Here is a 57671-nt window from a genome sequence, read left to right as displayed (position 1 = left end):
AGCAGATTGCTGATCAGCTACTTCCGATTTTAAATGGTATTCAAAATGATTTTTCAAAACTTGATGCCTCGACACGCGGGTTAATTAAAATATTGTTAGGAAAGGTAGATGGCTAAAATTCTAGTCACTGGTGGCGCAGGTTATATAGGTTCCCATACTTGTATCGAGTTATTGGATGCAGGGCATGAGGTCGTTGTTTTTGATAATCTTTCAAATAGTTCAGAAGAGTCTTTAAATAGAGTTCAAGATATCACCCAAAAAAGTTTAGCTTTTGTGCAAGGCGATATTCGTAACGCCGGTGAGCTTGATCGTGTTTTTCAGACCCATTCAATTGATGCTGTTATTCACTTCGCAGGTTTAAAAGCGGTTGGTGAAAGCCAAGAAAAACCGCTCATTTATTTTGATAATAATATTGCAGGTAGCATTCAACTGGTTAAATCGATGGTAAAGGCTAAAGTTTATACACTAGTGTTTAGTTCGTCTGCTGCTGTATATGATGAAGCCAATACTTCTCCACTAAACGAAGATATGCCAACAGGTATGCCAAGTAACAATTATGGTTATACTAAGTTGATTGTTGAACAATTATTGCAAAAGTTGTCAGCGTCTAATCCAGAATGGTCAATCGCATTGCTTCGTTATTTTAACCCAGTCGGTGCACATAAGAGTGGACGTATTGGTGAAGATCCACAAGGTATTCCAAATAATTTAATGCCGTATGTGACTCAAGTGGCTGTGGGTCGCCGTGAAAAATTGTCCATTTATGGCAATGACTATGACACAGTAGATGGCACTGGTGTACGTGACTATATTCATGTGGTTGACTTAGCGAATGCGCATTTGTGTGCTCTAAATAACCGTTTACAGTCGAAGGGTTGCCGAGCATGGAATATCGGCACAGGTAATGGTTCATCTGTTTTGCAAGTTAAAGACACATTTGAACAAGTTAATGGCATACCTGTAGCCTTTGAGTTTGTAGCACGTCGAGCTGGCGATGTTGCGACTTCTTTTTCAGACAATAGCCGTGCAGTTGCAGAGTTGGGTTGGCAACCGCAATATAGTTTAGAGGATATGCTCAAGGATAGCTGGAACTGGCAGAAAAAAAATCCTAATGGATATAATTAAATACCAATAAAAAAGGAGCGAATCGCTCCTTTTTTATTATGGATTAGCCTTGAATCAATCCTGTCAACTCATCTACATAATGTTGCATAGGGTGGGCTTGACGGTCTGCACGGCTTTCGATGTTTAAACGTAGCAATGGCTCTGTGTTTGACGCACGTACATTAAAACGCCATGCGCCAAAGTCCAGACTTACACCATCGGTACGGTCAATTTGTGGGTTTTGATCAGCATAGAAATCGAAAATCTTTTGAATAGTGGTCTGTGTATCAGCCACTTTAAAGTTGATTTCACCGCTACAAGGGAACTTGGTAATCATATTTTCAACGAGGGTTGAGAGGGATTGCCCAGTTTCCGAGAGTAGAGCAACGGTGAGTAACCACGGGATCATGCCGCTGTCGCAGTAAGCAAAGTCACGGAAGTAGTGATGGGCACTCATTTCGCCGCCGTATACGGCATTATGTTCACGCATGACATCTTTAATGAAGGCATGACCAGATTTTGACTGTACTGCAACACCTTTATATTCATCGACAATATCAAACGTATTCCACACTAAACGTGGGTCATGAACAATTTTTTCGCCAGGTTGCTTAATCAAGAAAGCTTGAGCCAATAGGCCAACAATATAGTAGCCCTCAATGAACTGACCCTTTTCATCAAACAAGAAGCAGCGGTCAAAGTCGCCATCCCAAGCAATACCCATATCTGCTTGATGTTCAAGTACTGCATTTCGGGTACTGTCACGGTTTTCAATTAAAATTGGGTTGGGAATACCATTTGGGAAAGTACCATCTGCTTCATGATGAATTTTAATAAATTCAACAGGAATATTGAGCGCTTTAAATTTTGCTTCAATGGCATCAATGACATGACCCGCAGCCCCATTACCTGCGTTTACCACCAATTTAAGGGGACGGATTTTTGCAGGTTCAATGTAGGTGATTAAGTGATCAACGAACTCAGGTAAAATGTTATAACTTTGAGTTGTGCCTTTTTGACTAACTTCTTCAAAGTGATCTGTTTCTGCTAAAGCCTGAATTTCTTTTAAACCCGTATCTGCACTAATTGGACGAGCATTTTCTCGTACCAGTTTCATACCGTTATAGTCCATTGGGTTATGACTCGCGGTAACTTCAATACCACCTTGTACATCTAAATGGAAAGCGGCGAAGTAAACTTCTTCAGTACCTGTCATGCCCAAATCAAGAACATTCACACCCGCATCATTTAAACCGTGGATGGTCGCTTGTTTTAAAGCCTCACTGCTTAGGCGAATATCGCAACCCACAACCACAGTCTTTGGTTTATAGATTTGTCCGTAAGCGCGGCCAATTTTATAGGCAATTTCTTCATTCAATTCGGTGCCGAGTTTACCTCGGATATCATAGGCTTTAAAACACGTTAAAGTAGTCATTATCCAGTTCAATACAAATGATTTGAGTTTTGAGTATTATTATACATTTCTCAATAAATGGTTATGTTTATAGTTTTTATATTCAAGTTTTACGCTTCATTTCTGTAAGGCAGGTCTAAATTTATAAGAATAATTTTTTACGACTTTAGTCTAATAAATAAATTTATGAATTATAAATAGCTTGATTTTACTTGGTACTATTGGTCATACCAATTATGATGATTATTTAATGCTTGAACTTGCTAATGTTCGTGTTTATGATGCGATCTGCGGTTTAAGGAATAACATTTGCACTTAAATTTTAATTGGTCATACCAATTGTGTTAAATGTTTAAAATTTTAAGGTACAAAAAATTCGCCCCAGCATTTCAAGGAGATGACAATGCTCAATATGTGGCAACAACTTTATGACCCTTTAAATAATATTTGGCTGTCCAGTGCGGTTGCATTAATCCCGATTATTTTCTTCTTTTTGGCCTTGGCGGTTTTTCGTTTAAAAGGCAGTATTGCGGGTACGGGCACAGTCATTATTGCATTGTTGATCGCTCTCTTTTTCTATCAAATGCCGGGTCAAATGGCCTTTGCGTCCATTATTTATGGTTTCTTCTACGGTCTATGGCCAATTTCATGGATTATTATTGGGGCAGTCTTTCTATATAAAATTTCGGTAAAAACAGGCCAGTTTGAGGTGATTCGCTCAAGCATTTTGTCAATTACTGAAGATCAGCGCCTACAAATGTTACTGGTTGGCTTTGCTTTTGGTACGTTCCTTGAAGGTGCTGCCGGTTTTGGTGCTCCTGTCGCAATTACCGCTGCATTACTGGTTGGTTTAGGTTTTAAACCACTTTACGCTGCAGGCTTATGTTTGATTGTGAATACTGCGCCAGTTGCATTTGGTGCGATGGGTATTCCAATTATTGTGGCGGGGCAGGTTTCTGGTGTAGATACCATGGAAATTAGCCAGATGGTTGGACGTCAGTTGCCGTTTTTAACGCTGATTGTGCTGTTCTGGATTATGGCGATTATGGATGGCTGGCGTGGTGTTAAGGAAACTTGGCCTGCGGTGTTGGTGGGTGGTGGCGCTTTTGCGATTGCACAATATCTAACATCTAACTTTATTGGTCCTGAATTACCGGATATTACAGCGGCAATTGCTTCATTGGTCAGCCTGACTGTGTTGTTCCGTTTCTGGAAACCAAAACATATTTTCCGTTTTGAACCTGAACCTGAAGCTGGTCAAACGCTAACTCAACAACCTACAACGATTCAGCGTTATAGTATTGGGAAAATTGCTAAGGCATGGTCTCCATTTGCCATCTTAACAGTGATGGTAACCATCTGGAGTGTTAAGCCGTTTAAAGCATTATTTGCAAAAGATGGTGCACTGGAACATTTAATTTTTAAACTTGAAGTGCCGTATTTGCATAAATTAGTCGAAAAAATGCCGCCGATTGTCTCAGAGATGAAGCCATATGAAGCGATTTATAAGTTTGACTGGTTCTCTGCGACAGGTACTGCAATTTTTATTGCTGCAATCATCACTGCTATTTTCTTGAAAATGAAAGCGAGTGAGGCAGTAACGACCTTTGGTGAAACGCTAAATGAGTTAAAAACACCGATTTACTCAATTGGTATGGTGTTGTCTTTTGCTTTTATTGCGAACTATTCAGGTTTATCTGCAACTTTAGCTTTGGCTCTATCGCATACGGGTCATGCTTTTACTTTCTTTTCACCATTCTTAGGTTGGCTTGGTGTGTTTCTTACGGGTTCAGATACATCTTCAAATGCTTTGTTCTCCGCATTACAAGCGACCACTGCTCAGCAGATTGGTATTCCAGAAGTATTGCTTGTAGCAGCGAATACCAGTGGTGGTGTGACAGGTAAGATGATTTCTCCACAGTCGATTGCAATTGCTTGCGCAGCAGTAGGCTTGGTTGGAAAAGAATCTGACTTGTTCCGTTTCACGGTAAAACATAGCATCATATTCACTGTCTTTGTTGGCATCATTATTACGGTTCAGGCTTATCTTGTTCCGTGGATGATTCCATAACTCCAGTGAAGGAAACGCGATGAGAATCTCCGATCAAGTGGTCATGAAATTGCAGGCATTAATTGAAGAGCGTCACATGAGAAAAGGTGACCGTTTGCCTGCCGAGCGCCAGCTTGCAATAAGCTTAGGGGTTTCTCGTCCTTCTTTGCGTGAAGCGATTCAACAGCTCAATAGTCAAGGTGTGCTTATTAGCCGCCGTGGAGATGGGACTTATATTCAGCAGTTACCTGAACAGTGGCCACAGCAACTCATTGTGAACCCGATTAGCAACCTGATTGAAGAAGATCCGTTGTACCGTTTTGATGTACAAGAGGCGCGGTTATTACTTGAGGGGGGTACTGCGTGGTATGCCGCATTACGTTCAACACCTGAAGACCGCGCCAAAATTCATCATTATTTTAATGAAATTAGTCGCCATCAAAATGCGGGTGACTCAGCGCAGGCTGCGGTGGCAGATGCAGAATTCCACTTAGCGATTGCAGAAGCATCTCACAATGTGGTGCTGATTCAAATGATGCGTAGTCTGTTTGATTTACTGCAATACAACGTCTTGTTAGGGCGTAAAAAAGTTTATAACGATCCAATAAATAGTGACTTGCTGAGTGAGCAGCATTTTCAGGTCATGGATGCGATCGATCGTAAAGATCCCGAGGCCGCACGCCAAGCTGTCTGCGGTCATATTGAATTTGTGATTAATCATGTGCGTTCTCTGGATGAAGACGAAGCTCGCCAGAAACGTGCAAACCGTTTAAATAGAGTTGATTCAAAATGATTATTTCTTCTGGCAATGATTATCGTGCTGCGGCACAGCGTCGCTTACCCCCGTTTTTATTTCATTACATTGATGGTGGAGCGTATTCGGAACATACCTTAAAGCGTAACGTACAAGATTTGTCAGAAATTGCATTGCGTCAACGTGTGCTCAATGACATGTCAGCGTTAAGTTTAGAGACAAAACTGTTTAATGAAACTTTATCGATGCCAGTTGCGTTGGCTCCTGTCGGTTTAACAGGCATGTATGCGCGCCGTGGTGAAGTTCAAGCCGCGATGGCAGCCGATAAAAAGGGTATTCCATTTACGCTTTCAACGGTTTCGGTCTGTCCGATTGAAGAAGTTGCACCTGCAATTAGCCGACCAATGTGGTTCCAGCTTTATGTATTACGCGACCGTGGTTTTATGCGTAATGCTTTGGAACGTGCAAAAGCAGCAGGCTGTTCAACACTTGTGTTTACCGTAGATATGCCTGTGCCAGGCGCTCGTTACCGTGATGCACACTCAGGTATGAGTGGTCCAAACGCTGCGATGCGCCGTTATATGCAGTCCATGTTCCATCCGCATTGGTCGTGGAATGTTGGTTTAATGGGACGTCCGCACGACTTGGGCAATATCTCTAAATATTTAGGTAAACCGACTGGGCTTGAAGATTATATTGGCTGGTTGGGTTCAAACTTCGACCCATCTATTTCATGGAAAGACCTTGAATGGATCCGTGAATTTTGGGATGGCCCGATGGTGATTAAAGGCATTTTAGACCCAGAAGATGCCAAAGATGCTGTGCGTTTTGGTGCGGATGGCATTGTGGTGTCGAATCATGGTGGTCGTCAGTTAGATGGCGTGATGTCATCTGCTCGTGCATTGCCTGCAATTGCTGATGCTGTTAAAGGTGACTTAGCGATTTTGGCAGACTCTGGTATTCGTAATGGTCTAGATGTGGTGCGTATGTTGGCACTCGGTGCCGATACAGTGTTACTTGGCCGAGCGTTTGTGTATGCCTTGGCAGCAGCAGGTGGGCAAGGTGTGTCTAACTTGCTTGATTTGATTGATAAGGAAATGCGTGTTGCGATGACGCTCACGGGTGCTAAGTCGATTCAGGATATTAATGCGGATTGTTTAGTACAGGCGATGAAGCAAGGTTTTTAAGAAATAATTTTTTAAGTGAAGCAGTAAGCACAGCCTTAAAATTTGGTGATTTGCTAATGTTTTGCGTATAGGCATTTGTCACTTTTGAAAGGTCAAAAGTAACCAAAAACCTTTTGTTGAGCAAACAGTACTTCCTTGTACGGTTGCTCAACAGGCGGCATCCTTGCCGCCAACGCGTAGCCAATTTGAATTAAATCTAACACCTAGAGATTAGCTGCTGGTGCTAAGCGTCACTTACAGCCTGCGTAGTATGAGCAAGGTTTTGTTTTTGCAATATAACTTGAAAAATGGATATAGCGAACAGGTTCTGTAAGTGACAATGGTTTTGATTACTTTTGCCAAAACAAAAGTAATGGAATTAGCTACTTTAAATATTAGTTCTAAACGGAAAAACTCCGTCGAGTTTTTCTGATTTAAAAAAACTATGTGGTATGGATGACCAAAAGGAAACCATCATGCAAACATTTTCTCCTCAAGCAGTGATTGAACGTTTACAGAATATTGTAGGGCGTTCACATGTTTTGACCGACGATCAAAGCACACGTCAGTACCGCCAAGGTCGTCGTTTTGGTGAGGGGAAAGTGCTTGCTGTAGTGGTGCCAGGCACATTGCTAGAGCAATGGCAGGTACTCCAAGCTGCAATTGATGCAGATTGTGTGGTGATTATGCAGGCCGCAAATACAGGGCTTACCGGTGGTTCAACGCCATATGGTGATGACTATGACCGTCCTGTTTTAGTCATGAGTACCCGTCGATTAAAGGGCATTCAAGTCATTCACGAGGGTAAGCAAGTCATTTGTTTACCGGGTGCGACTTTAGACAATTTAGAGCAAATTTTAAAAGGTTATGACCGTGAACCGCATTCGGTGATTGGTTCATCATGTATTGGCGCATCAGTCCTCGGCGGTGTGTGTAACAACTCTGGCGGTGCATTGGTACGCCGTGGTCCTGCATATACTGAACTAGCGTTATATGCTCAGGTGAATGCTACTGGTCAATTAGAACTGGTGAACCATTTGGGTGTGAATTTAGGCTCAACACCCGAAGAAATTTTGACTCGATTAGAGAAACAGCAATACCAACCTGTAGATATTTTAGATGATGGTGAAAAGCAGGCCTCGGATCATCGCTATGCCCACGATGTGACGCAAGTCGATGAAGATTCACCAGCACGTTTTAATGCTGACCCGTCACGTTTATTTGAAGCATCTGGTTCGGCGGGTAAAGTCTGTGTGTTTGCTGTGCGCCTTGATACTTATGAAAAAGTAGAAAGTAATGTGTTTTATATTGGCAGTAATGATGCAGACGATTTAACAGCTATACGCCGTTATTTACTTACCTCACTGCCAAGCTTGCCGATCGCAGGTGAGTATATTCACCGCGATGCTTACTTGATTGGTGAAAAGTATGGAAAAGACACGTTCTTGTTCATTGAGAAATTCGGAACAGCCAATGTTCCAAAAGCCTTCGCCATGAAAGATAAAGTCGATGGCTTTTTAGAAAGATTTAAAATAAAAGGCTTAACTGATCATATTTTACAGGCCATTACGTTCTTTTTACCAAGCCATTTGCCAAAGCGCATGACGGAATATCGAGACCTTTATGAGCATCATTTAGTGCTGCGTGTTGAAAATAATTCAAAAGCTCAGACCGAGCAGTTTTTAAAAGAATATTTTGCAGTGCATCAGTCAGGTAGCTATTTCGTATGTAGTGAAGAGGAAGGCCGAAAAGCTTTCTTACACCGCTTTGCGATTGCAGGAGCTGCAATTCGTTATCGAGATACACACCGTAGTGAAGTGGAAGATATTGTGGCGCTAGATATTGCTTTACGCCGTAATGACCGAGAATGGGTGGAACAACTACCCGCCGAGATGGAAAAGAATATTATCCATAAACTCTATTATGGGCATTTCTTTTGCCATGTTTTTCATCAGGACTATATTCTTAAAAAGGGCAATGACCCATTAGAAATGGAACATCAAATGTGGAAGTTGCTGGATGCGCGCCGTGCTGAGTATCCGGCAGAGCATAATGTTGGACATCTCTATATTGCCAAACCTGCTTTAGCGAATTTTTACCAAAAACTGGACCCAACCAATAGCTTTAATGTGGGTATTGGACACACTTCAAAACTTAAGTATTGGGGCAAAGCTAAATCTTAAGTTAGAGATATAAAAAAAAGGCGCCGAAGCGCCTTTTCTTTTAAAGCTGTTTTATGCTGCTTCTGTTGATTTAGCAAGCACTTCAGCAACTGCTTTAGCAACAGTGTAAACATTGTTCATGTTTAAACCTGCTACACAAATACGACCACTACGTACTAAGTAGATTGCATATTCTTCACGCAAGATATCAACTTGCTCAGCAGTTAGACCTGTGTAACTGAACATACCTTTTTGGTTTACAAGGTAGCTAAAGTCACGGTCTGGTAATGCTTTAGTAAGTTCATCTTTCAAGATGCTACGCATTTTAATAATACGCTCACGCATCTCTTTCACTTCACCTTGCCATTGTTGGTTAAGTTCAGCGTCATTTAACACTTCATCAACTAACCATGCACCTGTTGTCGGTGGGCTAGAGTAAATACGGCGTACAGTTGCTTTTAACTGACCGAATGTGCACTGAGCAGCTTCTGCATCGTCACATACGAAAGTTAAGCCGCCAACACGCTCGCCATATAAAGAGAAGATTTTAGAGAACGAGTTGCTCACAATGAAGTTTAGACCAGCTTGGTCTAAAGCACGGATTGCATACGCATCTTCTTCCATACCATCGCCAAAACCTTGGTAAGCGATGTCTAGGAAAGGAATAAGGTTACGATCTTTTAATACCGCAATCACTTGATCCCATTGCGCTGGGTTTAAGTCAGCACCCGTTGGGTTATGGCAGCATGGGTGTAACAACACAATGCTTTGCTCAGGCAAAGTTTTAAGCGTAGACAACATACCGTCAAAATCTACACCACGAGTTTCGTTATCGAAATATGGGTAGAAATGAGTCTTGATGCCAGCGCCATTGAAAATCGCAACGTGGTTATCCCAAGTTGGTTGGCTTACCCAAACATCTGAATTTGGGAAATAAGTTTTTAAGAAGTCAGCACCAACTTTCAATGCACCTGAACCACCAAGCGTTTGGATAGTTACAGCACGGCCCGCTTTAACTGCTGGACTGTTTGCACCAAATAAAAGTGCTTGAATTGCTTCACGGTAAGGTTTGAAGCCTTCCATTGGCAAATAAAGTTTGGTTTTACCGTTCTTAGGCTCAATACGCTTTTGCGCCTCAATAATGGTCTCTAACTGAGGAACAATACTGTCTTCGTTATAGTAAAGACCAATACTCAAGTTTACTTTTTCAGAACGAGTATCAGCATTGAACTGTTCCATTAAAGAGAGAATTGGGTCGCCTGCGTATGGGGGGATATGTTGAAACATCAAAAAAGTCCTTTCATTCAACAATATGCATAGAGTTAAGTTTTTTCTGTCTCGAAAAATACATTACATCTATGTCGATGCTCAATAATGTACCAATAAAGCTACTGTGAAGCACCAGATAATTTCACTAATATCGATATTTTCCAGAAGAAACGATAAAAAAGATTTAAAAGAAATTACGGTAAATAGATACTAATTTATAACTCATGATTTCATTCCAACAGATTGTCTACAATCTTACTGTCATACATGGGTTGTAGACTAAAGTTTGAAACAAAAGTTTAGCGCCCAAAAAACACTTGAGAAAGAACTATAAAACTATAGATAAATTTATATTAAATCTTTGTTTTATAAATACTAATAGATAGGCGGTGTAATAGTCTAAATATAAGGTGAAATAAGAGGTCAATCTATAAAAATTGACCTGATGCGTTCTCCGAAGTGTCAACAATCACCTTGATTTTTTTCATTCATACCGCTATAAAAGCCATAATTGATTAAAAATTGTCGACAATATGCAAGATTTGACCTTCGCACCAGAGCCTCTACAAAGTCAGGGTAGAACACTGACCGAGAATGTATTTAAACAAATACAGACGGCTATTGTTTTGGGTCAAATTCCGGCAGGTAGCAAAATATCTGAACCTGAACTGGCACGGACTTATGGCATTAGCCGTGGACCTTTGCGTGAAGCGATTCATCGCCTTGAAGGCCAAAAATTAGTTGAGCGCACTGCACATGTGGGCGCACGCGTGGTTTCGTTATCCTTGCAACAGTTTAAAGAGCTTTACCAGATTCGTGCTTCTTTAGAGGGTTTGGCTTGCAAACTTGCTGCACAGCATATTGATAAAAAGCAAATCTTGGCATTGCGTGATGTATTGCGTATGCATGCTGAAGATGAAAACTTTAAAGCAGGTAAAGGATATTACTTGCAAGAAGGGCAGGACGATTTTCACTACTGCATTATTAAAAGTAGTGGCAATAAAACCCTAGAAAAAATGCTGTGCGATGAGCTTTATCACCTCATCCGTATGTACCGAATTCAGTTTTCAAACACACCCGATCGTCCGAGCAAAGCTTGGGACGAACATATCCGTATTTTAGATGCAATTGCAGAAGGCGATGGTGAACTTGCCGAGCTGCTGATGCATCGACATATCAATGCTTCTTACAAAATTATTGAGCAAACACTGCTACAAGCACAAGGAGAATATAACAATGGCTAAACAATCCGCAGGTCAGCTATTTCGCGATGCCGTAGCCCAAGAAAAGCCATTACAAGTGGTTGGAACCATTAACGCCAATCATGCACTTTTGGCAAAACGTGCAGGTTATAAAGCGATTTACTTATCAGGTGGTGGTGTAGCCGCTGGTTCTTTAGGCTTACCTGATTTGGGAATCAGTAACCTTGATGATGTGTTAACCGATGTACGCCGTATTACCGATGTATGTGATCTTCCATTATTGGTCGATGCTGACACAGGTTTTGGTGCTTCTGCATTTAACATTGCGCGTACCACAAAAGCACTCATCAAGTTCGGTGCTGCGGCAATGCACATTGAAGACCAAGTGGGCGCAAAACGTTGTGGTCACCGTCCGAACAAAGCCATTGTGACTCAAGAAGAAATGGTTGACCGTATTAAGGCTGCGGTTGATGCACGTGGTGATGATAGCTTCGTAATTATGGCACGTACTGATGCCTTGGCTGTAGACGGTTTGCAAGCTGCAATTGACCGTGCAGGTGCCTATATTGAGGCAGGCGCAGACATGTTGTTCCCTGAAGCAATTACTGAGCTTGATATGTACAAGCAATTTGCTCAGACAACTGGCGCACCAATTTTGGCAAACATTACCGAGTTTGGTTCTACACCACTGTTTACCACTGAAGAGTTAGCATCTGCCGATGTAAGCCTTGCGCTTTACCCACTTTCTGCTTTCCGCGCGATGAACAAAGCTGCCGAAACTGTGTATGAAACCTTGCGTAAAGAAGGTACACAAAAGAACGTGGTTGATATTATGCAAACGCGTAAAGAGTTATATGAACGTATTAATTACTATGCGTTTGAAGATTACTTAGACAACGCATTTGCTAAAAAGAAATAAGAAGTGAAAACGGTACGAATCCGTCGTGTTTAATAAATAAATTCAGATAGATAGGAAAGGACAATCTTATGAGCTCAAATGAAACAACAACAGGCTTCAAACCAAAAAAATCAGTTGCACTTAGCGGACAAGTTGCAGGCAACACAGCACTTTGTACGGTAGGACGTAGTGGTAACGACTTGCACTATCGTGGCTATGACATTCTTGACCTTGCAGTGGGCAGCCAGTTTGAAGAAGTTGCTCACTTGCTCGTACATGGCAAATTACCAAACAAAGCTGAACTCAAAGCATATAAAGCAAAATTAAAAGCACTTCGTGGCTTACCAGCAGCACTTAAAACTGCACTTGAGCAATTGCCACCGTCTGCACACCCAATGGATGTAATGCGTACAGGTGTTTCAGTTCTTGGTTGTTTAACTCCAGAACACGAAGACCACAACGAAGCGGGCGCAAAAGATATTGCTGATAAATTAATGGCAAGCCTAGGTTCAATGTTGTTGTATTGGTATCACTTCAGCAACAACGGTCGTCGTATTGAAGTTGAAACGGATGACGACTCAATTGCAGCGCATTTCTTGCACTTACTTCATGGTGAAAAACCATCTGAAGAGTGGATTGAAGCAATGCATACATCACTCATTTTGTATGCTGAGCACGAATTCAACGCATCTACATTTACGTCACGTGTGGTTGCAGGTACAGGCTCTGACATGTACTCGGCAATTACAGGTGGTATTGGTGCGCTTCGCGGACCTAAACATGGTGGTGCGAATGAAGTTGCATTTGTCATTCAACAACGTTACGACAACGCAGACGAAGCAGAAGCAGACATCCGTAGCCGTGTTGAGAAGAAAGAAGTTGTGATCGGTTTTGGTCACCCTGTCTATACAATTTCTGACCCACGTAACGAAGTCATCAAAAAAGTGGCACATGACTTGGCACAAGCACAAGAGAACACAAAAATGTACCTCATCGCTGAACGCTTAGAAGCAGTGATGAAAGATGCGAAGAACATGTTCCCGAACCTCGACTGGTTCAGTGCTGTGAGCTATCACTTAATGGGTGTTCCAACAGCAATGTTTACACCATTATTCGTAATTGCACGTACAGCAGGCTGGTCAGCGCACGTGATCGAACAACGCCAAGACGGCAAGATCATTCGTCCAAGCGCGAACTACACAGGCCCTGAAAACCTCAAATTTAAACCATTGGCGGAGCGTGGTTAATGAACACAAAATACCGTAAACCGCTGGCAGGAACCCAGCTTGAATATTTCGACGTGCGTCAAGCCGTTGAAGATATTCAGCCAGGCGCATACGAAAAACTGCCTTACACCTCAAAAGTACTTGCAGAGCAATTGGTACGTCGTGCCGATGCCGAGAATTTAACTGCCTATTTAACGCAGTTAATTGAACGCCGTCAGGACTTGGACTTTCCTTGGTATCCAGCGCGCGTGGTGTGTCATGACATTTTGGGTCAAACTGCATTGGTTGACCTTGCAGGTTTGCGTGATGCAATTGCCGACAAAGGCGGTGACCCATCTAAAGTCAACCCAGTTGTGCCAACACAGCTTATTGTCGACCACTCTTTAGCAGTGGAATACGGTGGTGCTGACCCAGACGCTTTTGAAAAAAACCGTGCTGTTGAAGACCGTCGTAACGAAGACCGTTTCCACTTTATTGAGTGGACTAAAACAGCATTTAAAAATGTCGATGTGATCCCTGCGGGGAACGGCATCATGCACCAGATTAACCTAGAGAAAATGTCTCCGGTGATTCAGGCGCGTGATGGCGTGGCATATCCAGACACTTGCGTAGGTACAGATTCACACACTCCACATACAGATGCTTTGGGCGTAATTTCTGTGGGCGTTGGTGGTTTGGAAGCTGAAAACGTGATGTTGGGCCGTGCATCTTGGATGCGTCTGCCAGACATTATTGGTGTTGAGTTTGTAGGTCAGCGTCAGGCAGGTATTACTGCAACAGATATCGTATTAGCACTCACTGAATTTTTACGTAAAGAACGTGTGGTGGGGGCATACCTTGAGTTCTTTGGTGAAGGCGCTGACAGCATGTCTGTGGGCGACCGTGCAACCATTTCGAACATGACTCCAGAATATGGCGCTACGGCTGCAATGTTCTACATCGACCAAAACACGATTGACTACTTACGCCTAACAGGTCGTGAAGATGCTCAAGTGGCGTTGGTTGAACAGTACGCAAAAGAAATTGGCCTTTGGGCAACTGACATGACCAAAGCAGAGTACCCACGCGTACTTCGTTTTGATCTATCAAAAGTAACACGTAACATTGCTGGTCCATCAAACCCACATGCACGTGTTTCAACTGCGGACCTAAAAGAAAAAGGTATTGCGGGCGTTGTTGAAAACCGTTCTGATGGCTTAATGCCAGATGGCGCGATTATTATTGCGGCAATTACTTCGTGTACAAATACTTCTAACCCACGTAACACCGTGGCGGCAGGTTTGTTGGCACGTAAGGCAAATGAGCTAGGTTTAGTTCGTAAACCTTGGGTGAAATCATCATTTGCACCAGGTTCAAAAGCAGCTGCACTTTACCTCGAAGAAGCGGGTGTTCTAAAAGACTTAGAGCAACTTGGTTTTGGTATTGTGGCTTACGCTTGTACGACATGTAACGGTATGTCGGGTGCATTAGATCCAGTTATTCAACAAGAAATTATCGACCGTGACTTGTACGCAACAGCAGTATTGTCTGGTAACCGTAACTTCGATGGCCGTATCCATCCATATGCAAAACAAGCGTTCTTGGCATCTCCACCGCTTGTCGTAGCTTATGCAATCGCGGGCACGATTCGTTTTGACATCGAAAAAGATGCTTTGGGTCACGATAAAGACGGTAACCCGATTTACCTGAAAGACATTTGGCCATCTGACGCTGAAATTGATGCATTAGTTAAAGAAGCTGTGAAGCCTGAACAGTTCCGTAAAGTCTACATTCCAATGTTTGACTTAGGCGTAACCGTCGAGGCTGAAAGTCCGCTTTATGACTGGCGTCCACAAAGTACTTACATCCGCCGTCCACCATATTGGGAAGGGGCGTTGGCTGCACCACGTACTTTAGCGAACATGCGTCCGCTTGCCATTTTGGGTGACAACATTACCACCGACCACTTGTCGCCTTCAAACGCGATTTTGATGGACTCGGCTGCGGGTGAATATCTTCATAAAATGGGCCTACCGGAAGAAGACTTCAACTCATATGCAACGCATCGTGGTGACCATTTGACTGCACAACGTGCAACATTTGCTAACCCGAAACTCTATAACGAAATGGTAGTTCGTTCAGACGGTACTATTAAGCAAGGTTCAAAAGCGCGTGTAGAGCCAGAAGGCGAAGTGATGCGTATGTGGGAAGCGATTGAAACCTACATGAACCGTAAACAGCCATTAATTATTGTTGCGGGTGCTGACTACGGTCAGGGTTCAAGCCGTGACTGGGCTGCGAAAGGTGTACGCCTTGCGGGTGTTGAAGCGATTGTGGCAGAAGGTTTTGAGCGTATTCACCGTACTAACTTGGTGGGTATGGGCGTGTTACCACTTGAGTTTAAAGCGGGTGTAAACCGCAAGACTTTAAAGCTAGATGGTACAGAGCTTTATAGCGTGATTGGTAATATTGCACCGCGTTCGACTTTAACTTTAGTGATTGAACGTGCCACAGCGGATGGTAAAGAAGAGATTCTTGAAGTGCCTGTAACTTGCCGTTTAGATACAGAAGAAGAAGTTTCTGTATATGAAGCGGGCGGTGTATTACAGCGTTTTGCGCAAGACTTTTTAGAAGGCCAAGTGGCTTAATATTTAGTCTATAACTGATTGAAATTTATTCAAAATAGCCCTATCTTAATGATGGGGTTTTTTATGGGAATTAATAAGTCTTGAAATTTATAAGTAATTAGAAATAGATATATTCAGGTGATAACATGATAGAAAAAGATAATAACTTAGATGCAAATTTTTTAGATCATAGGGTTGCAACTTATAAGGCTATTGTAGGTTTAGTGCCTGGGTTTGGTTCTATCCTTTCAGAAGTTGTAGGAGCTATTATTCCTGACCAGCGAATGGATAGATTAGTACAATATATAAAATTATTGGATGAAAAAGTTCAAAAAATTGATAGTAATTTATTAGAAAATGCTAAACAGAATGAATTAATCGTGGATCTAATTGAGGAGGGATTTGTTCAGGCATCCAGATCACTCTCTAACGAAAGAAGAGAATATATTGCAAACGTAGTAGCAAATGGTATATCAGATGAAGAAAAAAATTATGCAGATAGTAAGTATGTTTTAAGATTATTAGGCGAGCTTAATGATCAAGAAGTGATTTGGTTGCGTTTCTTTTTAGAGCCAACAATTAATGGCGATGAAGAATTTCGACAAAAGCATCAAAACGTTATTGAGCCAGTTAGAACATATATTGGTGTCGATGATAATATTTTAGAGAAGAGAGATATTCAGGAAAGCTATAAATCGCATTTAGAAAGGCTAGGATTGATTAAATCGAAATATCGGATTGATAAAAAAACAGGATTGCCTCAATTTGATCAACAGGGGATGCCGCAGATTTCTCATAGATTTATTACTCCCCTTGGAAAGTTAATGCTAAAAAGAATTGGTCTTATAGATTCAGCGAATACATAAGTTATTACATAAAAAAAGCCCGACATCCTGTCGGGCTTTTTCATATTTGGTTGCTAGATATGACTCCTGTCGTATCTCACGTCCTGATGCATGAACCTATTATTGTTGTTTTATGTTCCGGAACATCCTGTTCCTGTATGAACTCATCATAGGAAAAAAGCAGGGTGCAGCCAATCCGCAAAATCCCTAAAAGTTTGTAAGATAAATCGTACAAATAACATTTTTTGCATTTATGCCATCATCATTGGGCGAAATGGACAATTGACAATCACTCTAACTGGGTTATATTCCTGTTTAATATCTATACGATTATAGGAACACAATCATGGTAACAGCTGGCGAAAAACCCGGAACAGGCTTCTATTTCTGCGCTCAATGTGGCCAGAGAGTGTTTTTAGAAATTAATACAGATCGTTTACCGCCGTGCACTAAATGCTATTGCACTGAATTTAAACGTTAAGAGTAAAATAATATTTGCGTTCGCATTTAACAAAAAGCCCTGTCACCCGATGGGGCTTTTTGTTAGTTTAAAATAAGACTTATATAACAAGACCTGCGATGGGCATGAAAAAGGAAACCTTATGGAAACAATATTGGGTTTATGTATTGGTGTGGGGCTGAGCGCTGCCTGCGGTTTTCGCGTGTTTGTGCCGCTATTGGTGATGAGCATTGCAACCATGATGGGATGGTTTGAGCCATCAAAAGGTTTCGAGTGGTTAGCCATGCCATCGGTTTGCTTGGCTTTAGGTGTGGCAACGATGTGCGAAGTTGCGGCTTACTATATTCCGTGGGTCGATAATGCCTTAGACACGGTCGCAACCCCTGCGGCTATGATTGCCGGTACGTTAGCGACGATGGCTGTGAGTAGTGGTGAAATGTCACAATTCGCAGGTTGGGCGGCAGCCATTATTGTGGGCGGTGGCACGGCTGGTGTGGTGCAAATGAGTACAGTCGCTGCACGCGGTGTTTCAACTGCAACCACAGGTGGCTTAGGAAATTTTGTAGTCGCTACAGGGGAGTGGATTGGAGCAATCTTACTTTCTGTTTCAGCTTTGCTAGTTCCTGCGCTTGTTGCGATTGTGGTGGTTATTGCTGTTATTTTGGCAATACGTTGGATACGCCATAAAAAGCAAGAACAGGCACATAGCCCGTTATAGATTAGCTTCATCATCATTTTTAAATGACCATAAAAAAAGCCCAACATCCTGTTGGGCTTTTTCGTATTTGGTTGCTAGATATGACTCCTGTCGTATCTCACGCTCCTAGTGCATGAACCTATTATTGTTGTTTTGTGTTCCGGAACATCCTGTTCCTGTATGAACTCATCATAGGAAAAAAGCGGGAAGTCGCCAATCCGCAAAATCCCTAAAAGCTTGTAGGTTAAAACGTACATTGAGAAATAATTTAACTTTTCAAAGTGAATATGAATAATAGCCACCTTGTTACTTCAAGAAAAAATCAAATGCGTATTAGAAAATCTTCAAGACTATTAGTGATTAATGAAAATCATCAAATTTTATTATTTCAATTTACTCATACAAATGATGCTTTGGCTGGTCAATCATATTGGGCAACCGTAGGCGGTGGGCTTGAAGAAGGGGAAACCTTCGAGCAAGCAGCTTGCCGAGAGCTTTATGAAGAGTTAGGTGTAGTAAGAAGCGAAGTGGGCACTCATGTCGCAACACGAAATTTTGAAATGATGCTACCGAGTGCAGAAGTTGTGATTTCTGATGAAAGGCTTTTTATTGTTTTTATTAAAAATGAAGAAGTGAATATAGCCAACTGGTCAGAACATGAAAAGCTTGTGATTAGCAAAAGTCGTTGGTGGACGTTTGAAGAGCTAAGCCAAACAGATGAGATTGTTTATCCAAATAACATTCCTAATATTCTTATTGATAGCCTGCCTGAGATTTTCAAACCCTAGAATCTCTTAATATGCAGATATAAAAAAAGCCCGACATCCTGTCGAGCTTTTTCGTATTTGGTTGCTAGATATGACTCCTGTCGTATCTCACGCTCCTAGTGCATGAACCTATTATTGTTGTTTTGTGTTCCGGAACATCCTGTTCCTGTATGAACTCATCATAGGAAAAAAGTAGGGAGTCGCCAATCCGCAAAATCCCTAAAAGTTTGTAGGTTAAAACGTACAAGGCATTTTAGATGGTATGTGTGATTTTAAGCATTTAGGCCATTAATAATGTATTTGCACTCTAGTTAAGTTCTATAATATGTCATTAAATTTAAAGAAGAAAATGATTATGTCTTTAATAGAAAAAGTGGTTCCTGTGGTATTCAGAGAAATAAATAATAACTTGGAAATTTTAGTATTTAGACATCCATTAGCAGGAATTCAAATCGTTAAAGGGACTGTGGAACACCAAGAACAATTGGAACAAGCAGCTTTGCGCGAGCTTTATGAAGAATCTGGAATAAAGAGTGCTCAAATTCAATCATACCTAGGCAAACATATTCCTTCAGAGGCAGGGCCTGACTGGCATGTTTTTGTGTGTAGTACAGATGAGGCTTTACACGACACGTGGTCACATTTTTGTGAAGACGATAATGGATTAACTTTTGATTTTTTCTGGCACTCTTTTTTGAGTCCTCCAACAGAAGAATGGCATCCTCTTTTTAAAGAATTATTTGAATTTATTAAATCTAAATACAAGCTCAACTAGCCAAACAACTTTAGGCCTCTGCGCCACAACAGACTTTAATCTTTTGCGCTGATTTAAAGTAAGAAACCATTGCAACACAGAGATAAAGGAGCTAAGCCAAACGCTTAGCCCATATTACTTTTGTCACACCGTTGCATCACTTTGAAAAAAGTAGGGGCAAAGTCCTGTGGGAGAACAGGACTTTGCAAACTGACATGTTCTAGGCGTTGCATGAGCTTAGGGGAGTAAGCTTGTTCAAGTCGCTGATAAATACAGTCACAACTAGTTTTGGTGTGTCCACCTGACAGGCAAATTTTTTCAAAATCCTGTTGGGTGTGTAAGTTACAGCCCGAAATACCCAAACTACCTAGAATGAAACTTAAAGCCAAAATAGATTTATAAATTGTCATATTATTCTCATAATTATTTATATCTATGAGTGGAATAAAATATAATTGGTTTAAGGTTTAAAATAATCTTTAGATAATAATTAATCCTCCCATAAACAAAGGAAAATAAAATAATTAAATTTTTAAAATAAGAATACTTTATAAATTTAAAAAATTAGGCAATATAAAGCCCAAATTTTAAATAAATAAAATGATTAAATTGGAGAGGGAATAAATTTGAAAAGTGTCATAGTCAACTCCTTATAATTTATGGAGTCCTACCACCAGATTACCGCGAATTAATTTATGGTGGTAGAACGAAAGGGGGTTGACAGACTGGAAACAAAGGAACCAGCACACACAAAGGTGTCCCCCTTCCGCCCTACCATAGAGAAAAAGGGGGCGAACGAGTTCCCGACACACAAAATAAGAATTTTGCATATCGACTTTGTTATTCGCGGTCTGTCATAACCGACTGGCAATGTAGGCCAGCAACGAGATAATAATCGGTGATTTTAATTACGTCAATTTAATATTTAAAATATTTTTGATTTAATAATAAATCTAAATATATTTATTAAAATAATAAAATTATTATTAAACTTTTATTTATATTTGATTAGAAAAAATAATAAATATAGAAATATTTTGCCAGTTCCAAAATAGAACCTGATTGTTAAGATCTATTTTTATTATTTTTACAGAGATAAAAATGGAACGTGTTGTAATAACAGGTATGGGAATCAATTCTTGTATTGGAAATACATTAGAGAAAGTAACCGAGTCTTTAAAAGCAGGTCGCTCAGGCATTCGCTATAACGATGTCTATGCAAAATTGAATTTTCGGAGTCACGTCAGCGGCACAGCCGAAATGGATTTTGAAAATATTGATCCAGAATTAAAAAAACATATGGGTGTTTGTGCCATGTATGCATACAACTCGGCGGTCGATGCGCTACAACATGCTGAGCTTGATGTGAGTGATATTGCGAACAACTCAAAATATGGCGTGATTGGAGGAACAGGTGGCAGTTCGACAGCTTCAATCATTGATATGCTGAATACTTTAAAAGAAAAAGGCGCAAGCGAAGTATCACCTTATTTAGCATCACGCTACCTTACAAATACGGTTAGTTCTAACCTATCAAATGCTTTCAACCTAAAAGGTGTATCTCAATCAATCGCGAGTGCCTGTGCCACTTCAGCCGATGCAATTGGCTATGCATTTCACCTAATCGCTTCTGGTAAACAAGACTTAATGCTGGCTGGTGGCGGCGAAGAAGACCATTGGTCCCAAACGGCAATATTCGATGCGATGGGAGCATTATGCTCTAAATATAACGATGCGCCTGAAACGGCTTCCCGCCCATATTCAAAAGATAACGATGGCTTTGTGATCGCTGGTGGCGGTGGCATGGTGATTTTGGAGTCTTTAAGTCATGCCCAAAAGCGCGGAGCAAAAATTTTGGCAGAAGTGGTTGGATATGCTGCCAATAGTGACGGTGTCGATATGGTTGCCCCAAGTGGCGAAGGTGCGACCCGTTGCATCAAACTGGCACTCGCAGAAGCAAAACAAAACGGCTCAGAAACCATCGACTATATCAATACGCATGGCACTTCTACGCCAGCAGGAGACATTCCAGAACTATTAGCCATAGAAAGAGCTTTTGGTAGTGAAAAAGTACCGCCACTTAGTTCGACCAAGTCGATGACTGGACATAGTTTGGGGGCAGCAGGCGTACACGAAGCTATTTATTCTATTTTAATGCTGCAAAATAACTTTATCGCGCCGAGTATTAATATTACCGAACTGCGCGAAGAAGCTAAAAAGTTCGATATTGTTCAAACGAGCAGAGAAACTGAACTTAAAACAGTCATGAGTAATAGCTTTGGTTTTGGTGGTGTAAATACCTGTCTCGTTTTTAGAAAATGGGAAGGGTAATTTAAAAGCAAGAATATATGTGGGCCTTATAAAAACAATAAAATAGGTCGTACATACAGTTTTATAAGTAATAGAAATTTATAGTTAAATTGGTTTATATTTACTTTCTTTAAATAAAAAATTAATAGAATTATGAAAAAACTTTTGGTTTTAGTCATGGCTGTCTTAAGTTCACAAGTTGGTTGTGCCCAAGAAACTGAGAATAAAACAGAAATGGGCATTCAAAATTCTAACTCTATTGTTATTCAACAATTAGAAAATTTTAAAACACAAGATCATTTTGCTGGAGATGGACAGCTATATACAGGGGTTCAAAATCCTGCATTACGTATGAGTTTGAATCAAAAAGTGGCTGATGCTGCACAAGCTTTTATTGCACTCTATCAACAAAAGAATGAGCCAACTAAGGCAGAACTTTTACATGTTCTTGCTCATGGAATCAGCCAAATCGATCCTGATAAGCTTGATACAGAAGATCGAGAACAGGTGGCAACTACATTTGAAAGTTTTCTCGATATTGTAGGCCTAGAAAGCTCGGAAGGTATTCTAAATAAATGGGTATACGGTGAAGAAATTAGTAATTTATTGGAGCAAGATAAACATTAAGTTTTGATTCTTTATTCTAAACTTTTAAGAACTTCTTTGGCATCTACATCGCCTGCATCGGCAGCTTGCTGAAACCATTTCTTTGCCAGTTGTAGGTTTTTCGGCGTGCCTTCACCATTTAAATACATCTGGGCCAAGTTGTATTGGGCATCACTTTCGCCATGCTCAGCCGCTTTGGTGTACCACTTAAGCGCCTGCTCATCACTTTTTGAGACACCGTGACCTTTATTATATAGCTGAGCTAAATTATATTCTGCGGGTGGATAGCCTTGCTCGGCAGCACGACTAAACCACTCATACGCCTGCCGATAATTTTGCGCAGTACCTTCGCCTCTGTCGTATAATACCCCTAAGTTATATTGCGCTTTAGCATGACCCTTGGTCGCAGCCTTAGTAAAATAATCAAAAGCGCGCTTGGCATCTTTTTCGACGCCTGTACCTGTGTAATACATCATTCCTAAACTGTATTTTGCCCCCACGCTTCCATTTTGGTCAGCCGCAGTTAGCCATTTAAAAGCTTGCTCATAATTTTTAACAACGCCTTGTTCGCCGCTTAAAAGCATCATGCCCAAATGATATTGAGCCACGGGTTGCCCTTGTTCCGCACGATATTGAATATCGGCGACACTCGGCTCAGCAAATGCTGAAGAATGAAGTGAGAAAATCACCATAAATATATAAAAAGCAGACTTTTTTATTTTCATATCTCATCCTGAATTTTATTAATTTGAAAAATTGATTTCTTTAATATCTATTTGAATATAAAAGAAAAGTATCAAATTTGTCTCTGTGATTGATATCATTTTAAAATGATCTGATTTTACGGTTTAAATATCTATTTAATAAGAAATTAACCTAAAACAGCATATTTAGACCAGTTACATTTTGAAAATGAGTATAGATAGACAGGTTAGTCTTTTTTTAATTAAAATGCGGCCTAAATATAAGTTTGATTGATAATAAAAATGCAGATGAGTGTGTCGAGTATATTGGAGCGTTTAGGCCTTGTTTCACAAAATCGCGCTGTTCATATCCAATTCTCAAATCAGTCTTTAAATCAGCAAGTCTTCTTGCAACGCATTGAAGGCGAACATACGCTCAATCAGGGCAGCGTTGCTGAATTACTGTGTCTGTCGACTAACGCGCATATTGCATTAAAACAATTTATTGGCTGTCAGGTTGCTGTCGATCAGGTCACTGACATGGGCCAGTTCTTTAGAACCACAGGCATTATTACCGAAGCGAGCCAAGGGCAAAGCGACGGCTCACTCACCATTTATAACTTAACCTTAAAAGACTCAACTGCACTCTGGCATAAGCGCCGTAATAGCCGCGTGTTTATGAATAAAAGCGTGCGAGATATTAGTGAAATTCTATTTAAGGAATGGCAGGGGAAAAGTCCGTTATTTGCTTCAAGCTTAACACTCGACACAGCTGGGTTAACTAAAGACTATGATGTGCGCCCATTTGTGATGCAGTCAAATGAAAGCGATTATGATTTTTTAACCCGCTTGTGGCGTAGCGAAGGCATTAACTGGCTAGTCGACGAATCGCAGCTTTTTGTCGCTGACCCGAATGCTTCCATTCAGCCACAAGTCTTACGTTTAATTGACGATAACCAAAATTATCAAGCCCTTGAACGCCGTAGCCTACGTTACCAGCGCAGCAGTGCTACAGAACAGTTCGATACCATTACGCAAGTTAAGGCAGAACGCCGTTTACAGCCGACATCGGTTCATGTGCAACGCTGGCAAGCCGATGCCCTTCAACAAGAAGAAGGCAGTGGCAGCGTACAAGGTAAGCAGCAACACAGCGAACACTATGACAATGCGAGCTTAAACCTTGAAGATGCGTGGCACGTTAGCCCTGCTTGGATGCAGGACTTAAAAGGTGAAGACCAAGCCACAGCTTCGGGTAATAGCCAGATTGAACAGTTTAACCAACACATCAATGCTTACCACCACCTGAGCTCTAAACAGTTTACGGTTTCAGGTAATGTTCGGGATGCACAGGTGGGTTACTGGTTTGAACTCAATGACCATCCAGAACTCGACCAACATGACAGTGCTGATAAAGAGTTCTTAATCTTAAGCAAGCACTACTATAACCAGAATAATTTACCGAAAGAATTACAGCAGCAACTTGAGCGCCTATTACCAAAAGACAAGCTCAAGGCAGCCCAACTCGACAGCCAAAATCCTGAGCAGCGCCATTATGCTGAGCTGAACGTGGTTCGTCGCAATATTAAAGCTGTGCCTGAATATCACCCGCTAGAGCATCGCCCCGCGGCTTACCCGCAGCGAGCTAAAGTGGTGGGACTGGAAGGTGAAAGCATTCATGTTGACCAATGGGGACGTATTAAAGTCCGGTTCCTGTTTACCCGAGCTGATGATCATAGCCATGACGGCGGTGCGGGCAGTAACGACAATGATACCGACTCGGCTTGGGTAGATGTACTCACACCTTGGGCGGGCGCAGGTTATGGAGCACGCTTCTTGCCACGCGTTGGTGAGATCGTAGTGATCGACTTCTTTGACGGCAATATTGACCGCCCATTTGTGGTGGGCCGCATTCACGAAGCTGAACGTCACCCAACTCAGTTTGACCAGAAAGGCCAGCTACCCGACACTAAAAAACTCAGTGGCATTCGCTCAGAAGAAGTCGATGGTAAAGGCTTTAACCAGCTACGTTTTGATGATACTACAGGGCAAATCAGTGCCCAGCTACAAAGCAGCCATGCTGCAAGCCAGCTCAACTTGGGTAACTTAAGCCATCCAAAAGACAAGGCCGAAAGTGACGGTCGTGGTGAAGGCTTTGAACTCAGAACAGACCAGTGGGGGGCAGTTAGAGCTGGCAGTGGTTTACTGATTAGCACCCATAAACAAGACCAAGCTCAAGGCGTACACCTTGATGCAAATGGGGCCAAACAACAAATAGACGGTGGCCTTAGCAATGCCAAGGCACTCAGTGAAGTTGCCAAAAATCAACAAACTGACCCTTTAGAAAATTTAGAAAACCTAAAATCCTTTATTGAAAAACTTGAGCAGCAAGACAATGCAAAAGCCAAAACTTTCAAAGATGCGATTATGCTGTTGGCGAGCCCAAATAGCATCGCGCTGAGCAGTAACGAAGACATTCACTTAAGCGCAGATGGGCAGCTAAACCAAACTGCCGGAGACAGCATTAATCTGTCTACACAAAAGAACTTGATTGCACACGCCCAAAACAAGATCAGCCTTTTTGCCGCGCAAGAAGGGGCAAGACTATATGCCGGTAAAGGTAAAGTCGAGATACAAGCGCAAGGTGACGGAGCAGATTTAATTGCCCGTAAAGCTGTTCAGATTATTTCAGCAGAAGACAAAATTGAAGCGACCGCAGCCAAAGAAATTGTACTCACTGCGGGCGGCTCTCAAGTCAAAATTACTGGGTCGGGTATTTTTATGACCACCGGCGGTAAATTTGAAGTGAAGGCTGGACAGCATTTGTTTATGGGAGGCGGGAGTGCGAATGCGAATGTTCCTGCGTTGCCTGATTTGCGTATTAAAAACGAGCATCGTAATTTCCAAGCTATAGATTCGTCTAAGAGTGAACCATTAGAAGGAATTCCTTATTCAATTTTGAATAAAAGAACAGGAATAAAGTCTTATGGTTTTACTAATGAGAAAGGAATGACAAAAACCATAAAGTCTGCTGAAAATGATGAATTAGTTGTTAATTGGTTCGAACAGGAAGATAGGGTAAATGGCGAATAATTCAACAACAAGTACTACAACGAATACAGCTAATCCACCGACCCAGAAAGTTCCTTTGAAACCAGAAGCTGAGTTACATCTATTAGTAGGGAGTGCATATGGGGAAGGAGATAGAGAGTCACCATATGGCCATACTGCTGTTTATATTAAGTTGAAAGGTAAGGATTATATCTATGATTTTGGTAGGTATGGAAAAATTAAGCCTGAAAGTTTTGGTCCATTCACATTAAGTGGTTCTAGTAGCCCCAGAGGAGAAGGGGTGCTAAAGGTTTGGGATAATTATCAAGCTTATATTGCTGAGGAGAATAGTCAAGGAGCTGGGACTTCGAAAACTAGGACAACACACGCTTATGGCTATAAAATCTTTGATAGTCAGGCTATGTTGGTATTAAATTATTATAATACTTTGATGAAAACAGCTAAATCATATGTAAAAACAAAGTATTATACGCGTTATACACTTAATCAAGATTATTTTGCTTTAGGTCCTAACTGTACGACCCAAAGTTTAGATGCAACAAGAAAAGCAATTCCCAGTATGGCAAAATCTGGTTATAAATTTGTTAATGCTGATAAAGTATTACCAACTACTGCAAAGTTAGCATTTAAAGCAAGTAAATATGAAATGCCAAAATATTTATTCTTGCCAGATAATTTAAATGATTATTTAAAAGTCTCTCCGGATGTGAAAGTAGATATAAAAAATATTTATCATAGTGGGAAGTAGGATAATCTAGTGAGGAAGAATTTGATAATAGGTTTGCTGCTTTTATTTTTTTTCGTTCAATTATTTTTTAATATTTATTCATGGAGAACTATGAAAGTGGCTAAAATTCATGTTTTAGAAAAACCTTTAAAGATATATTCGTTTGAAGGTAAATATTCGAAAAATAGTACTTTACCAGAATATTATATTTTGCCAGAAGGTACAGTTTTATATGATGATAGTGACTCTTTGAACAGAAGGGTTATGGTTTACTTTAATTTGCAAGGGGTGGATTTTAATTTCGAAGAACAAGATCCTGATATTTTAAAACAACCTAGTGAAGTTAGTGCTATAAAATCAACGGAATTGCCTGATTTACTAAAAGAAATTCCTCTGACTAAAAAAGATATTTATTTAATTATTAAACATGATGACAGTATAAATGACTCCGTACGTTCTATTCTCTTTAAAAAATACAAAATTGATCCATCAGAGTATGAAAAGTAGTTAAATACTACTGCGACATATAAACATCAAATTAAAAATTTAGAGAAGCGTAATTGATTACGCTTCTTCTATCATAAGAAATTGTTTAAGCAGCTTGAATGGCTTCACCACAAAGAGAAACAGTTTCTTGTTTATGCTGGTGTAAATACCAGAACTGCTCTGCAACTGTTTCTGGATGCACCGTGTAGGTTTTATCTTGTGCGCCAGATGTACCATCAACGAAACCATTCACAATTACTTGGCTCACGTAAACATTTGAGTCAGCAAGACTATGAGCAAGTAAGTTGGTGGCTTTGTATTGAGCGGCAGCGGTAGTTGCTAACGATGAGTACTCTTTAGCAACCAAGTCGATACCAACCGCATCGAAAGCAAAAATTCCGTTTGTCGATAAAACGCTACCGTGGTTCTTTTCTAAATCACTTAGGCAAGCTTGCACCGTCGCAATATAGCTCGAAACACGAATATGAAAGCTTTTACTAAGCTCTAGTGGAGGGGTTTCTAAGATATTGCCTTCAATATCATGGAAAGCATTCCAATGAATATTTTTAATCTCTCCTAATCGGTCTTTAATACGATTAATAAGATTTGGTATATCTTCAAGAACCGCTAAATCACATGCAAAAGCGTAAGCTTCAATACCTTGTGTTTTAAGCTCTAGAATAGCCTTTTCAAGTTTTTGGGCGTTTCGTGCCACTAACCCGATTTTATAGCCTTCTTTACCAAATTTATGTGCTACGGCTTTGGAAATACCCGTTCCATAACCAAAAATTATAATATTGTTGTTCATTATAAAGTTCCAAAAAACCAATTATTTGGTTAGAAATAGTTTATAATATGTTTTTATAATGTATTCAAGCGAAAAAGTTATCTATAAAAAATAATACTGAAAGAGCAAAACAAAAAATCTTAAAAGCAGTAATGAGTAATTTTGGTTTGAATGATCCAGTCGGCTAAACGTATGCTGATGAAATAACTTCTAATGAGTTTATAAATTATTAAGGTTGGTAAAATAAACCGTAAAATACAAATAAAGTGGAATTTAAATTTAACTAATTATGGTGAAATGGGAATAAATTCTTTTTAATTTACTTAATGGCGTAAAAATTTCCAAAAATAGTTAAAATTAGCTGTTCTTAGAAAAACAATCCCGCAGGGTGCTGGCTAAACTATATCTCAAGGGTGTGATAGGGATCGAAAAGAGTAGCATGCACCAAAACGTATAACGTTAGTGTGTACTCACCCAAAAGGTCTCGATTCGGCTTAGGACGCTATAGATCAAAAGTTTATAGGCATAAGGTTCTAACTTACAAAGTTATAATTGTTGAAGTAAACCATAGATGTTTTCCCTTGACACCCTAAAAAATTCTCTATAATAAAAACGATACTTTACAAGAATATAATTTATGAATAAGCCTTATCTTTCTGCCTTGCCGCATGACAGCCAAATCTCATCCCAATTGAACAATGCTTACTTCCACGACTCGTGGAGTATTGTGCTTGGCCAACCAGACCTGAATGTATTTCAGCAACTTATTAAACTGTTCCATCACACGCCTCAATGGATAGAATGGAGTATGAATTTACGTAATAAAATTACTTCAAAGATTGGGCTTAAAGATTTAGGAAGTTTTAAGCAAATTGATGCGCATAAAAAAGAAAATGAATATGTAGCTGGTGATCGGATTGGAATTTTTACCTTGTTACAGCGTACCGAAAATGAGTTAGTGGTTGGCGATGACGATAAACATTTAAATGTGACTTTATCTATTTATAAAAATGAAAAGACTCAAGTCCTCACCATAACCACAGTGGTGCATATTAAAAATTTACTTGGGCGGCTGTACATGTTGCCTGTGATTCCTGCCCACCGAAAAATAGTACCAGCCACTTTACAGATATTGGGTTAGAGTACTATTTTTATTTACGATGTTATCCGTTGAAATCGTTTATATAATATACGTATTATCAATTGCGAGCTGAATAAAATGGACAATAAAAACCAGTATCGCCAATGCGCCGTTTGTGGAAAGAGTTTTCCCTTAAAAGATCTGGTTTCGGGTGAAGTCATTCGAGATGTCATTGGTGAAGAAATCTTGAAAGATTATCCAGAGTGGTCTTTTTCAACCTTTATTTGTCGTACTGATTTGGCAGACTACCGTATTAAATATGTGCAATCACTATTACGCTCAGAAAAAGGCGAGTTAACAACTTTAGAAAATGAAGTGATTGGCAGTATGCAACGGCATGAGCTGATTAGTCGAAATACAGAGACAGAGTTCGATCAGAATTGGACTTTGGGTGAAAAACTAGCAGATAAAATAGCCTCTTTTGGCGGAAGTTGGGTCTTTTTAACTTATTTTGGACTATTTTTAGTAGTTTGGATCATTTTAAATACCGTAGTGATGGTGGTGCATCCTGTTGATCCTTATCCATTTATTCTGCTTAATCTGGTGTTGTCATGTTTAGCTGCAATTCAGGCACCTGTCATTATGATGAGTCAAAATCGACAAGAGGTAAAAGATCGGTTACGCGCTCAACATGATTATCAAATTAATTTAAAAGCTGAGCTTGAAATTAGGCATTTACATGAAAAAATGGATCATCTTTTATCACATCAATGGGAAAGACTTGCACATATTCAAGAAATTCAGCTCGATCTTTTATCTGAAATGAATAAAAAACGGTAAAAACTGAATCTGAGTTTCACGTGGAACATGATGAGCTGTATAGAATATTTTGCGGTAAATTGGAAATTTCTTTATGATCTGCCGCCATGCTCACTTGCTGCTTCTACGACAATGCCTTTAAACGACAACTTTGTTTATGCTCCGCCACAAGATCCGCTTTCAATTTTATTTGAAGATGACGATTTGGTCGTGGTTGATAAACCTGCGGGTCTATTGTCGGTTATGGGGAGGTTGCCTGAACATCATGATAGTGCCTATTTACGCATACTTGAAAAGTTCCCTTTGGCTAAGGTTACGCATCGTTTAGATATGGCGACTTCGGGTTTGCTTATGTTTGCAAAGCATCGCGATGCAGAAGTTGCGGTAAGTAAAATGTTTCAGGCCAGAACAGTCAAAAAACATTATATTGCTTTGGTGCAAGGCCAAGTCGCGGAAGAGGGTATTGTTGAAGTTCCGCTCATTACCGATTGGGAAAATCGCCCGAGACAAATCGTGCATTTTGAGTTGGGCAAACATGCCAAAACCTTATTTCAGCCTCTAGTTTATGATGCCCACACTGACCAAACTCGTGTTTTACTAGAACCAGTAACAGGGCGTTCACATCAGCTACGTGTACACATGATGCATATTGGACATCCGATTATGGGTGATAAGTTATATCACCCTGAACCAAAGCAATTTCACTTAAACCGTATGGCGTTACATGCCGTATATTTGGCTTTCCAGCATCCATTAAATGGAACCGATGTGGTGATTGAATCGAAGGTGCCTTTTTAAAATTTATATAATTAAAAAAATTAATTTGATGCAATTGGGAACGGAATATATACCCAAACTGCAATAAAAGTCGGGTATTCTTAATGCCGAATAATATTAATACGGCAACAACAACAAGGGATCATATTATGACTCGTGATTACGAACAATTTCCAGATGATGATAACGGCAATGTACTTTGGCAAATGGCTGAAGACGGGGATGATTTAACCGATCTACATGAAATTGAATTTTCTATTGCTTTTCAAGATCAGAAAAATGCAGAGCAATGTGCACTCTATTTACTGTACCAAGAACAAAAGGTTTCACTCTTTCAAGATGATGCAGTTGAGCCAAATGAATGGATTATTACGATCTTCGTTAATATGGAACCCGACTATTCAGACATTGTTGACTTAGAACAATGGTTTGCCAGCATCGCTGAAAAATTTCAGGGTGAATATGATGGATGGGGCTGTATGGCTTATGTCTTCGAGGAAGGCGACGAAGAAGATGACCTGTTACAGTAAGGTCTAAAATAACGGGTAGGAGATAATCATGAACTTATCTCAAAAACAAATTGCTGTACGGTTTTTAGAGCTTGCCGCAGCTGGTGAAGTCGATGAAGCATATAGCAATTACACCGCGCCTAACTTCAAGCATCACAACCCTTATTATGCGGGTGATGTAACTTCTTTGAAGGAGGGAATGCGTGAAAGTGCAATTGAAACTCCAAATAAATTCTTTGAAGTTCAACATGTCATTGACGATGGTGATTTAGTTGCTGTGCATTCTAAAATTGAAATGCAAATGAACGGGTTAACCACTTTAGCAGTGGTTCATATTTGTCGTTTTGAAAATGGAAAAATTGCTGAGTTTTGGGACATTGGGCAAATACAGCCTGATCCACTCGTCAATGAAAACGGTATGTTTTAATGAAAAGCCCGAAAGTTTTCGGGCTTTTTTATTTTATGGATGAATTAAAATTTCCACTGTGCCGAAATTGAAGCGTTCAGTGGTTCACCCGGTTGAATCCACAAATCGCTATAGCTTGAGACATAGTAGGTTTTATCAAACAAGTTATTTATATTCAGCTGATAACGTAAGCGGTCAGATGGGGCGTAGTAGCCATTTAAATTCACCAGCGTATAACTTGGTAAGTTAAAGCCATTATCAATGTTATGACCACTGCGCTCACCGACATAGGTGAGGTTGGCACCTACACCTGCCTTTTTCGTGCCTTCTTGCAGGAATTCATAATTGGTGCTCACTGAGCTTTGGTGTTTTGGCACATTGCTTAGACGTGCACCTTTTGCTAGGTCTTGGTCTTTTTCAATTTGAGCATCGGTATAACTATAGTTGGCATTGATGAGCCAGCGGTCATTGATCTGGCTATTGAAGTCAAATTCAATCCCTTTACTGCTAACTTCACCAGCGGCTGTTTGGAATGTATTGTCGATTGGATCTGTGGTTAGTACATTCTGTTTTTTCATTTTAAACAGAGCGAGGCTAAGTACACTTTGGTCGTTTATTTTATATTTTGTGCCGACCTCATAGCTTTCACCTTTTTCAGGAGCGAAGGTTTGTCCATTTCGGTTCATACCGCTATTCATCGCAAATGAACGACCATAGTTTGTATAAAAAGCCCATTGGTCAGAAGCTTTAAAATTTACTCCGAAACGTGGACTATTTTGATGAAGTGTCTGGTTGCTTTCGGTCTGAGTCAGGTGATTTTTAAAGTCTTGTTCGACCTGATCAAAACGGTTGCCGAATAACACACTCCATTGATCATTAAAAAAGATTTGATCTTGTACATTAAGAGCAAAGTAACGTTGCTGTTCTTTGGTGTTGGTGAACGGTGCTAAATCTGGTAAATATTTTCCATATTCAGGTTGGTAAATATCAATTGTATTTTGCATGCCTGAGCTGTGGTTACGACGCAGCTGATATTGTTGATAATCGAGTTGACCAAGCTCAGTTGAAAGTAAAATTTCATGTCGAGCCCAAGATGTATCAAGCTTACCAAGCAATTCTGTTTGAGCCAGCACATCTTCACTTTGATAATCACGATAGCGGCGTTGGCGCTCTAAAGTACGGCCATCGGCTTGTAGGCGTCGTGGTTCGGTCGAAAAGCCGACCATTTGAGCATCTTTATAACTAACGGCACTATTCAGTTTCCAGTCAGGGTTAAATTCATGACTAAGATGTAACTGGTAAAAGTAATCTTTTACTTTCATATCGCCGTCATCAGGTTCGCCTGTAAAGGTTTTCGGGTCCATCACAAACTGGTGATTGACTGTGCTTACCCCGCGGTCAAAGGTTCCTTTGTGCTCTGTAAATTCACTGTCAAAGTCGAGTTGGGTTTGGTCTGAAATTTTCCATGTGAGCTGTGGTGAAAAGAACCAGCGTTCACTGCTGACACGATCACGAAAGCTTTGATTATCTTCATGGGCAACAGCTAAACGATAGGCCAGTTCATCGTTAATCGGTCCGGTGTGTTCCAGACTCATTCGATATTGTTCTTGGCTATTGGCGCGTAAGTTAATTTCACTTTCACGTTCCCACTGTGGCTTTTTGCTATTGAGGTTGAGTAATCCTCCTGTTTCTCCACGGCCATATAGTGCAGCCATTGGTCCTTTTAAAAACTCTAAAGACTCAATGTTTACGATATCTTTGGGAGCACTAATCCCTCGGTTTACACTCAAACCATTACGGATCATGGTAGCCCCTAAATTTGGATCACCACTAAAACCTCGGAAAGAGTAATTATCCCAAAAACCACCACCATAGTTGTTTTGATGAAAAACCCCACTGACTAAGGTTAATGCATCATCAATGCGCTGAACGTCTTGTTGTTCCATCACCTGTTTAGAAACAAAAGCACGATTAAAAGGGACGTCCAAAACATCATGAGAAAATTTAGTCGCCGAGCTATTTTGACTTACATCTTCTTTGGTCGTTTCAGCCTGAACGCGTATGGTTGCCAGTACCGTTGACGTTTCTTCTCCCCAACTGAGTGTCGAGATAAACGATAGACCTAAGGAAGACAACAAACCTAATTTGTGTTGCATAAATGAGCAGCCATGAAAGACAAAAGGGATTAAATGTAATAATATAACGTTACATTATTTTATTGATTATCGCTATGTCTTTAGAAAAAAATATTGAGCGTTTACAGTCGATTGATGCCTTACGTGGTTTGGTCATCTTGATTATGTTGCTCGACCACGTAAGAGAAACTTTCTATTTGCATAAGCAGGTCATAGATCCAATGGATGTAACAGTGACTGAACCTGCATTATTTGGTAGTCGGTTATTGGCACATATTTGTGCTCCAGTTTTTGTTCTTTTAACAGGTATTTCGGCTTTTTTATTTCATTCAAAAAAACAAGATTTACAGCAAACCCGTGCGTTTTTATTGAAGCGTGGTCTATTTCTAATTGTGTTAGAGCTGACATTGGTGAACTTTGCTTGGACTGCAACTTTTCCACCGGATGTTATTTATTTGCAGGTGATATGGGCGATTGGTATTAGCATGGTGGTGTTGGCTGGTTGTGTGAGTTTGCCTTTATCTGTTCTTACTGGTGCAGCTTTATTGATTATTTTTGGGCATAACTTATTAGATTCTGTGCATTTTACAAATGGTTTTTTACAGAATGTATGGTTCGTTTTACACGAGCGTGGTTGGATCGAGTTTGCAGACATCAAGCTTCGTACAAGTTATCCGGTTTTGCCTTGGATTGGTGTTATTTTGCTGGGGTATGTTTTAGGCCAATTCTTTAGTTCAAAATATACTGCAAAACAAAGAAGCCGCTATTTATTGAGTATCGGACTGACAAGTATTGGATTATTTGTTTTACTGCGTTTTATCAATATCTATGGTGACCAGCCGTGGCAACATTTTGAGTCATTACAACTCACTTTAATGAGCTTTTTTAACCTCACCAAGTATCCACCGTCTTTATTATTTATTTTGCTGAATGTTGGAATCGGTTTAATTGTGTTGGTTGCTTTTGAACGTATGCAGCAATATTTATTTTTAAAACCATTGGTGGTCTTTGGCTCGGTGCCTATGTTCTTTTATTTACTGCATTTATATGTGTTGAAACTGATGTATGTGTTTGCAATAAGTGTATGGGGAGCCAACTACGGCAATTATTTATCGGTTAATCATGTGTGGATGCTGTGGTTAATCACGATTGTGTTGTCTTTTGCGCTTTATCCAGCGGTTAAATGGTTCTCGAAATTCAAACATCAAAATAAACATATTTCGATTTTAAAATATTTCTAATGTTCAAAATATGGGTAAAGCGAGTTCAATAGTGGCCTCGCTTTACTTACTCACATCTAGATATAGAGTTTCTTTAACTTCTTCCATGACCACATAACTATGTGACGATGCCGAAGCGGGGAGTTTCTTTAACAGATCTCCTAACAAGCGGCGGTAGGCACTCATTTCTTTTAAGCGCGCTTTTACAAGATAGTCAAACTCACCTGAAATGAGGTGACATTCGAGTACTTCCGGAATCTCGACTAAGTCTCTGGCAACCTGATCAAATACATCGCCTGATTTGGCAGATAACTTAATTTCTAAAAAGACGAGCAAGTTGCGGTCAACGTAGGCTGGGTTTAGTCGTGCGAAGTAACCCATGATGATGCCATCGCGTTCAAGTCGTTTGACGCGCTCTGAACAGGGAGTGGTCGACAGGTTGACTCTCGATGCCAATTCACTAATCGCAATTCGTCCTTCACGCTGCAAAATATCCAGAATCATGCGATCTATACGATCTAAGGGGCGCATAGATATTTCCTCTTTTTTTAAAATTCTTGTGATAAAAACATAAATTTACCTAGATTATAGCCCGAAAAACAGTGAAATAAACTATTGAGGCGGAAATATACTAGTTAAATAAACTGGTGTGCGTGAGGGAATGGAAATGCGCGTAATTGTATTAGGTAGCGGCGTTATCGGAGTGGCAAGTGCCTATTATCTAGCTCAACAAGGAGCTGAGGTCACTGTTCTTGATCGCCAGTCAGGTCCTGCTGAAGAAACAAGTTTTGGTAATGCAGGTCAAATTTCGCCAGGGTATTCAACCCCTTGGGCAGCACCAGGAATTCCTTTTAAAGCTGTGAAGTGGATGTTCCAACACCACGCACCGCTTGCTATTAATTTAGATGGCAGCATGTGGCAGTTACAGTGGATGGCGCAAATGCTAAAAAACTGTAATCCACAAAGTTATGCTGTGAACAAAGAACGTATGATGCGTGTGGCTGAATACAGCCGTGACTGCTTACGTGAACTTAGAAAAGATACAGGTATTAATTACGAAAACCGTGCGAAAGGCACTTTGCAGTTATTCCGTAAAGAAGCGCAAATGGAAGCGGTTCAACGCGACATTAGCGTGCTACAAGAATGCGGCGTAAGTTACGAATTATTAAATGGCAATGAGCTTGGTCGTGTAGAGCCTGCTTTGGCAAATACGCAAGATAAACTGGTTGGCGGTTTGCATTTACCAAATGATGAGACAGGCGACTGTTATTTATTTACTAACGCTTTAGCTCAAATTGCTAAAGAGCTGGGGGTTAACTTCCAGTTCAACCAGAACGTAGAAAAATTGATTGTTGAAGGCGATGAAATTAAGGGCGTTCAGGTCAATGGTAAAGTCTTAACCGCAGATCGTTATGTTTTAGCGTTTGGTAGTTATTCACGTGATTTCTTGAAACCACTCGATCTACAGTTGCCTGTATATCCTGTGAAAGGTTACTCGTTGACGATTCCAATTATTGATCCAGCTTTTGCTCCGCAATCTACGGTGCTTGATGAAACCTACAAAATCGCGATTACGCGTTTCGATCAACGTATTCGCGTAGGTGGAATGGCAGAGTTAAGTGGTTTCAATTTAGGTCTGAACGAAGACCGCCGTGCAACCTTGCAAATGGTGACTCAGGACTTGTTCCCGGGCGGTGATATGGCACAGGCATCTTTCTGGACGGGTTTACGTCCAATGACGCCAGACAGTACCCCAATTATTGGTGCGACTCGCTTTAAAAATCTGTTCTTGAATACAGGCCACGGTACTTTAGGTTGGACTATGGCATGTGGTTCAGGAAAATTAATCAGTGACATCGTCTTGAATCATAAGACTGAAATCAGTACAGATGGTCTTTCAATTCAGCGCTATTCACACGCACATGCTGCATAACGGACGTTAGGAAATCAATCATGCCTCGTCCTATTACCGCAGTCATCCACCGTCAAGCCTTGCAAAATAACTTGGCGGTGGTACGCAAGGCTATGCCAAACAGTAAAGTTTTTGCCGTTGTAAAAGCCAATGCTTATGGACATGGAATTGAACGTGTTTATGAAGCATTTAAAGCGGCAGACGGCTTTGCCTTACTTGATCTTGATGAAGCAAAACGAATTCGTGCTCTAGGTTGGACAGGTCCAATTTTGTTGCTCGAAGGGATTTTTTCTCCTCAAGACTTATTTGATTGTGTGCAGTATCAGCTTAGTTTCACCATTCACAGTGAAGAGCAAATTGAGTGGGTTCAAAAGCATACTTATCCAGCTAAATTTGATATTTGCCTAAAAATGAACAGTGGTATGAACCGTCTTGGTTTTCAACCACAGCACTATGTTCAGGCATGGGAACGTTTAAATAATTTAGCAAACGTCTCCAAGATTACGCACATGATGCATTTTTCAGATGCGGATGGCGATCGTTTCGGTCAGCAGGGTATTGATTATCAAATCACTGCATTTGAAGACATTATTAAAGATTTACCAGGTGAAAGATCGGTAAGTAATAGTGCAGCTATTCTGCGTTATCAAGACCAGCTCAAATCAGATTATGCACGTAGCGGCATCATGCTCTATGGCAGCTCACCAGACTATCCAACGCATAATATTGCCGATTGGGGTCTACAACCGACCATGAGTTTACGCAGTGAAATTATTTCAATTCAGCATTTAGATGCGAATGAAAGCGTGGGTTATGGCTCAAACTTTGTCGCAGAGCAACCAATGACGATTGGGATTGTAGCTTGTGGCTATGCCGATGGTTATCAACGTATTTCACCGACAGGTACGCCTGTTTTAGTGGACTCTGTACGCACTCGTACAGTCGGCCGTGTCAGCATGGATATGTTGGCAGTCGACTTAACTGGCATTGATAGTGCCAAAGTCGGCAGCGAAGTGGTGCTCTGGGGCCAATCAAGTACAGGCATTATTTTGCCTATTGATGATGTCGCAGTTTCATCCGGTACGGTGGGGTATGAACTGATGTGTGCTGTCACCGCCCGTGTTCAATTTATTAATCAGGTATAAGGAAATCCGAATGTCTAATTCAGATATACAAAAGATCAAAACCAATGAAGTCATGAGCGCCGTGACTGTTTTTAACAAAGTAGTTTATCTGTCAGGTCAGGTACCTAAAAATACCGAGCAAGACGTGGCAGGCCAAACTCGTGAAATTCTTGCAACGATTGATGAACTTTTGGCGCTTGCCGATACTGATAAATCTCGCTTGCTCTCTGCGCAGCTCTATTTAAAAAATCTTTCTGACTTTTCAACCGTAAATGCCATTTGGGTTGACTGGTTAAAAGGGTGTGTTGCTCCATCGCGTGCCACAATTCAGGCCGATTTGGTTAATCCAGACTGGCTCATTGAAATTGCCGTGACGGCAGCACAAAAGTAATTCGTTTTTACTCCAAAAATGATGATGTATCTAACAGAAGGAAGATAGGTACGGTTTAACCAGTCATTTTTTGGTGAACAGATTCAGTGACCTGTGGCATACGGTTCGATTTTCGCCATAGGTTGCTGATCTTAACAAAGGAATTCAAAAAGGAATTTTAATATGACAACGGCTCGTCATTCAGATACAGAAAACTCTCCTGATCATCTGCAACGAAAACTGTCTAACCGTCATTTACAACTGATTGCAATTGGCGGTGCAATTGGAACCGGCCTATTTATGGGCTCGGGTAAAACCATCTCCCTCGCAGGTCCTTCAATCCTTTTGATCTATATGATCATTGGAGGAATGTTCTTTTTCTTGATGCGTGCAATGGGCGAGTTGCTCCTTGCAAATCTGCATTACAAATCTTTTGTAGATATGGCTCATGATTTAATTGGTCCTTGGGCTGGTTATTATTTGGGCTGGACCTATTGGTTAGGTTGGGTGCTGGTGGGTATTGCGGACCTTTCAGCGGTCATCAACTATTTAGGTTTCTGGCTGCCCGATGGCGCGAGCTTTTCTCCAACACAACAAGCCATGATTAGTGCAGGCTGTGTGTTGTTTGTGATGGGTCTTAACCTACTGACAGTACGTTTGTTTGGTGAAATCGAATTCTGGTTTGCACTCATTAAGATCTTGGCGATTATTGGCCTGATCGGAGTGGGTGGTTACATGATTTTCAGCCATTTCCAAGCTCCTCAAGGTGCTGTAGCAAGCATGAGTAATGTTTGGTCGCATGGTGGTTTATTCCCGAAAGGTACTGAAGGCTTCTTGGCTGGTTTCCAGATTGCCGTGTTTGCTTTTGTCGGGGTTGAACTTGTAGGTACAACGGCTGCTGAAACTAAAGATCCAGAGAAGAATTTACCGAAGGCAATTAACGCGATTCCGATACGTATTATTTTGTTCTATGTATTGGCACTATTTATTGTGATGTCAGTAACACCATGGGATCACATTCGCGCAGATAAAAGCCCGTTTGTTGAGTTATTCTTAAATGCGGGTATTCCAGTTTCTGCAATTATCATGAACTTGGTGGTGCTGTCTTCAGTCATGTCTTCAATGAACAGCGGTGTGTTTTCAACCAGTCGTATGCTATTCGGTTTATCAAAAGATGGTCAGGCACCGGGTGCATTTGGTCGTTTATCAAAACGTGCCGTGCCATCAAATGGTTTGATTTTCTCTTGTATCTTTATCATGGGCGGAGCGGTACTTCAGTACTTTGTTCCAAACACAATGGAAGCATTTACCTTGGCAAGTTCACTCTGTGTGATTCTATTCATTAGTGTCTGGAGTCTCATCATGGTGTGCTATTTACGCTATCGTAAATTACGTCCTGAATTACATGAAAAATCGACTTTCAAAATGCCGGGCGGTGTTTGGATGAGCTATATAGTTCTGGCATTTATGCTTTTCACTTTGGTGATCTTGGCATTAGAGCCAGATACTTTAAAAGCACTATATGTCAGTCCAGTATGGTTGGTTATTTTAGGCGTCACTTATCATGTGCTCTATAAACCACGCATGAAAAAACTAGGACGTGAACTCGTCAACGATCATTAAGTTTTAATAAAAAGCCAATCAATCATGATTGGCTTTTTTTATTTTCTCTCGATTTTTTATCGGAATAATATTGTTTATTTTTGAGTCAATGGTGCGATTTTGAGGGTACTGGAAAAGTACATATAGCATTATCGCATGCTACACTCCGGCTAATCTGGAGAATCCAGATATGTTAATTAAAATTGCCGTGAAGGCATTACATAAATAATGTGACTTAAAAAACAGGACAAACGATTTATCAATTAAGGAAAAATATACTTGAACATCTTGTCCTGAGGTATAGACTCAGCAACCCACGATATACGGTTCGTTTTTCTCCCTATAGGTTGCTGATTTTAAGTTAAGCAAAATATAAAAAGGACTTCTAATATGACAATGGTTCATCATCCAGATGAGGCAGGCTCCCCTGATCATTTACAACGGAAATTAAATAATCGCCATCTACAAATGATTGCAATTGGCGGTGCAATTGGAACCGGCTTATTTATGGGCTCGGGCAAAACCATCTCCCTCGCAGGTCCTTCAATTCTCGTAATTTACATGTTAATTGGTGGCATGTTCTTTTTTCTGATGCGTGCATTGGGTGAACTACTGCTTGCCAACTTACATTACAAATCATTTGTCGATATGGCTTATGACTTGATCGGACCATGGGCTGGCTATTATATAGGCTGGACTTATTGGTTAGGCTGGGTACTGGTCGGTATTGCTGATTTGTCTGCGGTCATTAACTATTTAAGTTTCTGGCTGCCCGAAGGCGCCAGTTTCTCACCAATGCAACAGGCCATGATTAGTGCAGGCTGTGTACTATTCATTTTAGGGCTTAACCTTCTTACGGTGAAGTTGTTTGGTGAAGTTGAATTCTGGTTCGCACTCATTAAGATTTTGGCCATTATTGGCCTAGTTGGAGTCGGTGGTTACATGATCCTCACTCATTTTCAAGCTCCACATGGAGAGGTTGTGAGTGTAAGTAATGTGTGGTCGCATGGCGGCATATTTCCAAAAGGCGTAAGCGGATTTTTGGCAGGTTTCCAGATTGCCGTGTTTGCCTTTATTGGTGTTGAACTGATTGGTACAACAGCGGCTGAAACGAAAGATCCAGAGAAAAATCTACCGAAAGCGATTAACGCGATTCCAATTCGTATTATTTTATTCTATGTGTTAGCACTCTTTGTGGTGATGTCAGTGACACCATGGGATCACATTCGCGCAGATAAAAGCCCATTTGTTGAGTTATTTTTAAATGCAGGTATTCCAGTTTCTGCCATCATTATGAACTTGGTCGTACTGTCTTCAGTGATGTCTTCAATGAACAGCGGTGTGTTTTCAACCAGTCGTATGCTGTTCGGTTTATCGAAAGATGGTCAGGCGCCAAGTGCATTGGGGCGTTTATCAAAACGTGCCGTACCTTCAAATGGTTTAATCTTCTCATGTATTTTCATTATGGGTGGGGCAGTGCTTCAGTACTTTGTTCCAAACACCATGGAAGCATTTACTTTGGCAAGTTCACTCTGTGTGATTCTCTTTATTAGTGTATGGCTTCTGATCATGGCATGCTATTTACGTTACCGTAAGTTGAGTCCAGAGTTACATGCTAAATCGACCTTTAAAATGCCAGGTGGGGTGTTGATGGCGTATGTTGTCATTGCATTTTTCTTGTTCACTTTAGTGATTTTGGCATTAGAACCAGATACCTTAAAAGCGGTATATGTTAGTCCATTATGGCTAGTTGTTTTAGGCGTTAGCTATCATGTGTTTTATAAACCGCGCATGAAGAAACTAGGCCAAGAAACTTTTGATTAATTATTAATAATTTCAAAAAAGCCAATCAATCATGATTGGCTTTTTTATTTAGACTATTTAATCAACCAATAAATGTTGATATTTATCGGCTTGCTTACGTAGATAATCCCAAACCAACTTAATGCGCGGTTCATGTTGTAAATCAACAAAGGTCAACATCCAGAACGTATGGGTAAAGCGAACTTGTTGCTCTAAAACGACGTCAAGTTCCGGTTTATCATCGGCCAAAAACTTGGGCAAAATTGCAAGCCCTGCACCAGCACTCACCGCAATTTGTTGAGCCAAAATACTGCTACTCCGGAAATTTGCATTGAGCTTTAAGGGCAATCGTTCTAAACAGTACAGCTCAGGGCTATAGACCAGATCATCAATATAATTCACGAAACGATGTTGGATTAAATCTTCTAAACCGCGAATAGGTGGGTTCTGAGTCAGATAGTTTTGGCTACCATAAATCTTTAAACAATAGTCAGACAAGCGCGTAATGATATATGGCCCAGAAGTGGGGCGGTCAATTGACACCACAATATCTGCTTCACGGTGTGAGAGCTTAATCATTTTCGGCACTGGAATCAGGTCGATGGTAAGCAGTGGATATTGTATCGAGAACTCAGCCAGTAAGCGGGCTAAGAACGCAGTTCCAAAGCCTTCAGGTGTGCCAATTCGCACACGGCCTTGTAAAGGTTGATGTGGTTTTTCAATTTGTAAGAAAGCTTGTTCCATTTGCTCAACTCGAGGAACAAGTGCCATCCCTTCAAGTGTCAGTTCATAACCAGTTGCTTCACGCTTAAAGAGCGTTGTACCTAAAGCAAGTTCTAGGGCCTGAATCCGTCTTGCAACCGTACTATGCTCTACCCCAATAATACGCGCAGCATTAGTTAGGGTTTTAGTGCGAGCTAAAACCAGAAAAAAATGTAGATGATCCCAATCCACTTTCATTTTTATTGTAATCCCTGTGCATATTTGCACATCAATCGTGCATGAATTTGCGTTGGTGGTCAAAGATTTCTTTGTTAGTCTCAATTGAAACTGAAATAAAGAAAATACGATCAAAAAGTATTTTCTAATAATTGAACACAATAAAAATATGGCCTACGGAGAGGTTATGAACACAATCCAAAAAATCGAATTGGAAACCGCTAAATTACTCATTAACGGACAATTTATCGAGTCTGAAACACAGGAATGGCAAGACATTGTTAACCCTGCGACTCAGGAAGTGATTGGTCGTGTACCATTTGCAACGGTTAAAGAAGTTGACGCTGCTATTCAAGCTGCACAAGATGCTTTTGCTTCTTGGCGTCAAACCCCAATTCAGGCACGTATGCGCATCATGCTTAAGTTACAAGACTTAATCCGTGCCAACATGAAGGAAATTGCGCAAGTCCTAACGGCTGAACAAGGCAAAACCTTGGCAGATGCTGAAGGTGATATTCAACGTGGTTTAGAAGTGGTTGAACATGCTTGTTCAATCGGCACCTTACAAATGGGTGAATATGTCGAGGGTGTGGCACGTGGTGTAGACACGTATACCTTGCAGCAACCTTTGGGTGTGTGTGCCGGCATTACGCCGTTTAACTTTCCAGCGATGATTCCACTCTGGATGTTCCCAATGGCGATCGTTTGCGGCAATACGTTTGTTTTAAAACCATCAGAACAAGATCCGTTATCGACCATGATGCTAGTTGAACTTGCGATTCAAGCAGGTATTCCGGCAGGTGTACTGAATGTTGTGCATGGCGGTAAAGAAGTTGTTGATCGTTTGTGTACGCATAAAGACATTAAAGCCATTTCATTTGTAGGTTCAACTGCGGTTGGAACGCATGTTTATAACCTTGCAGGGCAACATGGCAAACGTGTGCAGTCGATGATGGGTGCAAAAAACCATGTAGCTGTCATGCCAGATGCCAATAAAGAACAAACCTTAAATGCCTTAGTCGGTGCAGCATTTGGTGCAGCGGGGCAACGCTGTATGGCATTGTCGGTTGCAGTCATGGTAGGTGAAAGCAAACAGTGGATTCAAGAGTTAGTCGAAAAAGCGAAAACCTTAAAAGTGAATGCAGGCCATGAGCCAAATACCGATATTGGCCCTGTCATTTCAAAACGTGCCAAAGCGCGTGTGCTTGATTTAATTAATAGTGGAGTTGAGCAAGGTGCAGAGTTGCTGCTCGATGGTCGCGATGTTCAAGTTCAAGGCTATGAATCGGGTAACTTCGTAGGCGCAACGATTTTTAGTGGCGTAAATACCGACATGCGTATTTATAAAGAAGAAGTCTTTGGACCTGTACTTTCAATTATTTGCGTAGACACGCTTGAGGAAGCGATTGCTCTAATCAATGCCAATCCATTTGGTAACGGTGTGGGCTTATTTACGCAAAGTGGTGCGATTGCGCGTACTTTCCAAAACCTCATTGATATTGGTCAAGTGGGTATCAATATTCCAATTCCTGTGCCAGTGCCTTTCTTTAGTTTTACGGGTTCAAGAGGTTCAAAACTTGGTGATTTGGGACCATACGGCAAACAGGCTGTACAGTTCTACACCCAAACCAAAACCATTACCAGTCGTTGGTTTGAAGACAGCCATGAGGTTGGTGCAGTAAACACAACCATTAGTTTACGTTAAGGGGATCACGGATGAATATCGCCTTTATCGGTCTAGGAAATATGGGCGGCAGAATGGCCCATAACCTACTGAAAGCCGGAATCAAAGTTTATGGTTATGACCTCAGTGAAGTTGCTATTCAGCACTTCGCCGAGGCGGGTGGCGTGGTATGTGACAGCCCACAGGCAGCCGCGAAACAAGCAGATGTGGTCATTACCATGTTACCTGCTGCAAAGCACGTTAAAGAAGTTTACTTAGGTGAAAATGGTGTCTTAGAAGTGCTAAAAGCGGGTAGCTTATGCATTGATAGCAGTACTATTGATCCGCAAACCATTAAAGATATTGCTGCTGTTGCACATAGCAAAAATATTAAAATCTGTGATGCACCAGTCTCTGGTGGGACCATTGGTGCTCAAGCGGGAACCCTAACCTTTATGGTGGGTGCCGATGAGCAAACCTTTAATGAAGTGAAACCTGTGCTCAGCCACATGGGCAAAAATATTGTTCATTGTGGTGAGGTCGGTGCAGGGCAGATTGCCAAAATCTGCAATAACCTCATCTTGGGTATTTCAATGGCTGCCGTTGCCGAAGGTATGGCACTCGGTGTGAAGTTAGGCATTGACCCGCAAGCATTGGCAGGTGTCATTAATAGCTCAAGCGGTCGTTGCTGGAGTTCGGATGTGTGCAACCCATGGCCACATATTAATGAAAATGCACCAGCGTCTAGAGGCTATCAAGACGGCTTTGCCACTCAGCTGATGCTGAAAGATCTAGGCCTCGCTGTAGAGGCCGCGGGTCAAGTCAAACAGCCAGTCGTATTAGGTGGCATGGTGCAGCAGCTCTATCAGCAAATGTGCATGCGTGGTAATGCCAATCTCGATTTTTCGAGCATTATTCAGCAATACCTGCCTCAAGAGGCATAACGGCAAAGCCAAAGGATGGCTTTAACTCAATTAAACCCTGTCGTGAATAACAACAAATCCGGACTGAGGGAAAAGATATGATGGATTATCAAAATGCTGCACAGGCTTTCGATTTGGAAAGTACTGCAAAACAGATGTTATCAGGTTCACTTGATGCTTTAAATGCTTGTTATGAATGCTGTGATCGACACGCAGATGGCGACAAAATTGCGCTGTATTGGCAAGGAAAAGATGGGCGAAAAGAGCAATACACCTTCCGTGAACTAAAAGAATGGTCAAGTCAGTTTGCCAACTTTTTAAAATCACAAGGTGTGAAAGCAGGCGACCGTATTTCAGGTTTATTACCAAGAACACCTGAACTGATCGTGACTATTTTTGCAGCTTGGCGAATTGGTGCTGTTTACCAGCCACTATTTACTGCATTTGGTCCAAAAGCGATTGAACACCGTATTCAGCTTGCACAAAGCAAGCTGGTGGTGACTGATGTAGGTAACCGCAGCAAGCTTGATGAAATTGAAAATTGCCCTCCAATTGTGACGGTTGCCGATGTGCAAGGTACTCCGCTCAAAGCAGATGATTTTAATTTCTGGAATGAAGTGAAACAGCAGTCCGATCAATGTGATCTGGTCATGCGTAACATTCAAGATCCATTTTTATTGATGTTTACTTCAGGCACTACAGGGCCAGCTAAACCATTGGAAGTGCCATTAAAAGCGCTAATTGCCTTTGGTCGATATATGCAAGATGCCATTGGTTTAACCGAAGAAGATTCGTTTTGGAACATTGCCGATCCGGGTTGGGCGTATGGTCTCTACTACGCGATTACTGGGCCATTATTTTTAGGCCATGCCACTTTGTTTTATGAAGGTGGTTTTAGCACAGATAGCCTATGTCAAATTGTGAAAGATTATAAAATTAACAATTTGGCAGGTGCACCGACGGCCTACCGTATGATGATGGCGGCCGATCCAGCACAAATGGCGCCGTTAAAAGGTCAGTTCCGTGTCGTGAGCAGTGCAGGTGAGCCGCTTAACCCAGAAGTAATTCGCTGGTTTAAACAAGTCTTAGATGCTCCGATTTATGATCACTACGGACAAACCGAAGTGGGCATGGTGGTGTGTAATCATCATGGTTTAAAACATGAAATTCATGCCGGTTCAACAGGTTTCCCAAGTCCGGGCTATCGTGTTGCGATTGTTAATGAACAGGGTGAAGAACTGCCTGCAGATACACCGGGAATTTTAGCGGTGGATATTAGCCAGTCTCCAATGATGTGGTTCGGCGGCTATAAAGAAAGCCGAAAATCGCCTTTCATTGGTCATTACTATTTAACTGGCGACACTGCCGAGTTACATGCCGATGGCAGCATGAGCTTTGTTGGACGCAGTGATGATGTGATCACGACATCGGGTTATCGCATTGGACCTTTTGATGTGGAAAGTGCCTTACTCGAACATGATGCTGTGATTGAAGCAGCAGTGATTGGTGTGCCTGACCCAGATCGTACCGAAGTCGTTAAAGCATTCGTGATTTTAGCTGCCGACGCTCAACCTTCAGATGCACTTGCTGAACAACTCAGCCAATTTGTTAAAAGACGACTTTCTGCACATGCTTACCCACGTTTAGTTGAATTTGTGAGTGAATTACCTAAAACTCCAAGTGGCAAAATTCAGCGCTTTTTATTGCGTAATCAAGAAATTGCTAAACAACAAGCTAAAGCAGGGTAAAGGAAATAACAATGCAATTTACCGAAGAACAATTACTCATTCGTGATATGGCGAAAAGTTTCGCCCAAGAACAAATCAAGCCCAATGCTAGTGATTGGGATCGAGATGGGACATTCCCAAAGGAAACCTTGGCTCAAATGGGGCAACTTGGTTTTATGGGTATGCTTGTTTCAGAACAATGGGGCGGTTCAGACACGGGCAATTTAGCCTATGTATTGGCACTCGAAGAAGTCGCAGCAGCAGATGGCGCGACTTCGACCATTATGAGTGTACATAACTCGGTTGGCTGTGTGCCTATTTTAAAATTTGGTACCGATGAGCAAAAAGAGCGCTTTTTAAAACCTTTGGCGCAAGGTGAAATGATCGGTGCTTTTGCTTTAACCGAACCACATACGGGCTCAGATGCGGCAGCTCTTAAAACCCGTGCGGTGAAAGATGGCGATGATTACATTTTAAATGGTGCTAAGCAGTTTATTACCTCTGGCAACAATGCTGGCGTGATTATTGTGTTTGCAGTGACTGATCCGAGCGCGGGTAAAAAAGGGATTAGTGCCTTTTTAGTCCCACGCGATACACCGGGTTACGAAGTGATTCGTGTTGAAGAAAAACTAGGTCTGCATGCATCCGATACTTGCCAGATTGCACTGACAGATGTACGCATCCATAAAAGCTTCATGCTAGGCCAAGAAGGCGAAGGTTTAAAAATTGCACTTGCCAATTTAGAAGGTGGACGTATTGGTATTGCTGCACAGGCAGTAGGTTTGGCACGTGCAGCGCTCGAAGAAGCAACTCGCTATGCCAAAGAACGTATTACTTTTGGCAAACCGATTTTTGAGCATCAAGCTATCGCTTTCCGCCTTGCTAGTATGGCAACAGAAATTGAAGCAGCGAGACAACTGGTTCACTACGCTGCGCGTTTAAAAGAAGCAGGTCAACCGTGTCTCAATGAAGCTTCAATGGCCAAGTTATTTGCTTCGGAAATGACGGAGCGAGTGTGTTCGAGCGCCTTACAAGTGTTTGGTGGCTATGGCTATCTCAAAGACTTCCCAATTGAGCGCATCTATCGTGATGCTCGTATTTGCCAAATTTACGAAGGCACGAGCGATATTCAACGTTTAGTGATCGCCCGTAGTCTATAAAACCAGAACAAGGAATAAATCATGCAGTGGCAAAGTATTTTATTAGAAAAGCGTAATGGGGTTGGACTGATTACATTAAATCGCCCTCAAGCACTCAATGCTTTAAACAGCGAATTAATTAGTGAAATTAATCAGGCATTAGATCAGCTCGAAAAAGACCACGAAATTGGTTGCATAGTATTGGCAGGTTCTGAAAAAGCTTTTGCCGCAGGCGCAGACATTAAAGAAATGGCTGATTTAGCATTTCCTGATATTTATTTTGATGACTTTTTCCATCTTGCAGACCGTATTGCACAGCGCCGTAAACCTCTAATTGCAGCGGTGAGTGGCTATGCGTTAGGTGGTGGCTGTGAATTGGCGCTTATGTGTGATTTTATTTATTGTGCTGACAACGCCAAGTTTGGCTTACCTGAAGTCACCTTAGGTGTAATTCCGGGTATTGGTGGTACACAGCGTTTAACTCATGCCATTGGTAAAGCCAAAGCAATGGAAATGTGCTTTACAGCGCGGCAAATGGGCGCAGTAGAGGCAGAGCAAAGTGGTTTAGTCGCACGTGTGTTTAACAAAGAAGAATTACTTGAACAAACCTTGCAAGCAGCTGAAAAAATTGCGGCACGATCTTTAACAGCAAACATGATGCTTAAAGAAACCATCAACCGAGCTTATGAAGTGAATCTAACCGAAGGTTTACGCTTTGAGCGACGTATGTTCCATTCAATTTTTGCGACATCTGACCAAAAAGAAGGAATGCAGGCTTTCGTTGAAAAACGCCAGCCAAATTTTAAAAATCAATAAGAGATCAATAAAATGAATACAGAAAATCACTTAATGATTGAGCGACAAGGTAAGCTCGGCGTGATTACCTTAGACCGTGTGACTCATCTCAATGCATTGTCGTTAGATATGATTAAAAGTATTGGTGCCCAATTAGAACTGTGGCGAAATGATGCTGCTATTCAGGCAGTTTTAATCAAATCAAATAGCCCAAAAGCCTTCTGTGCAGGTGGTGATATTCGCTATCTTTACGACAGTTATAAAAATGGCACGGCCGACTACAAAGGCTACTTTAGTGCCGAATATAAAATGCTGACCACGCTGCGTGAATATGAAAAGCCAGTCATCGTTGTAATCGATGGCTATGTGTTAGGTGGTGGTTTTGGTTTAGCTCAGGCTTGTCATATTGTCGTGAGCAGTGAAAAGTCTAGATTTGCCATGCCTGAAACAGCGATTGGTTTTTTCCCAGATGTTGGTGCAACGCATTTCTTGTCTCGCCTTGATGATATTGGTGTTTATATGGCAATTACGGGTGAGCAGATCAGCAGTAGCGATGCGCTTTACCTCGATTTAATTGACTACCATGTGCCAAGCGAGCAGTTACAAGCTTTGCAAGATGCTCTTGTTGAAGCACCAAGTTTAACTAAAGAGGGAATTGAACACATCATTACCCGATTTATTACTCGTCCTGCCGAAAGTGAATTAAAACAATTGGCAGAAGGCATTCGTAAACACTTCGGATATCAGCATTTAGATGAAATTGAACAAAGTCTTGAAAATGAACAAGATGAGCAATTAAAGACTTGGACTAGCAAGATGCTCAGCATTTTGCAGCAACGTTCATTTATTGCCAAACAAACGAGTTTGAAGCTGCAACATTTAGGCCGTGGGCTTTCTTTGCCGCAATGTATGCAACTTGAGCGTGATTTACAGGACATTTGGTTTGAGCATGGTGACTTTATTGAAGGTGTTCGTGCACTCATTGTCGATAAAGATAAACAACCACAGTGGCAAGAACGTAATGCGGAGCTAGAGCAAATTTTAGAAAAATTGAGCTAAACCGTATTACAAAAAACAAAAAAAGCTTAAGGAGATAAAGTGAGACCTGAAAATGCTTATGGTCAGGGCTGGTCATAAGCATAAAAAAGACAAAACAAGAAAATCCAAGAAAGGAAATTGCGATGCAAACAATACAAGGAAACGGTTCACATACTAAAAAGTCATCACATCGATTAGCAGGCATCTCTAGCATGGTCGGCACCACCATTGAGTGGTATGACTTCTTTATTTATGGCGCAGCAGCAGCTCTTATCTTTAATAAATTATTTTTCCCAAATCTAGATGCCCTTACGGGTGTGCTTGCTGCATTTGCCACCTATGCCGTTGGCTTTATTGGGCGTCCATTAGGTGGTTTAGTCTTTGGTCATTTTGGTGACAAAATTGGCCGTAAGTCGATGTTGTTACTAACGCTAATGTTAATGGGGATTCCGACAGTTCTCATTGGCTTATTACCGACTTACGAGTTAATTGGTTACTGGGCTGCGATTGGTTTGGTTGTCTTGCGATTCATTCAAGGTATGGCAATGGGCGGTGAATGGGGCGGTGCTGTACTGATGGCTGTTGAACATGCTCCCGAAGGTGGTAAAGGGTTCTGGGGAAGCTTGCCTCAAGCTAGTACAGGTGGTGGCTTAATGCTAGCCTCAATCGCACTAGGACTGGTGTCGTTATTACCTGAAGAAGCACTGTTTAGCTGGGGTTGGCGTTTACCATTTCTTGCCAGCATTATTTTACTGGTAGTGGGTTGGTACATTCGAGTGAAAGTGCCTGAATCACCAGATTTCGAAAAAGTAAAACAGCAATCTGAAGAAGTCAAAGTTCCTGCTCTACAGGTTTTTAAAAACCATCCAAAGCAACTCATCACCATTATTTTGGCTCGCGCTGCCGAAAATGCATGGTTCTATATTGCTTCAACCTTTACGTTGGCTTACACCACTGCCCAACTTGGAATCCCACGTCAGGACATTTTATTTGCCACCATTTGCGGTGCTGTGGTCATTCTATTTATGACACCATTATGTGGACATTTGTCAGATAAAGTCGGTCAACGCAATATGTTCATGTTTGGTTTATGCATATTGGCACTTTACTGCTATCCATTTTTTACTATGCTCAACACAAAAGACCCAGTATTGGTCTGGACGGCAATTGTTTTAGCGATTGGTGTGGTTTTCCCGATTATGTATGCACCACAAGCTCAGCTTTTTGCACGTCAATTTCCGGCAGAAATTCGTTATAGCGGAATCTCAATTTCGGTACAGCTAGCTGGAGTGCTCGGTGGTGGTTTAGCACCGCTAATTGCGACGAAACTTTTAAGTATTGGGCAGGGTAATCCTTACTTAATTATGATTTATATTGGATCTATGGCTATCGTTGCGATCATATCGACTTCATTTATGCCACGTGATTGGCAGACTAAAACTGACGAGGCTTATCATAAGAAATCAGAATTAAATTTGAAAACCAAAATTACTGAGCAGTCTTAATATTAAGTTTGAGTCTTTCAAATTTTAAAAGCCCTAATCTTTTGACTAGGGCTTTTAAAATTGTGTGAGCGAAACGAGATTCGGGCTTAAGACCTTCATCTTTGCAATGTCACCAATATTCTTAGACTTTGATTTAGCAAACTAAACTTCAATCAAGCATGCAAACATGGCATATCCATCGATAACCATTGGCGGACCTGCACGATGGGCGCGAAAACCCGCGGCACGTAATAACCGCTCTACCCCAAGAGGTGAGGTCGTAATGAGTTGTTTTGCGCCTTGTTCTCTTGCAAAGTTGATCGCTTCTTGCAAAATTGCAATAGAGACTGGGGATGACACTGCTTGATTAGCAGAGGTCGGCGGATTCGAGAAATCTACGGCTGAAAATCTTGATAATTCCCAAATTTCTGGTGAACAAGGAATAGGCATTCCATTCATTAATTGAGGAAATATTTCACCCAGTAAATAGGGTTGAGTCGTTGGTAGTAGTCTGGCACAACCAATAATATTGGATTCTCTATCTTGAGCGACGACATAAGCTGTATCGATTTTATCAAATTGATCTAGTTCTTCATTATTTGGACAGTTCAACTCCCAACCCAAATGTTCAACAAATACCTTGTAGCGGTAACTTTTAAATTTGGTATATAGGACTTCTGAAAAATTGTTTTGGAATCCAGCAATAACATTCATTACAAGTGCTTCCACTTATTTTTCAGGCGACTTTACTCGACAGCTGAAAAGGTGGTAACTGTAAGAATTTACAGGTTTCTACGAGAACTTTGGACTTAATTTAGTCTTTGTTTGCGTTGTATTGATTTGAGCATAAATGAACTGTTCCCAAAACAAAGAATCTATTTTTTTTTCGATTAATGTTTCAGTAACATCAAATCCAATATCTGTACCAGAAACATCAACAATCATGATATTGCTTCGAGGTAGTCCAATTCGCTTTAAGCTAGCAATTCCATTGTTCTCAATAAATTCCCAGTCCCATCCGGTACTTAAAGCTGGGCTCCGTGATGTTGCCCATTCAGTAAACCCACAATATAGAATTTGAGAATCTTCAATTTGTGTAGTTTCAACAATAGATATGAGGTGTTGGAGGGGGTAATTCATAAGCTGGATTTCATTCATCCGAATAAAACCATCTGTTGAGATTGAGAAATCAGGGGGGATTGTGACCATGCTACCTATTCAAGTGACTTGAATTACAGTTCTATAGATAAATAACATAAATTATTGCCAACAAAATACTGTTAAGTTTTACAGGTTAGCCGTAATCTGCTGATACACAACGTTAAGCTATTCTTTAGAAAGTACTTCGGGCAGGGAGTTTTACTTATGCAGAGATTGACCCATCTATAGCTTGAATATGAGAGTTGCTTGTTTCAAGGCTATCAATAGTTTAAGTTTTTCATATGTATTGTAGATAATATCTATCCTATTATTAAAATAATATTTTCGAAATCATTATCATTATTATGCGTTTCATCAAATAATAAATAAAAAACTTATACTGCTAGTATCACTGGTAGACGTTATTCTTTAGTTAAATTAATAGAAATATACAAGTAAGGAGAAATAATAGGCTTCTTCTAAAAATAAAAAATACTCATTTTTGGAATAAAATGCATCCTGTAAATTTGAGGCTTTCAAGCATAATTCGCATATGCAATATAACAACTTTAAAAAGCTTTCTGAAACCAGTTTATCCGGAAAATTTACCACCCTCTCAGGCTCAAAAATGTTGTTAATTGGATTATGAATTCACTATATGCAACTAAATAAAAATGATTTATGCATGAGGTTTAATGAGAGTAAATGGAAAATTGGCAAGAAGATCTACTATCAGCATCTCTGATGGTAAAAAATGAATATCAGCTATTTGAGGTCGTCAAATCTACAGCTTCAAAGCTTGGATTTGATTATTGTGCTTATGGTATGCAGTCGCCATTATCTATTGCTGAACCAAAAACGATTATGTTGAATAATTATCCCGAAGCATGGCAGAAGCGTTATCTTAAACAGCAATATGTGGTGGTAGATCCAACCGTACAGCATTGTATGCTGTCACTTCAACCTCTTGTCTGGTCGAGCCAATCTGCGAACACGCAATCTCAAAAAGATTTTTGGGAGGAGGCGCGTTCTTATGGTTTAAATGTTGGTTGGGCACAGTCAAGCCGTGACTTTATTGGTACAAGGGGGATGTTAACACTAGCAAGATCCGCTGACCAATTATCAGAAAAAGAGCAGAAAGCTCAATATACCAATATGTTTTGGTTGTCTCAGACAGTGCATTCCAGCATTGCTAAAATTGTGAATGATGCAGAATTTGCTCAGTTTAATCTTTATTTAACTAACCGGGAAAAAGAGGTTCTACGTTGGACTGCGGAAGGTAAAACTTCAGCAGAGATAGCTCAGATTCTGGGGGTGGCTGAAAGAACCATAAATTTTCATCTTGGAAATTCAATGCAGAAGCTAAATGTGAATAACAAAATTTCAGCAGCTATTCGGGCTGTGATGTTAGGAATTTTGTAGGAATCTATATATAAATAACATGGAAAGTTAATATTGGGTTTTAATAAAATAAACCATTATTAGGTGTGTATTTAAAATAAAATTAATTATTTTAAAATTATTTTTTAATTTAATTGAAATGGGATTTTTATATAAAAATATTTACTTGAGAATCTGGATTTTTAAAATTTAAAGTAATGAAGTGTTTTTAATTTTTCTCTTATTTTAATATTAATAATAAATAATTTTTTTGATTAATATTCTTGCTAAAAAATAAATATTTGTATTTTTTTGTATTATCTATGGATGAAATACATCGATTCTAAGTTTATATATTAGTCACGGTGCTGTACATGATTTTGAGCTATTCAAATACAATTTAAAGCAGATTCCTTTATGAGCTTTATCCTTGTAAATAAAGGCTATTAGAGGATTTTACCTGAATCTTTTATTGCTCTTAAAAAGAGAAAGCACACAGTAAATTAGATCTTGAATAAAAGATCTACAATCAAGAGAGCAACAAAATAAAAATACGAACTGGGTATAAGTTGGCAGGCTAAAAACCTTGTTAAATATTATTGAAATAGATGCAAAAGATTGAATTTGAGTTTTAATTTTCAGATTTCACAAAATTGACTGAATAAAAATAATTTATGAAAGAGATCTAGTCTCTTAATTTTTAATAAATACAGGTCAACCTGTAAACCCTTACAGGTGTAATAAAAAACACTCGCACATAAAATATAATGTGAATTTATATTTTAAACAAAAAAAGTATATTCATTTTTTATTAAAAGCCCCAGCTAGACATGTAATTTCTGAATTAGCGAGTTTTAAGGGTGAATTATAAATAATTGGAGTAAGTTATGGCTGTAATGGGTACGGATAATATCATTGCAACTTTGGAATCCCACGCAAATTTAAATGGAGGCAGGATTGCTTTTGAATATTTGGGACGCCAATCTGGTGGTATTCAATCTCTGACGTATGCAGATCTGAACGAGCGGGTTCAATATCAAGCTCAAATATTAATGAACCTTGTAGACAGTGGCGATCGTGCCGTATTGCTGTTCGAGCCTGGACTGGACTTTATCGTATCGTTCTTTGCTTGTCTGAAAGCTAAAATTATCGCAGTACCTGTCAGCTTGCCTTTTAATCGCAACGGTTTTTCTAATATTTTGAATATTATGAATGACTGTGAGCCAAAGATCGTACTCACAACTCAGAAGATTCTTGAGCTATCAGGACTGATCACATTAAAAGCTCAAAATGAAAATTTAATATTGCATGCCGTTGATGCCGAATTGCAACGTGATTTGGTGGAAAAAGATTTTCCTCTGATTTCTGAAGAAGATATCTGCTTCCTACAATACACTTCAGGATCAACAGGTTGGCCTAAAGGTGTGATCGTCACCCATAAAAATATCATGGCAAATGAAGTCATGATTGCTGAAGCTTTTGGCACACAAGCCGATGATATCGGTCTTACATGGCTACCTGTCTATCACGATATGGGATTGATCGGCTCGGTTTTACAGACCGTGTATGTCGGTCTGACTTGCTATGTGATGTCACCGCTGGATTTTATTCGTAAACCTCTTAAGTGGCTGCAATTCATCAGCGAAAAAGGGGTCACGATTAGTGGTGGACCAAACTTTGCCTATGAATTGTGCCTACACCGCATCTCGGATGATGAGGCTGCATCGCTTGATCTGAGCCGTGTGCGTGTGCTGTTTAACGGTGCCGAGCCGATCAAGGCCAACGTCATGAAGCGTTTCATGGAGAAGTTCAATACTCAGTCGCAATTGAGACTAGATACTTTCTTGCCGTGCTATGGCTTGGCAGAAGTTACGCTCTTAGTCAGTGGTGTAACTGGTCCTCTCAATGCTATCTCGATAGACCGTGAAAAGTTGAATGCCAACTTGGTGCAGACCAGCCAAGATCAGACAGCTGTGCAAGTGGTGAGCTGTGGCAAGATCTCAGCACACATTGATTGCCGTATTGTCAATCCGCATACCCGCAAAGAGGTAGGGGCTGATGAAGTCGGTGAAATCTGGTTAGCAGGTGAGAGTGTTACTGCGGGTTACTGGCAGAAGCCTGAGGTCAATCAGGAAACCTTTGCTGCAACCATCCTCGATAAAGCAGGTAAGCCTAGTCAAGTGCATTACTTAAGAACTGGTGATATGGGCTTTATCAAAAACGGAGACCTGTATGTAACTGGTCGCCTTAAGGATGTGATTATCATCCGTGGCAAAAACTATTACCCGCAAGATATCGAGTGCTCCGTCGAAGTAGCTCATCCTGCTGTCCGTAAAGGTTGTGTCGCAGCAGTGAATTTCGGTAATTCTGACGGTGTTACGGTTGTACTTGAGATCAAGAAGAAGTCGATAGACAAGACCCTTAATTTTGAAACCATCAGAACTCAGGTTAAAGAGCAAGTGGCGGCTGATATCGGCCTGCCTGTAGAAGGTGTCTATTTACTGCATCAAGGTCGGATAAACAAGACCACCAGCGGCAAAATTAGAAGAAGAAAAATTAAAGAGCAGATCGAGCGCGGTCAACTGATCTGTTTAACCCATCCAAACCGTAGAACGGTGATGGCCCGAAACTATGTCAAGAACGGCTTAGAAGTCATCCGTGATCGTGAGCAGCGGGGGCAACTGATTCGTTATAGCTCCAATCTACTCAATTCAATGATCAAGGAACGAGAAGTGCGCGCGCTCATTTTTAATCGACTGAAAAGTGCTTTGTTTTAATCCTTACCCTTTAATCATTTGAGCAAAAACTCATGTCACTTACGTCCAATTTGCGGCAGTTTCAATCTGCTGCTCGTCTGGAGCAAATTTTAGGCTCCGTACATGATACTAATAATGATTTTTCTTGGTCCGCGGCCATCGAGCGTGATGAGAAGGAGCAGTACCCTCAGCGTGCTGTTGACTTTCTGAATGCTGTGGGCATGAACCGTTTTTATGTACCTTCAGAGCTCGGAGGTCGCATGGAAATTGGTGAAGAGTTGCTATATTTACATCGCGTACTTGCACGACGTGATCTAACAATCAATTCGACCTATAGCACGAATGCTTGGTCTGTGATCGTATGGATCGGCGGTAATCCTAATCAATGCCAAAACATCGCTAGTCGGATTTTGAGTGGTGCTGCACCAGCGCTTGCTTATAGCGAGAAAGCGCATGGAGCCGATCTGTTATCCAGTGAAGTAACTGCACAAGCTGTCGAGAGCAAGTACGTCTTAAATGGTGAAAAATGGTCAATCAATCGTGCGACTCTAGGCGATTCTTTAAGTCTGATTGCTAAAACATCAGATGATCGTGGACCGCGTAGCCTGAGTGCATTCTGGCTTGATAAGCGTCACATGGCTTCAAAAGGAACCTACAGCCTGAACCGCTTGCCGACGGTGGGTATGCGTGGGCTAGATATTAGCGGCATTGGCTTTAATAATGCTGAAATTCACAAAGATGCCCTGATCGGTGAAGAAGGTCAGGGATTGGAGCTTGGACTCAAGACGCTACAGGTGACGCGTGCATATTGCAGCAGCTTCTCTCTGGGTGCTGGTGATACGATGCTACGCATCGCGACCGAGTTTGCTATCGAACGCGAGTTGTAT

The 57671-nt window shown here is 40.8% G+C and carries 51 protein-coding genes (2 of these 51 cut by a window edge); 41 read left to right on the top strand and 10 right to left on the bottom strand.

What is annotated here, in order from left to right; translation table 11 throughout:
• Together pgi and galE are read left to right on the top strand one after the other, a co-directional pair.
• Window positions 1-116: the 3' portion of a glucose-6-phosphate isomerase gene (gene pgi, locus RMB13_RS01175; protein ID WP_311084178.1), read on the top strand. Its footprint begins 1555 nt before the window's first position; only the last 116 of its 1671 coding nucleotides appear in the window; its start codon lies beyond the left edge, outside the window; it ends in the stop codon at window positions 114-116.
• Complete coding sequence (galE, locus tag RMB13_RS01170) at window positions 109-1125, top strand: UDP-glucose 4-epimerase GalE (RefSeq protein ID WP_311084177.1); 1017 nt, start codon at window positions 109-111, stop codon at window positions 1123-1125. The genes pgi and galE overlap by 8 nt, the downstream gene beginning before the upstream one ends.
• A 43-nt stretch (window positions 1126-1168) precedes the next feature.
• On the opposite strand, the gene RMB13_RS01165 is transcribed toward galE, so the two are convergent.
• Window positions 1169-2539, bottom strand: coding sequence for a phosphomannomutase CpsG (locus RMB13_RS01165; protein WP_311084176.1), 1371 nt, complete (start codon window positions 2537-2539; stop codon window positions 1169-1171).
• A 376-nt stretch (window positions 2540-2915) separates the two neighbouring features.
• On the opposite strand from RMB13_RS01165, the gene lldP reads away from it, so the two are divergent.
• The 4 genes from lldP to dld all read left to right on the top strand — a co-directional run bounded on the left by lldP (window position 2916) and on the right by dld (window position 8671).
• Window positions 2916-4589 carry an L-lactate permease gene (gene lldP, locus RMB13_RS01160; RefSeq protein WP_311084175.1) on the top strand — a complete coding sequence of 558 codons (1674 nt, stop codon included), beginning with the start codon at window positions 2916-2918 and terminating at the stop codon, window positions 4587-4589.
• A 19-nt stretch (window positions 4590-4608) separates the two neighbouring features.
• Entirely contained in the window at window positions 4609-5361 is a 753-nt protein-coding gene (lldR, locus tag RMB13_RS01155; protein WP_311084174.1) for a transcriptional regulator LldR, read from the top strand.
• The gene (gene lldD / locus RMB13_RS01150) at window positions 5358-6509 is read left to right on the top strand and encodes an FMN-dependent L-lactate dehydrogenase LldD (RefSeq protein WP_042898379.1); all 1152 of its coding nucleotides are present in this window, start codon (window positions 5358-5360) and stop codon (window positions 6507-6509) included. Before lldR ends, lldD begins: the two co-directional genes overlap by 4 nt.
• 455 nt (window positions 6510-6964) lie before the next feature.
• Window positions 6965-8671, top strand: a complete 1707-nt coding sequence (dld, locus tag RMB13_RS01145; RefSeq protein ID WP_311084173.1) for a D-lactate dehydrogenase — start codon at window positions 6965-6967, stop codon at window positions 8669-8671.
• 51 nt (window positions 8672-8722) lie between these two features.
• Here dld and RMB13_RS01140 read toward each other — a convergent pair whose 3' ends face one another.
• Entirely contained in the window at window positions 8723-9937 is a 1215-nt protein-coding gene (locus RMB13_RS01140; protein WP_003655711.1) for an amino acid aminotransferase, read from the bottom strand.
• Between the two features lie 515 nt (window positions 9938-10452).
• Here RMB13_RS01140 and RMB13_RS01135 point away from each other — a divergent pair.
• The 9 genes from RMB13_RS01135 (at window position 10453) to RMB13_RS01095 (ending at window position 19395) form a co-directional block, all read left to right on the top strand.
• The gene (locus RMB13_RS01135; RefSeq protein ID WP_005037608.1) at window positions 10453-11163 is read left to right on the top strand and encodes a GntR family transcriptional regulator; all 711 of its coding nucleotides are present in this window, start codon (window positions 10453-10455) and stop codon (window positions 11161-11163) included.
• Window positions 11156-12040, top strand: a complete 885-nt coding sequence (prpB, locus tag RMB13_RS01130) for a methylisocitrate lyase (protein ID WP_003655707.1) — start codon at window positions 11156-11158, stop codon at window positions 12038-12040. The genes RMB13_RS01135 and prpB overlap by 8 nt, the downstream gene beginning before the upstream one ends.
• A gap of 68 nt (window positions 12041-12108) precedes the next feature.
• Window positions 12109-13266, top strand: coding sequence for a 2-methylcitrate synthase (prpC, locus tag RMB13_RS01125; RefSeq protein WP_003655705.1), 1158 nt, complete (start codon window positions 12109-12111; stop codon window positions 13264-13266).
• Window positions 13266-15872: a Fe/S-dependent 2-methylisocitrate dehydratase AcnD gene (gene acnD, locus RMB13_RS01120; protein ID WP_311084172.1), complete on the top strand. Its 2607-nt coding sequence runs from the start codon at window positions 13266-13268 to the stop codon at window positions 15870-15872. The genes prpC and acnD overlap by 1 nt, the downstream gene beginning before the upstream one ends.
• Window positions 15873-15997: 125 nt before the next feature.
• Window positions 15998-16717 carry a hypothetical protein gene (locus RMB13_RS01115; RefSeq protein ID WP_311084171.1) on the top strand — a complete coding sequence of 240 codons (720 nt, stop codon included), beginning with the start codon at window positions 15998-16000 and terminating at the stop codon, window positions 16715-16717.
• 325 nt (window positions 16718-17042) lie between these two features.
• Window positions 17043-17177, top strand: coding sequence for a zinc ribbon-containing protein (locus tag RMB13_RS01110; RefSeq protein ID WP_004640417.1), 135 nt, complete (start codon window positions 17043-17045; stop codon window positions 17175-17177).
• A 121-nt stretch (window positions 17178-17298) separates the two neighbouring features.
• Entirely contained in the window at window positions 17299-17874 is a 576-nt protein-coding gene (locus RMB13_RS01105) for a DUF4126 domain-containing protein (RefSeq protein WP_311084170.1), read from the top strand.
• 266 nt (window positions 17875-18140) lie between these two features.
• On the top strand, window positions 18141-18641 hold the full coding sequence (locus RMB13_RS01100; RefSeq protein WP_311084213.1) for an NUDIX domain-containing protein: 501 nt from the start codon (window positions 18141-18143) through the stop codon (window positions 18639-18641).
• Between the two features lie 334 nt (window positions 18642-18975).
• Window positions 18976-19395, top strand: a complete 420-nt coding sequence (locus RMB13_RS01095; RefSeq protein WP_311084211.1) for an NUDIX domain-containing protein — start codon at window positions 18976-18978, stop codon at window positions 19393-19395.
• Window positions 19396-19499: 104 nt separating this feature from the next.
• On the opposite strand, the gene RMB13_RS01090 is transcribed toward RMB13_RS01095, so the two are convergent.
• Window positions 19500-19784 (bottom strand): hypothetical protein, encoded by a 285-nt coding sequence (locus tag RMB13_RS01090; RefSeq protein WP_311084169.1) that lies wholly within the window; start codon window positions 19782-19784, stop codon window positions 19500-19502.
• Between the two features lie 691 nt (window positions 19785-20475).
• On the opposite strand from RMB13_RS01090, the gene RMB13_RS01085 reads away from it, so the two are divergent.
• Together RMB13_RS01085 and RMB13_RS01080 are read left to right on the top strand one after the other, a co-directional pair.
• The gene (locus tag RMB13_RS01085; protein WP_311084168.1) at window positions 20476-21705 is read left to right on the top strand and encodes a beta-ketoacyl synthase N-terminal-like domain-containing protein; all 1230 of its coding nucleotides are present in this window, start codon (window positions 20476-20478) and stop codon (window positions 21703-21705) included.
• A gap of 132 nt (window positions 21706-21837) precedes the next feature.
• Window positions 21838-22311, top strand: coding sequence for a DUF4844 domain-containing protein (locus tag RMB13_RS01080; RefSeq protein WP_311084167.1), 474 nt, complete (start codon window positions 21838-21840; stop codon window positions 22309-22311).
• 11 nt (window positions 22312-22322) lie between these two features.
• Here the strand turns inward: RMB13_RS01080 and RMB13_RS01075 are convergent, their stop codons facing one another.
• A complete protein-coding gene (locus tag RMB13_RS01075) occupies window positions 22323-23015 on the bottom strand; it encodes a tetratricopeptide repeat protein (protein ID WP_311084166.1) in 693 nt (230 codons plus the stop codon).
• Window positions 23016-23276: 261 nt separating this feature from the next.
• On the opposite strand from RMB13_RS01075, the gene RMB13_RS01070 reads away from it, so the two are divergent.
• From RMB13_RS01070 to RMB13_RS01060, 3 genes are read left to right on the top strand one after another with little or no spacing between them, the layout of a single operon-like run.
• On the top strand, window positions 23277-26063 hold the full coding sequence (locus tag RMB13_RS01070; RefSeq protein ID WP_311084165.1) for a type VI secretion system Vgr family protein: 2787 nt from the start codon (window positions 23277-23279) through the stop codon (window positions 26061-26063).
• Window positions 26053-26790 (top strand): hypothetical protein, encoded by a 738-nt coding sequence (locus tag RMB13_RS01065; RefSeq protein ID WP_311084164.1) that lies wholly within the window; start codon window positions 26053-26055, stop codon window positions 26788-26790. The genes RMB13_RS01070 and RMB13_RS01065 overlap by 11 nt, the downstream gene beginning before the upstream one ends.
• Before the next feature lie 9 nt (window positions 26791-26799).
• A complete protein-coding gene (locus tag RMB13_RS01060; protein ID WP_311084163.1) occupies window positions 26800-27276 on the top strand; it encodes a hypothetical protein in 477 nt (158 codons plus the stop codon).
• An 85-nt stretch (window positions 27277-27361) separates the two neighbouring features.
• Here RMB13_RS01060 and RMB13_RS01055 read toward each other — a convergent pair whose 3' ends face one another.
• Window positions 27362-28063: an SDR family NAD(P)-dependent oxidoreductase gene (locus tag RMB13_RS01055; protein ID WP_311084162.1), complete on the bottom strand. Its 702-nt coding sequence runs from the start codon at window positions 28061-28063 to the stop codon at window positions 27362-27364.
• 616 nt (window positions 28064-28679) lie between these two features.
• Here RMB13_RS01055 and RMB13_RS01050 point away from each other — a divergent pair.
• The 5 genes from RMB13_RS01050 to RMB13_RS01030 all read left to right on the top strand — a co-directional run bounded on the left by RMB13_RS01050 (window position 28680) and on the right by RMB13_RS01030 (window position 31655).
• Complete coding sequence (locus tag RMB13_RS01050) at window positions 28680-29183, top strand: DUF2867 domain-containing protein (protein WP_016139629.1); 504 nt, start codon at window positions 28680-28682, stop codon at window positions 29181-29183.
• Window positions 29184-29261: 78 nt separating this feature from the next.
• Window positions 29262-29963, top strand: a complete 702-nt coding sequence (locus tag RMB13_RS01045; protein WP_311084161.1) for a DUF1003 domain-containing protein — start codon at window positions 29262-29264, stop codon at window positions 29961-29963.
• A 111-nt stretch (window positions 29964-30074) separates the two neighbouring features.
• Window positions 30075-30740 carry an RluA family pseudouridine synthase gene (locus RMB13_RS01040; RefSeq protein ID WP_311084210.1) on the top strand — a complete coding sequence of 222 codons (666 nt, stop codon included), beginning with the start codon at window positions 30075-30077 and terminating at the stop codon, window positions 30738-30740.
• A gap of 128 nt (window positions 30741-30868) precedes the next feature.
• Complete coding sequence (locus RMB13_RS01035) at window positions 30869-31249, top strand: ribonuclease E inhibitor RraB (protein ID WP_016139626.1); 381 nt, start codon at window positions 30869-30871, stop codon at window positions 31247-31249.
• Window positions 31250-31277: 28 nt separating this feature from the next.
• Complete coding sequence (locus tag RMB13_RS01030) at window positions 31278-31655, top strand: nuclear transport factor 2 family protein (protein ID WP_311084160.1); 378 nt, start codon at window positions 31278-31280, stop codon at window positions 31653-31655.
• A gap of 44 nt (window positions 31656-31699) precedes the next feature.
• Here the strand turns inward: RMB13_RS01030 and RMB13_RS01025 are convergent, their stop codons facing one another.
• Window positions 31700-33790, bottom strand: coding sequence for a TonB-dependent siderophore receptor (locus RMB13_RS01025; protein WP_311084159.1), 2091 nt, complete (start codon window positions 33788-33790; stop codon window positions 31700-31702).
• 74 nt (window positions 33791-33864) lie between these two features.
• Between RMB13_RS01025 and RMB13_RS01020 the strand changes: the two genes are divergently transcribed.
• Entirely contained in the window at window positions 33865-35010 is a 1146-nt protein-coding gene (locus tag RMB13_RS01020) for a heparan-alpha-glucosaminide N-acetyltransferase domain-containing protein (protein ID WP_311084158.1), read from the top strand.
• 42 nt (window positions 35011-35052) lie between these two features.
• On the opposite strand, the gene RMB13_RS01015 is transcribed toward RMB13_RS01020, so the two are convergent.
• Entirely contained in the window at window positions 35053-35520 is a 468-nt protein-coding gene (locus tag RMB13_RS01015; RefSeq protein ID WP_003655656.1) for an Lrp/AsnC ligand binding domain-containing protein, read from the bottom strand.
• A gap of 136 nt (window positions 35521-35656) precedes the next feature.
• On the opposite strand from RMB13_RS01015, the gene RMB13_RS01010 reads away from it, so the two are divergent.
• From RMB13_RS01010 to RMB13_RS00990, 5 genes are all read left to right on the top strand, one after another.
• Window positions 35657-36922, top strand: coding sequence for a D-amino acid dehydrogenase (locus tag RMB13_RS01010; protein ID WP_127494532.1), 1266 nt, complete (start codon window positions 35657-35659; stop codon window positions 36920-36922).
• A 20-nt stretch (window positions 36923-36942) separates the two neighbouring features.
• On the top strand, window positions 36943-38046 hold the full coding sequence (alr, locus tag RMB13_RS01005) for an alanine racemase (protein ID WP_311084157.1): 1104 nt from the start codon (window positions 36943-36945) through the stop codon (window positions 38044-38046).
• A gap of 10 nt (window positions 38047-38056) precedes the next feature.
• A complete protein-coding gene (locus tag RMB13_RS01000) occupies window positions 38057-38416 on the top strand; it encodes a RidA family protein (RefSeq protein ID WP_003655648.1) in 360 nt (119 codons plus the stop codon).
• 162 nt (window positions 38417-38578) lie between these two features.
• Complete coding sequence (locus RMB13_RS00995) at window positions 38579-40018, top strand: amino acid permease (protein WP_005049120.1); 1440 nt, start codon at window positions 38579-38581, stop codon at window positions 40016-40018.
• Between the two features lie 375 nt (window positions 40019-40393).
• Entirely contained in the window at window positions 40394-41821 is a 1428-nt protein-coding gene (locus RMB13_RS00990) for an amino acid permease (RefSeq protein WP_081407769.1), read from the top strand.
• A 57-nt stretch (window positions 41822-41878) separates the two neighbouring features.
• Here the strand turns inward: RMB13_RS00990 and RMB13_RS00985 are convergent, their stop codons facing one another.
• The gene (locus RMB13_RS00985) at window positions 41879-42760 is read right to left on the bottom strand and encodes a LysR family transcriptional regulator (RefSeq protein WP_311084156.1); all 882 of its coding nucleotides are present in this window, start codon (window positions 42758-42760) and stop codon (window positions 41879-41881) included.
• Window positions 42761-42926: 166 nt separating this feature from the next.
• Between RMB13_RS00985 and RMB13_RS00980 the strand changes: the two genes are divergently transcribed.
• From RMB13_RS00980 to RMB13_RS00950, 7 genes are all read left to right on the top strand, one after another.
• Window positions 42927-44444, top strand: coding sequence for a CoA-acylating methylmalonate-semialdehyde dehydrogenase (locus tag RMB13_RS00980; protein WP_132072332.1), 1518 nt, complete (start codon window positions 42927-42929; stop codon window positions 44442-44444).
• An 11-nt stretch (window positions 44445-44455) separates the two neighbouring features.
• A complete protein-coding gene (mmsB, locus tag RMB13_RS00975) occupies window positions 44456-45346 on the top strand; it encodes a 3-hydroxyisobutyrate dehydrogenase (protein ID WP_311084155.1) in 891 nt (296 codons plus the stop codon).
• A gap of 77 nt (window positions 45347-45423) precedes the next feature.
• Complete coding sequence (locus RMB13_RS00970; protein ID WP_311084154.1) at window positions 45424-47073, top strand: AMP-binding protein; 1650 nt, start codon at window positions 45424-45426, stop codon at window positions 47071-47073.
• Between the two features lie 11 nt (window positions 47074-47084).
• Window positions 47085-48212 (top strand): acyl-CoA dehydrogenase family protein, encoded by a 1128-nt coding sequence (locus tag RMB13_RS00965; RefSeq protein WP_311084153.1) that lies wholly within the window; start codon window positions 47085-47087, stop codon window positions 48210-48212.
• Between the two features lie 21 nt (window positions 48213-48233).
• Window positions 48234-49007 carry an enoyl-CoA hydratase gene (locus RMB13_RS00960; RefSeq protein WP_311084152.1) on the top strand — a complete coding sequence of 258 codons (774 nt, stop codon included), beginning with the start codon at window positions 48234-48236 and terminating at the stop codon, window positions 49005-49007.
• Between the two features lie 12 nt (window positions 49008-49019).
• On the top strand, window positions 49020-50045 hold the full coding sequence (locus RMB13_RS00955) for an enoyl-CoA hydratase/isomerase family protein (RefSeq protein WP_311084151.1): 1026 nt from the start codon (window positions 49020-49022) through the stop codon (window positions 50043-50045).
• A 122-nt stretch (window positions 50046-50167) separates the two neighbouring features.
• Entirely contained in the window at window positions 50168-51529 is a 1362-nt protein-coding gene (locus tag RMB13_RS00950) for an MFS transporter (RefSeq protein ID WP_311084150.1), read from the top strand.
• A gap of 141 nt (window positions 51530-51670) precedes the next feature.
• Here the strand turns inward: RMB13_RS00950 and abaI are convergent, their stop codons facing one another.
• Window positions 51671-52237 carry an acyl-homoserine-lactone synthase AbaI gene (gene abaI, locus RMB13_RS00945; RefSeq protein ID WP_132072310.1) on the bottom strand — a complete coding sequence of 189 codons (567 nt, stop codon included), beginning with the start codon at window positions 52235-52237 and terminating at the stop codon, window positions 51671-51673.
• Between the two features lie 63 nt (window positions 52238-52300).
• A complete protein-coding gene (locus tag RMB13_RS00940; RefSeq protein WP_311084149.1) occupies window positions 52301-52717 on the bottom strand; it encodes a DUF4902 domain-containing protein in 417 nt (138 codons plus the stop codon).
• Window positions 52718-53353: 636 nt separating this feature from the next.
• Here RMB13_RS00940 and abaR point away from each other — a divergent pair.
• The 3 genes from abaR to RMB13_RS00925 form a co-directional block, all read left to right on the top strand.
• Window positions 53354-54070, top strand: coding sequence for a LuxR family transcriptional regulator AbaR (abaR, locus tag RMB13_RS00935; RefSeq protein ID WP_311084148.1), 717 nt, complete (start codon window positions 53354-53356; stop codon window positions 54068-54070).
• A gap of 845 nt (window positions 54071-54915) precedes the next feature.
• The gene (locus tag RMB13_RS00930; RefSeq protein WP_311084147.1) at window positions 54916-56805 is read left to right on the top strand and encodes a fatty acyl-AMP ligase; all 1890 of its coding nucleotides are present in this window, start codon (window positions 54916-54918) and stop codon (window positions 56803-56805) included.
• Window positions 56806-56855: 50 nt separating this feature from the next.
• Window positions 56856-57671: the 5' portion of an acyl-CoA dehydrogenase gene (locus RMB13_RS00925; protein ID WP_311084209.1), read on the top strand. Its footprint extends 960 nt past the window's final position; only the first 816 of its 1776 coding nucleotides appear in the window; its start codon is at window positions 56856-56858; the stop codon falls past the right edge of the window.

Origin of the sequence: Acinetobacter sp. V102_4, from assembly GCF_031799005.1 — a bacterium.
Taxonomy (GTDB): Bacteria; Pseudomonadota; Gammaproteobacteria; order Pseudomonadales; family Moraxellaceae; genus Acinetobacter; species Acinetobacter calcoaceticus.
This window is presented reverse-complemented; position numbering and strand designations above follow the sequence as displayed.

Excerpts from the sequence above, each read along its gene's own strand:
- galE (WP_311084177.1), top strand. The coding sequence starts at position 109 with ATGGCTAAAATTCTAGTCACTGGTGGCGCAGGTTATATAGGTTCCCAT.
- RMB13_RS01165 (WP_311084176.1), bottom strand. The coding sequence starts at position 2,539 with ATGACTACTTTAACGTGTTTTAAAGCCTATGATATCCGAGGTAAACTC.
- lldP (WP_311084175.1), top strand. The coding sequence starts at position 2,916 with ATGACAATGCTCAATATGTGGCAACAACTTTATGACCCTTTAAATAAT.
- lldR (WP_311084174.1), top strand. The coding sequence starts at position 4,609 with ATGAGAATCTCCGATCAAGTGGTCATGAAATTGCAGGCATTAATTGAA.
- lldD (WP_042898379.1), top strand. The coding sequence starts at position 5,358 with ATGATTATTTCTTCTGGCAATGATTATCGTGCTGCGGCACAGCGTCGC.
- dld (WP_311084173.1), top strand. The coding sequence starts at position 6,965 with ATGCAAACATTTTCTCCTCAAGCAGTGATTGAACGTTTACAGAATATT.
- RMB13_RS01140 (WP_003655711.1), bottom strand. The coding sequence starts at position 9,937 with ATGTTTCAACATATCCCCCCATACGCAGGCGACCCAATTCTCTCTTTA.
- RMB13_RS01135 (WP_005037608.1), top strand. The coding sequence starts at position 10,453 with ATGCAAGATTTGACCTTCGCACCAGAGCCTCTACAAAGTCAGGGTAGA.
- prpB (WP_003655707.1), top strand. The coding sequence starts at position 11,156 with ATGGCTAAACAATCCGCAGGTCAGCTATTTCGCGATGCCGTAGCCCAA.
- prpC (WP_003655705.1), top strand. The coding sequence starts at position 12,109 with ATGAGCTCAAATGAAACAACAACAGGCTTCAAACCAAAAAAATCAGTT.
- acnD (WP_311084172.1), top strand. The coding sequence starts at position 13,266 with ATGAACACAAAATACCGTAAACCGCTGGCAGGAACCCAGCTTGAATAT.
- RMB13_RS01115 (WP_311084171.1), top strand. The coding sequence starts at position 15,998 with ATGATAGAAAAAGATAATAACTTAGATGCAAATTTTTTAGATCATAGG.
- RMB13_RS01110 (WP_004640417.1), top strand. The coding sequence starts at position 17,043 with ATGGTAACAGCTGGCGAAAAACCCGGAACAGGCTTCTATTTCTGCGCT.
- RMB13_RS01105 (WP_311084170.1), top strand. The coding sequence starts at position 17,299 with ATGGAAACAATATTGGGTTTATGTATTGGTGTGGGGCTGAGCGCTGCC.
- RMB13_RS01100 (WP_311084213.1), top strand. The coding sequence starts at position 18,141 with ATGAATAATAGCCACCTTGTTACTTCAAGAAAAAATCAAATGCGTATT.
- RMB13_RS01095 (WP_311084211.1), top strand. The coding sequence starts at position 18,976 with ATGTCTTTAATAGAAAAAGTGGTTCCTGTGGTATTCAGAGAAATAAAT.
- RMB13_RS01090 (WP_311084169.1), bottom strand. The coding sequence starts at position 19,784 with ATGACAATTTATAAATCTATTTTGGCTTTAAGTTTCATTCTAGGTAGT.
- RMB13_RS01085 (WP_311084168.1), top strand. The coding sequence starts at position 20,476 with ATGGAACGTGTTGTAATAACAGGTATGGGAATCAATTCTTGTATTGGA.
- RMB13_RS01080 (WP_311084167.1), top strand. The coding sequence starts at position 21,838 with ATGAAAAAACTTTTGGTTTTAGTCATGGCTGTCTTAAGTTCACAAGTT.
- RMB13_RS01075 (WP_311084166.1), bottom strand. The coding sequence starts at position 23,015 with ATGAAAATAAAAAAGTCTGCTTTTTATATATTTATGGTGATTTTCTCA.
- RMB13_RS01070 (WP_311084165.1), top strand. The coding sequence starts at position 23,277 with ATGCAGATGAGTGTGTCGAGTATATTGGAGCGTTTAGGCCTTGTTTCA.
- RMB13_RS01065 (WP_311084164.1), top strand. The coding sequence starts at position 26,053 with ATGGCGAATAATTCAACAACAAGTACTACAACGAATACAGCTAATCCA.
- RMB13_RS01055 (WP_311084162.1), bottom strand. The coding sequence starts at position 28,063 with ATGAACAACAATATTATAATTTTTGGTTATGGAACGGGTATTTCCAAA.
- RMB13_RS01050 (WP_016139629.1), top strand. The coding sequence starts at position 28,680 with ATGAATAAGCCTTATCTTTCTGCCTTGCCGCATGACAGCCAAATCTCA.
- RMB13_RS01045 (WP_311084161.1), top strand. The coding sequence starts at position 29,262 with ATGGACAATAAAAACCAGTATCGCCAATGCGCCGTTTGTGGAAAGAGT.
- RMB13_RS01040 (WP_311084210.1), top strand. The coding sequence starts at position 30,075 with ATGCCTTTAAACGACAACTTTGTTTATGCTCCGCCACAAGATCCGCTT.
- RMB13_RS01035 (WP_016139626.1), top strand. The coding sequence starts at position 30,869 with ATGACTCGTGATTACGAACAATTTCCAGATGATGATAACGGCAATGTA.
- RMB13_RS01030 (WP_311084160.1), top strand. The coding sequence starts at position 31,278 with ATGAACTTATCTCAAAAACAAATTGCTGTACGGTTTTTAGAGCTTGCC.
- RMB13_RS01025 (WP_311084159.1), bottom strand. The coding sequence starts at position 33,790 with ATGCAACACAAATTAGGTTTGTTGTCTTCCTTAGGTCTATCGTTTATC.
- RMB13_RS01020 (WP_311084158.1), top strand. The coding sequence starts at position 33,865 with ATGTCTTTAGAAAAAAATATTGAGCGTTTACAGTCGATTGATGCCTTA.
- RMB13_RS01015 (WP_003655656.1), bottom strand. The coding sequence starts at position 35,520 with ATGCGCCCCTTAGATCGTATAGATCGCATGATTCTGGATATTTTGCAG.
- RMB13_RS01010 (WP_127494532.1), top strand. The coding sequence starts at position 35,657 with ATGCGCGTAATTGTATTAGGTAGCGGCGTTATCGGAGTGGCAAGTGCC.
- alr (WP_311084157.1), top strand. The coding sequence starts at position 36,943 with ATGCCTCGTCCTATTACCGCAGTCATCCACCGTCAAGCCTTGCAAAAT.
- RMB13_RS01000 (WP_003655648.1), top strand. The coding sequence starts at position 38,057 with ATGTCTAATTCAGATATACAAAAGATCAAAACCAATGAAGTCATGAGC.
- RMB13_RS00995 (WP_005049120.1), top strand. The coding sequence starts at position 38,579 with ATGACAACGGCTCGTCATTCAGATACAGAAAACTCTCCTGATCATCTG.
- RMB13_RS00990 (WP_081407769.1), top strand. The coding sequence starts at position 40,394 with ATGGTTCATCATCCAGATGAGGCAGGCTCCCCTGATCATTTACAACGG.
- RMB13_RS00985 (WP_311084156.1), bottom strand. The coding sequence starts at position 42,760 with ATGAAAGTGGATTGGGATCATCTACATTTTTTTCTGGTTTTAGCTCGC.
- RMB13_RS00980 (WP_132072332.1), top strand. The coding sequence starts at position 42,927 with ATGAACACAATCCAAAAAATCGAATTGGAAACCGCTAAATTACTCATT.
- mmsB (WP_311084155.1), top strand. The coding sequence starts at position 44,456 with ATGAATATCGCCTTTATCGGTCTAGGAAATATGGGCGGCAGAATGGCC.
- RMB13_RS00970 (WP_311084154.1), top strand. The coding sequence starts at position 45,424 with ATGATGGATTATCAAAATGCTGCACAGGCTTTCGATTTGGAAAGTACT.
- RMB13_RS00965 (WP_311084153.1), top strand. The coding sequence starts at position 47,085 with ATGCAATTTACCGAAGAACAATTACTCATTCGTGATATGGCGAAAAGT.
- RMB13_RS00960 (WP_311084152.1), top strand. The coding sequence starts at position 48,234 with ATGCAGTGGCAAAGTATTTTATTAGAAAAGCGTAATGGGGTTGGACTG.
- RMB13_RS00955 (WP_311084151.1), top strand. The coding sequence starts at position 49,020 with ATGAATACAGAAAATCACTTAATGATTGAGCGACAAGGTAAGCTCGGC.
- RMB13_RS00950 (WP_311084150.1), top strand. The coding sequence starts at position 50,168 with ATGCAAACAATACAAGGAAACGGTTCACATACTAAAAAGTCATCACAT.
- RMB13_RS00940 (WP_311084149.1), bottom strand. The coding sequence starts at position 52,717 with ATGGTCACAATCCCCCCTGATTTCTCAATCTCAACAGATGGTTTTATT.
- abaR (WP_311084148.1), top strand. The coding sequence starts at position 53,354 with ATGGAAAATTGGCAAGAAGATCTACTATCAGCATCTCTGATGGTAAAA.
- RMB13_RS00930 (WP_311084147.1), top strand. The coding sequence starts at position 54,916 with ATGGCTGTAATGGGTACGGATAATATCATTGCAACTTTGGAATCCCAC.